A 57,671-nucleotide genomic window follows, 5' to 3' on the forward strand; every position below is an offset into this window, starting at 1 on the left:
GCATCCCGGCTACCGGTCATACGGCTCCGGGAGCTTCATGTTGCGCGTAACACTGTGGCCAGTTCGGGGTTGATCACGGCATTTCCTTTGCCATTCGAGTATCAGCGCAAGCGTAGAAGACATGTTCGGGTCCAGGGATGAGCGCATCGGTTGCGACTTCTCGACGGGTGATTGTCACCAATGGTTATCGATTCAACATGGCCTACGATATTGCTTTGAGCGGAGACGTGTGAATGCGCCGGAGCCCTGCCACCGTTGTCGAGTAGGAGCACAGCGCTGCCCAGACGATGAAGCTTACCGGGCAAGGTTGAGCCGCTGATCGTCCTCATCCAATTCTAACGAGTCTTCCTGTGCAGAAGGCCGATACAGCATATGACCTTAACCGGCTTCCTCGCTCTCGGGTTCTTCGCCGTCATCGTAGTCTTCCTGCCCCTGGATGACTACGACGGACACTAGCCCTGATGTGTAGCTGGCGCTGGCTTGCGTCGTTTTGGCCCATCGAGCTCAGTGGGGCAATGTCGGTGCCAAGCGCCGACGATGCAGCGTTGGTGACTGCAAGGGCAGTCGTTCCTGTTGTCTCTCGGCAACTGGAGTATCGACCAATTGGCTCATCATCACCGTCATTTGGGCCGGCACTTAACGCGTTAGCGCGCATCACCTCCGCGTCCGTGCTTACGCCCGATCTATTCGCCAAACTCATTCGAGACCGCATGGGGCCGCCATGCCGAATGAAAATGTATCTGTGGTGGTGTCGTTAACCTGACGAATACATGCACGAGATATTCATCAACACTATGCCGGTCTGCAAAAATTCTTGTTACTCCGAGCTGTTGGACACCAACATCTGTGTGCTTTCTTGCATGAAACATGAAAGCTAGTGCCGGCTGCATCGAAACTTTTCACTACCCTCCGTTATTAGCGAATAACGCCTACACACCAGAGGCCAGGATTGCCCAGCGATATGGGCTAGTTGAGAGCCAACATCGCTGGCGGCCGGATCATGACCTATCGATTCCATTTATGTACTGCTCCTGCATATTTGTAAATGAACACAAAACGTGTGTTGGGATCGCCATCTCATCTCGATGGACCCTGCACAGTAAAAGGTTTACTGCCGAGGACTTGAATTCCAGCTTCGTTGAGCGCTGGAGCCAAGTCCAATCGATCAAATTCTAAAGATCAAACAGAAGAAATATAAAGTCCAACAGAAAAAGAAAGCAACCGGTGAAGCACTTGAAAATGGATCGATGCTCTGTGGTCTATTGGAACACTTAATCGCAACTTCTGGCTGCGACTTCAGCCGGGTCGCGCCACCGTGGTCCTTGGTGTACGTGAAGTTGACACACGAACACAGCAGATGATCGCAGTGCTAGCATGGCAACATGGTGGGTAGACAAGCTGCCCTGTCTCGTGGTTGTCACGCGAGACGCATGTCCGTCCACTCTGATAGGCCACGAACCTGGTCGCTACTGAGCAAAATGTGCGAAGGCCCGGTTGTGATCCGAGAGCGATTCCGGCTTACGGTGAAGCATCGATCTGGGCTCACAGATGAACCAAAAGCCGCTTGACAAATGCCTCGAGATGCCCCCTATGCATTAAATGCCGAATCGGACTTCCTCGATTATCTACTTATTCTAGTACATCCGGGAGGCACCCCGGTAGTCCGTGTGCTCGGCAATCGGATAGTAGAAGCCCGCAAAGGCGACCACCGGCATGGTGATCTACGCTTTTCAGCGATGTGGTTGAGTGTTGGGAAAAATTTTAATAATAGCCAAACGCCGCGCTTAAATTCGCCGGGGTTTGAGAAACTGGCACGCAAGGCGTCGAACTTGACTGGATCAGAGTTCCACGCCGGTGACCCTTTACGACAGATGGTAGGTAGCACTGCGAAGTCATTGCGTGCAAATCGACTCGGCTCCCCCCGGCAGCTGGTATGCCACGAAGTGCCGGACACCCCAAAACTTCTTAGGCGAGGTTTTGAGCGCTGCTGGGTGCGGAATGTTGATAAAAAGTGTTTTCACTCGATCTCGATCGAGTGTCATGGCGTTGTATCCGGCCGCAGCTATCCAATCGTGGCCGATGATGATGGCATCGCGGGCGTCGAACGTTTCGATCAAGGCAAGCGGATCGCGTTAGATTCTCTTGATTTGTGTCGCTATCAGGTATTTTTGTGGTAAAGTATCGGCGTATAGACGGGCTGACCGCGCGGTACTCTTGTGCGGAGATTCGCAAACGAAGATCGTCCCAGGAATGCGGCGTGTCCGAAAAGTCCTGCAGCATGAGCACAAGCTGCTCTGGACTTTCCTAGAGATTAGGTGAATCTGAATCCGTTCGCGTCGACGAAATATAAGGTGGGATCGACATAAAGTTTGGTATCAGTGTGCAGGAGGTGACCGATCCAAGGTATCCGCACGCTGCGCATCGCCTGTTCCCCGAGTTGGGCCGCCAACGCCGTTTGGCGGCGTCGACCATCGGTTGGTTCCACTCCGTCGAACAATTGACAGTACACGTCACGTGTTGCGGTGCTCAGTACGGTCAGGATGGCTACCTTGATAACCAAGCCGATGACGGGATCTTCTAGTGGAAACCCAAGTGCGACAACGCTAGTGGAGAACAGCTTCGTCGGGGAAGTGAATATTTCGGTGGCGAGTATGTCGGCCATCGGCAATCAACACGGCTGAGCCGATGTGACGCCCGATCCCCAATGCAATAGCAAGCCGCTCATTCGTTGCCAATAAAATCCGATAAATCCCGCCAGCGTGACCCAACCGATGTGTTACATTTGTTAAAGACGAGTTAGTCGCAGAACTGCTTCGTATCCGGCAGCGGTCGCCGACCGCTCTATCATTGCCGCCACAAACAACCCGACTAGGTCCTCAGCCCGGTCGAACTCATAGCTTTACCGGCGTGTGATGGCCTTAGCTCCCAACACGAACGCGATCCATAGCGACATCGTGGTCAAGGAGTCCGAGAAATTGTGGATTGTATTGGGGTAGCCAGCCCCCAGATATCGGAGATGTTTACGACGACGATCTGCGCGATCGAAGTTAGCCTGAGTAACAACAGGCGGATCTTGACAGCATGGATCCCTGCTGCGCTGGATTCCAGAGACTTTCGACCTTGTCGGCCGGTATAGTGCATAGTGTGAATGTGGCTCGAAGATCTCCTTACATTGCCTTACCCAGACCACGTGGATTATTATGGCCAAGCGAATGGCTGTGATCGTCAGTGGCGCAAATAGATTGACTCTTAAGGTGGGTCATCGCTGGGGGCGCATCTAGCTCTCGGCGACTGACCAATACCGCACGATTACCTGCATTCATATGCAGATATATAGGTCTATGAGTTTCCCTGTTACCAGCAGCAAGGCTGATAATCAGCCCATGCGCGGCGTGAAGATCCTGATCACCGGTCCGACTGGCTAACTCGTTACTCCAACTGCCCGACGCCGGCCTTTGACAACGAGGTGTGAGGTGTCGCCACTACACCTATTCCTCAATGTGCGCAGCTCTCGAGAAGGCGGAAGTTTAGTACGAAACTGTTCCTGATGGCCCATTGCTGCGGCGCAAACGGCATCCCGATCCACGAGGACGACATCATCGTGACCATCCCAAAGCTGCTCGAGGTGACTTCGGTTCCAAAGAACATGGTCGACTGGTACGACGAGATGGGCAGGATGGCATACAAGCTCTCGACGGAGCTGATCGGCTTGCGACGAAAAATATTGCGCCGGAAGAAAATCAGCCATCATCAAGCGGATATGCATAGCTGACGACGATACCAACGTCGTGTTCCCCGACACATTGGAGTCGCTCAAGATCACATCCAAAACGCAGTTCGTTACATGATGGCAGGTGGCTGTCCTCCTCAGGACCGTCGCGCCGAGTTGCACTACCAACAGCTCATGGTTTTCTGAAAAAGTTTCGTCAGAACAGGTTTACTCATCGCTCAGGGGGCGTTCTCTACAAGGCGTTGTTGAGGGTAACGTCCCTTCAGGGAGGGCCGCTACGTCATCGTCGATATCGCCCACCCCACTCACTCCATTCGGAATTCCCACCGCGCGCATGATGCAATAATTTCGCGTGTAAGTACCCCATCTGCATCGTTGGCATCAGCATCCTATGTATCAGCACCGAACAGCCGGTCTCCTGCCAAACGGCGCTCTGGACTCACCTGCGCCGTGAAACAGGACACCGGGGGCGTTGAAGATGATAGCCGCGCCATGCGGTGTATGGATGTCCGCATTGCTGAAGGCGATGCCTGCAGGCGCCACCACCTAACATTATCTGCCTCTGGGGCCTCACTGTCAGCGCCATACTATACCGCTCGCACCAAAGTATTGGCTCAACAAGCGCAACATCGCACGATAGCCGAGATTACTCCACGGGTTAGTGCCTTGAGTCATCGGCCGCAGGCTGGGGTGTTCGGGAGCGAGCCGACAGACGTAGGTTCGCGCGTGTAGGACTCTAAAGAGTGCGACAGCACGTTGAGTCCGCTGCGACGACAACCTCGGGAGCAGATTTGCGGTGCAAGCCGGGTCAACCAGGGTCTCAGCGGGACGTAGCTCCTGCGAAGCGATACCAGTTTTCGCCGACAGTACGAGAAGGTTAAATATCGTGATGCCTGTTATCTCGCTGCCGGTGAACGCCGCTGCGGAGTAGGAGATATGCGGTTTAAGCGGGCCAGGTACGGGTATTGCCTTCCCGCACCGGCGTGTAAGTAGTCCAGCTGGATAAGTGGTATACCGCTTGGCGGTCTTACATGTATCTATGACAGAGCCGCCGACCAGTGAAGCATAGCCATCGGGGTTCATCTCTTGAGCGAAGCCTGCTCCGTCCAGAAAAGACACGTTAGTGTAGGTGATCGCCGCTAGCCCAGCGGCCGACAGCGAGGCGTGCGTCTTCTTGGAGATCAACAATTTATTCGCGCTGACATCGGCGACCTGAGTTCCCGCGGCAGCTTTAGCGCTGGCTTGGCCACCCACTTCTGCCAGGCAGCCGCGTCCGATGGTGGCCTGGAACGCGTCAACCGTGAAGGTTCCGTCGAAGTCCTTCGCCGCAGTTGGGAAGTTGCAGCACGCCAGCCCATCTTCTTGAGCCGGTTGCGACGGCAATCTACCGAATCAGAGTATGTCGCGGGGTGGTGAATGTACAAGACGGATGTGGATTCACCCGTTGCTGACACTTGGCCTATCTGACGCAACGAGCTTTTGCCGCGCAATGGTATTCGTCGTTCTATTCACACAACAGCCAGGAAGCAAGAACAATTGACACGAACTTGTGGTTCAGCAGCGACAACGGGTGCTAATCCGCCCAGAGGACCTTTCGTAGGTGGTGCGGCGAGATGAGCTGTTCTCTGTCACGGAGGTGATGGATGACAAGCCTGGCAACCATGATACCTCAAGAACAATGCAGAAATCGCTTGAATCTGTTTGCAGAGCAAGACTGTTACTTCAATCGTTACGTTCACCCGATAAGTATCGCCAGATACGAGCAACTTCAGACTCGCCTTGGAGCCTGTTTGTCCGAACCGCAACAACCACGTCAGCGACCTTGGCAGCAACAAAGCCAGCGATTCCATCGGAGATCTCAGAAGCTAGCATCGCTAAGAGGGTAAGCGCTTGTTGATGCATAGGGTCCACTGAGAGCCGGTTTGCTGTGCTCGATCGCCCGTACGACAGCGTTGGCCCTCTGCTCGGGTGTGCCCATGCCGATGCTCGGGCGGTGGCGAGGTGCCACTATCCGCAAAAATCCCGACCTCGCGAATCGCTCCAGGAAAATGATCGAAACACCGACGGCGCTACCACACAAGTATTCTCGCAAATTTGAGTGTGAATCCCCGTAGCCTGAACTTTGTCGCAGCGTATTCAGGTGCCCGCAGCATAGTGGCTATCTCCGAAATCGACGAGATGAATACGAAGTGCCTACTACCGCGCTCCTGCCAGCCGGGCAGCAGGTCACGGGTCATGTGACCCGGTGTTTCGCGGTTGACATGAAACGCGTGGTTGATCTCGTCGTGCTTGAAGCCCTCCAGGAGGCCCGACTCGGAGAACCCTGCGTTTGGCGACCAACACATCGATATCGCCGACCTCCTCGAGCAATGCAAACACCGTGCTCTCTTCGATTAGGTCACAAACTACCGTCTTGTGGGCCACACACGAGAGTCGGAGCCTGCGAGCTGGTCCAAGTCCTCGGCTTTACGCGAGCTGAAGACGAGCTTGTCTCCCCGTAATGCTAGTGCTTTCTGGATCGCCCGCCCCAGGTCTTCAGTCGCACCGGTGAGAACCGGTGAGAGGGGTTGTTCTACCGTGAAAGTCCATTAGAATATCCCCTGCGCGGTGTGTCTGACGCCTTTTGGCAATCGTCGCACCAAATGGCCGCGACCGTGGCAACGATACCGAACCGCACTATAGAGCAGTTGCCGACGATAGCCAGTACGGACCAGTGGGTCAGGGTCTTCTGGAACTGAACGCACACCTGTCCTTCACCCACGGACGTCTTGACAATCAACTTGCCGAGGTTCTTGTCGTCGAACAACGTTTTGATCGCTGTCGGTAGCTACTCGAAGTCCTCCTGGATTCTTGAGTTTAGCCCGAGCGATGAGGGTGGTGATCTAGCTGCCATCTCGGGGCACGGCCAAAGTGGTCAAGGACAATGCCGTTTTGCTACGCTCTTGCAGTGCCAGGATATAATTTCATGCTTAATTTGACCGAATCGCGACTATATAGTTAGTAAAAATAGTTGAGCTGTACATTATTTTACTAGCTATTTAGGTTACAATCAAAGCTCTACTCGGCGACGCCCGGCCGATGTCGGATCACTTCAGGCCATTGGTTCTGTAATAGTGGATGTAGGCGATTGCCGGTATGCCGATGAACGTAATCGCAATCAAAGAAATCGAAAAGTAATTAGGGCCTTCGCACGTGAGAAAAATAGACCGATAGTCAAACGATACCATGAGTCCGACCGAGACCACAACCGCAGTGATTGGTAAAATCTTGTCAGTAAAAATATTTCGCTTCACGGATACAGAATTTGTTGTCCGAGAACGTGCCAACGCGAAGAGTGCGATCGGTACGATTATGAATTGGATGAATCGAGCGATTACTGCCAGGCCGGTGAGGTTCAGGCTGTCGAATCGAAGCGACAGTGGGAAAGCGAGCGTTAGAAACGCTGTGCTTCCAAAGGCAACCATGGGAACGCCGAATCGATTCTTGCTCGACAACCTTATTGGCAGGATTCTCTGGTCTGACAACGCAGTCCAGAGCCGGGGGGCACCGAACGATGCCGCCACGTTGATGCCAAACATAGATACTAAGGCTCCAACAACGATGATGGTGCGGAAAGTCTCGCTTTCGACGGCCGCGGCCAGTTTCACGGTGTGGTTGGTAGCGACAATCTTGTCCGATCCCAGCAGCATTGCTACGACTAAGGTGAGTATATAGATGGCGCCAACAGTGAGGATTGCCAGTGGTATGGCCTTGGGAAGGGTGCGGTCCGGTGTGTTCATCTCTTCGGCGGCGTTAGCAATCGATTCGAAGCCAGTGAATGCGTAAAATGCGACGATCGTTGCGAGTGCCATACTCGCGGCGGTGCTCTTCCCGATCTCAGCGACACCGAGCAACGAGTAGGCTGTGGGTGGGTACGCTGACCGGGACGTTACGTAGTTGTTCACGTGCTGTGTTACAATTGTCCACAGCCCTCCGGCGATGAAGACCGATAGTGCGAACATCTTTCCTAAGGCTGCGATTCCGTTAGCCCATCGGATCGCGAGGTTTCCAAATATGTTTATTGCTAATAAAACTGCGATAAATGCAAGGAAAGTGAGTGTTTTCACGCTGATGAGTTCGTCGGTATCGGCCCAAATCTTTTCGGGGAAAGCCACCCTCAACAGTGTTGAGACAAAAAAGGATGCCAGCACCCCCCATGCGATAGAGGCGGTAATCGCATGGGTGACACCGACATATATGCCGACTCGGTGCCCAAATGCAGCTGTAGTGTAGGCATAGGAGGAACCGTTCGTCTTGACGTACTTGGCCGCTGTCGCAAAGACGATCGCCAGTACAGTTGCGAAAAATCCTGCCAGAGTATATGCAATCGGGGCGAACGGTCCAGCGATCTCGATCACTTTACCGGGAGTCAGGAAGATACCCGCTCCGATTATTGAGTTGATGCCAAGCATCACAACACTCCAGAAACCGAGCTTGTTAATCGCCCATCCTCCTTGTCCGCAGATTGACCACCGCACAAGGGTGTAGCACCCAAACCTTGAATGTGCCCTAGATTCCCCTGCTGAGAATCTCATCAACGACGAGCAAGTTGCGGTAGGGCGAACACTCGAGTCTTCGAGCATGCGGCGCCCAGCGACGACTTGCCCGAATCGGTAGTTGACCCTGCCACGTCCCAGCCAATTCTGCCGTATTGGTGGCGACTGAGCAGAAGAGTGCTAGCTGTGGTGGTATGCGTCGATCGCTGTACAGCTGGGAACAATTGATGCTCACAATCTCGACGCAACCAACGTCCACGCTTACTTGCACCGGATCAAGTTGACAAAACCATCGCTTATGTGGCTTGCACGGTCTCGTGGGCTGCGTCTTTACCAGATACGTTACAGCAGTCCGTGGGATAGGCTTTCGTTCCAGGATCGCTGCCACTCGAACCGGCAACCGCAAGATTCAACACCGGGAAACAGTGTAGCCGGGAGCGTTCAACGGCCAATCTAGTAGAGAGCTCACCGGTACATCAAAGTATGTGTTGTGCGCCGTCAACATGGTCTTTCCAGAAACGGATACCGACCTCATCCAACATGACATCGCCACGTATGCCAGCCGCTGTCCGCTATGATGTTGCGGGGTCTTTTACGCACTGCCGTTTGCTTTCGCGGGGACGATCGTGTCGGAGGGCCAGTTGCTGTTGCCATACTACTGGAGTATGTTGACTTTACCCCGATCCTGATTGGCCTAGCCAGAAAGCGGGCCAACTATCGGCAGTTAGGCAATCAAGTTTGATCCGGGTTTTCTAGGTGTGGCCGACGCCGTCCCCGCCAGTTACTTTGAATCTTGCTGCCGTACTAAGCGGAACCGTCTTTTGTGGTACGGACTACAAGGTTGGCCTTACCGCGTCGGGGAACACGTTTAGATTTAGACAATCGTCACAGGACTACTCGATGGTATCCGGTCTTTCCTAATACGTCGGGTTCTTAATTTGCTCGCGGGCTCGCGCAACGATCCACTTCGACGGGTTGGCCGAGGGTGGATCCCGGTTTGACCGGACGGTGTGGTTGGCGGAAAGAGTTGATCTGCCGACGTCTCCTGTCGGGATGGATGAGCTCAGGTCCCTGAGACAGGGATCACAGTTGCTGCCAGGATGTCGATACCGGTCGTCAACATCATGCCGCGACGATCTACACCGGGCATAAGCAAAGGATGCTAGTCGCCTAGGACGTACCGCATTGAAACGTAGCAGCGCGAACGTCTTAATGGTGACCCACAGCCAATTGACTGGCGCAACTTAGTATTTTAAGGATTCCGATGCGGCCGGTTATCACCATGCTGTCCTTAGTAGGCGCTTTAGGGATGGAACCAGTCGTTTGTGTGACCGCGGTCGTGACACTGGATAAGCACTTCCGAACCGCTTGATCGTCTTCTTAGCTCCAGGCGCCATTAGACGCTAATAAATTTTAAAAGCGTGTCGCCATCCTACCTAGCCTGATGATTCCTCTGCTATATCCCGTCTGAGGATATATGTCAATATTTTAGTGGTACGCATGTCCGGAGTTTTGAGCTTCAAGTTTTCTGAATTATCTTCTGGTGAATGGTGATTCTTACCTATCCGATATCCACTGCACACAGGGCGCCGGCCTCAGGCTGGACCGGCTCGCCGGGCAGGATTCCGATTTGTGGGTTCCCGGATTGGATACAGGCTCAGGATTCGTACTAGGATTCTCCTTCGCTACCAGCTTCTACCGGATCAAAGCGACTATCGACGAACCTGCGTGCATAATGCAGACAAAAATAGCTGTAACGCAACATATGTTATACGCCGGGCACATTACCCACGTTTCCGATACAACTAGCTGGACGGCGTTGTATCGGGCAGCCGAGTCGGCATGCCAGGATACGTTGTTCAATGATCCGCTCGCCAAAAGTTTTGCCGGCGAACAGGGTCGCGCCATCGTCGCCCAAGTTCCACGGATGAGTCGCGGAGGTTGGTGACTTGTTGCACTTACCAAGATCGACGACGCCATTGTCGAAGCGATTGCCGACGGCTGTGCCCGAGTGCTTAACCTAGCTATTGGTTTGGATACCCGGCTGTATCTAGAATCTTCCGGCTGGCTTTACCTGGGTGGAAGCGGATCGGCCGAAGGTGCTTACAGATGAAGAACCACATGCTTGCCGACCAGAAAACGCGATGCCAATTGACCCGGACTGCGGTTGAATTGGACCGACCTGCACGTCCGCGACGCGTTCTTCAACGAAGCACTGGACGGCGCTACGAAAGTGTTAGTGATCACCGGGGTTCTGGTGATGTACCTCGATGACCGTGACGTCATTGCGCTATTGGAGGCGATTACACTACCCGAAGTCACCTGGTGGATGAGCGATTTCGCCGGACCGGTCCTCAAGAAAATGATGAATAAGAAGATGGCCGACATTTTGTCGCATGCTTCGTTCAACTGCGCACCCGAGAACGGATTATTCTACTTCGAAGATTTCGGCTGGTGCCTCGCCGAGGCGGAATCACTATTTGCAGCTGCTCACAGGTTCCATCGATTACCAAGTCGTTCATGCGCCTGCTTGCTTGCTACCTCAACCGGATCCGCGTCATCCTGGTAGCAGGGCATGGAGTGCAGTTGTCCTCCTTACCCGTTGAGACTACATAGCCCACCGTACGTGCATCGCTCATAGTCGAGCAAATCGTGGAAACCGCGGGTAATTCGTTCGTGGGTGTGCAGACATGCAAGCCACGTCCGACAGGTTAGGGCATAGTCGGTCGCGTTGATCGTTTGTTATTTTCACCTTAAACCATTTCTCGCACACGGTAGACAATTCGGGCGCTTTAGTGGTGTGTGTTATTGGGTGGGTACGTTTGGTTGGTTGAGGTAAGTGGGTGGTGTATGTGGTTGCCGCCTTGGAGTTGCGCGTTGGTGATCGGGGTCGGCTGGAGTGGTTGACGAGGGCGTCGTGTGTGCTGGTGGGGCAAGTGACGCGGGCGTGGATTGGGTTGGTGGTGTCCGGTGGGGTGGCTAAATACTGATATCCTGGTTCGGGCACGCCGGGGACGGGATGTGCTTCGGTGCTTGTAAGAGATGTTGGTGGGTACGGGTGAATCGCTCGTTTATCTGGGTGTGACGCATTGGGCGGCGCGGTTGATGGCTGATCGGCTGGGGATCGCATTCGCCTCGGTCGCGTGGATTTGGCGTAAATAGGGGCATCCAGCCGCATCGTGTGGAGACTGTCAAGTTCCCGGGCGGGAGGCCAGACTGTGTGATGTGGTCGGGCTCTACCTGGATCTATGTGCGCTACGCAGCCTTGATGATTGAACGTGAAGGTGAGAGATCTTCGCCGCCGGTCCTGTCGCAGCAAGAACGGTGAAGCGGTAGCAGCCTGGCCTGGGTGACGCCGGGGAGGGTGGGAACCGTCCTAGGTCCTGCCTGGGTGCTGTGCGGCCAACACGCTTGATCGGGTTGGGTTCATCGTCGGTCGATCGGGTCAGAGGCGGGGTCACCGTAGTACTTTGAGCCGGGGAAAGGCCCGTGCGCGTGGAGAAAGGATGGCAGCGGGTTGGAGGAAGGAAAAGATGCTGTACTGTCGACGACACGCCGGTGATTGTCGGCGCTCTTGATCAACCGGCCCGGTTGGGGCCTTGGTGACGGGTATCGTAGATACAGTCAAACTTCATCGTGGGGCTGCGGTCGATCGTGGCTGGCAAGTTCGATGACCTGTTCAATCTCGTGTGTGATCCCGCGACGTTGTTGGTGGTGTTTGACCCGGTCACAGGCGACCATGGGGGCGAATAACTGCTGGCGTGGGGACTAGACCGTCGCCCACGGCGAAGAAATCGTCGGGGTAGCGGGTTTTGACCACCTGCGGACTGGTTGAAGGACGGTTCGTTGCGACCGCTGCTGGTGCGGAAACGTAAGATTCCCGAATCCGGAGGTTGGGAAACTGTGAAAGCTCGGTACATCGGCTATCGCGGATCGAATCGTTCAGGATACGTTGAAGCTGGTGCTGGGTCCTGTCTTCGAGACCGATTTCGCGCCAGTCCCCCTGGGTTCCACCCCAAGCGGCGATCTCAGGACGCGATCGCCGAGCTTGACCAATACAGCACTCAAGGCTATCGATGGGTGCTGTATTGCCAGACATCGAGGTGCGCCGTGACTTCAGCTCACATTCCGCTCTTGCTGGAGCGGAATGTGATTGCAAGTCAAGGATAAACACGTACTGGTCCTGGTGAAGACGTTTTTCAGGCTGGTGTGCTCACCAAGTCTGGTGAGCACGAGAACACTCACACCGAAACGGCTCAGGGCGATATCTTGTCGTCGTTGCTGACCAACATCGCCTTGTCTGCGCTCGATGAACATCTGATGCGGGCCATGGAAGCCGGGCGGCTCGATGTCAACTGCTTACCTGTGTAGTCGGTGGCTCATCCAAAGGCCTGCCGAGGACAACACAATCAAACACGCTGAAGCCCTGCAAATGAAATCGACTCGGTGCTTACGTCTTTGGGTCTGCAGTTGTCGGCTGCAAAGACACAGATCATGCATCTCGGTAACGGTGTGGACTTTCGCAGCTGACACACCGGGTGAAAACGCAAGAACAGAACGACCAAGTGGCATGTCTAGACTTCTATCGCCGACCGGACACAACGGTGTGTGCAAGCCAAGATCCGTGCCCTGACGAACAGGAAATCACAGCGCAATCCGGTGGTGTGCTGGCACACGATCAAACCAGATCCTGCGCAGGTGGACCAACTACGTCCGGTCCATGGCCTGCAAACACACCCTTAGCCGCCGGTGCCACTTCGCGTGGTAACGGGTCATTCGATGGTTTCGAGCACGGTATCGCTGGAGGTGGAAAGACATTCATCGTCGGTTCACCACCTCCGAAGAACGGTGAAAACCGATTGAGGCAAAAGAGAGCACCCGGTTGAACCCGGCCGCGGTACCAGACCGGTACCACTACCGAAGCACCACGATCCTCATCCCTTGGACCAGCGTCCCACCTCCTAACAGCAATAACCGTGGAGAGCCTGGTGGGCAAAGACGCGTGCACCAGGGTCGGCAAGCAGTCTGGGAAACGGATCGAAAGTATCCGCGGCACCACGCCCAGGCTCACTCAACCCGCGGCGGTGGTTGTGCTCAACGTCAACAATGAAGCCCCAGATCCAAGCAGCTGGATCGCACCCAAGCCGGATTGGGCTACTACCTTCAAACTCGCCACCAAAACACACCCACACATCCAGTTGCGCGTCATCTGCGACAACTACGCCACCCACAAACCCCCAGCAGCCGGACCTGGCCAGACAATAACCAGCAAGCCAGACTGCACTTTACACCGACAAGCTGCTCACGGCTGAGATATAACCGAAATCTTTTTCACCACCACCGGCCACAACACGTTCACCGATGTCAACAACCTCGAAACCGCAATCCCCACCTACAGCAATAGCTACAACAAACACACCACACCGTTCACCGAAACCAAAACCACAGACACCCCCCCCACACAATCACACGCTACAACAATCACCAACACACAACACGAGAGCTCCTGTAGTTGAGTTCAATACCCAGGTGTTCCCAGAGCTGAACCCAGCTATAGGTGCGTCGTTGCAGAAGACGGGAACGTACCTGAGGATATACGCCAAGCAGTATCAGCAGACGCTGGTTCGAGGCATGGTGTCTTAACCAGTTTTCCGAGGCCTTGGTGATCAACTTCATTGCGTATTCCACTTCCAAGGACCAGGAAACCCGAAACCTTAGCCTGGTCTCGTTGAAAGCGACACCTGCACTGCAAACTTTGTTACCAGCAGCAGTTAGTACCAATAGGCAGGAATAACGAACAAAGAGATGTTTTTCGCATTCGAAACGTTACCATAGGAGACGAACTGTATAGTAGCATGGTAGCTAACAAAATGTTTGCCGTCGCCCGAAAAAGCAGCTGTTCAACGAAATATTTCGCACCCCTAAATTATTCGGGAATTGCTTACGAAGCTGAATGTGGAATAGTCAAATTTGTCGACGATCTGGATGGCCGAGGTGGTTGTGCTTCTACCAGGAATGGTTGTATCCTTTTGTTCGCTAACGCTTTTCTAATCGCTAAACAAGCTTTTTACCTGGTTGGGGTTTCCGCTGTAGTGTGTAAATACTGTGGTGTCTTCAGAGTTGATCGCTTGTAATCGCGCCAAATTGCAGAGATTGCTCCAGTCCAACCTGTTCGGATAGAACGTTTTGGCCATCGCAGCCCTCGAGGCGCAATATACGCAGTTTTGGGACCGGGACACCGAGGCAGTGGACACCCCTGCAACTCATTGTGTTGGATATGTTGTCGAAGGTGACCTTGGTGGCTGAAGTCACCGGAGATCACTATTGCGAAAGATTGGGTTGACTCAGGGGTTTGCCGCAGTCTAGTCGGCCAGCCAGGTGATTACAGCGCGGCTCGTTGATAAACGTGGTCTACGCAAACGAAGCAGTTGAGCGCTTACGACTAGTTAACGTGTTCCTAACTATCAAGTTCGAGCCCAAACTGGACTAGGGCTAGCGATATGCCCGGCTGCCTTCTCGTTGGTGACCTGATCGCAGAGTTGCGCTACAACGTAGAGAGGGCCATGGCCATTCGTTGGTGTCGGGGACACCGCACGGCTACAGAGTGACTACGATATCTTCACCGTCAATGGTCGTAGTCTCGGATATGGTGATCCGATCCGCTTACCAACCAGGCCGGCGGGTCCTGATGCACGCCCTAACTGGCAGCGCCACAGAAAACCGCAGCCTTGCTCTTCCTGGGTACACTTTTGCCTTTGCCCTGATGATGCTTGCGATGGCAACCCTGTGCTCAAACTTGTTACGGTGCAAGCGTTGTAGCGGGGAGCGGCCGAACCCATCTCCGCGATCGTGAAAATTAGCAATCCCGGTACCTGGATCGTCAGGTACCCTCCCAACGGGAGCGCCAAGCAGGCATGGGCATTGTCGTCGAATACGCATCCCGTTGCAGCGGCACCGCAGTAGGCACCACCGCCACCGTTTCAATGGGGTTTAAATGGGACTACCGTTTGTTCACCACCGGTCGTATCGACCCGCCGGTCGATTACGTCATCGACATGCTTCTTGAGAAACACAACGTAGCCAGCAATGGGGTCAAATCTTTACCATCAAAGGCATTTCGTTCACAATGGATGCTAGTCAGCTGGTTTCCGACATTGTGGCTGGCCAGTTCTACCGGTTGTGGTTTCGCAACGTTAGTGACCATGTTCATCCAATGCATTTGCACCGTAATAGATTTGAAATTATCTCTGTCACAGGAACCTTCGCTGCGAGTTTACACAAGGATGTAGCGATGCTGGGTGACTATCAGGCCATAATGTTGATTTCCTTGCCGTCCAACCCGGGCTGTCATTATTGCACTATGGCGAGCAACTGGTAATCAAGTTCTGCGCGAATATCTCTGCGGTTGTCGCGACACTGCAACTCGGTTACGGTGATTGCCTCGGTGTCAGAGCGTGCTCAAGGACTAGCTTGCGGAGGAGATCTAACGTTGATGGATGCAAGGTGGATGCTTGGACTGTATGTGATCAGCTTGTCGTTGCGCTCCAAGCGGGTAACGGCGATGTCACTCTTGGCCATTAACAGTGTCTACAGTGCCCCCGAACTTGCACTTAAGACAACCACATGTGGATTTTCGCTATTCCGCCAATGGGTTTGGGTTATCCAATGGTCAAAGCTATTCCAAAGCATATAGAGTCTGATGTGTAGCATCCCTTACTGGGAAAATGTTTTCTCAACGTAGTGGTAGCATCTCGGGTGTGTGTTCTGTTGACTGCGAAGACGATAGGGTACATTTGAGAATTAGGTGTCGAGCACTGTGGTGATGATGTCTTTGGTATCAAACTGATAAGGCGAATGAACAGTCATGAAGGTGGTTTCGTCGACCACGCGGATCACGAAAATCGATTCTGAAAACTTCACTGGTCCAGTTCTTTCCGATAACCGGTAGATCGGTGAGCTAATCGGTATGCAGGGACGCGATGAAATGGTATCCATGCCGCGGTAGCTTAGTCAGGTAACAACTTTCACGGTAGTCAATACCCTAATTACACTGGTGTATCCTGACGGAGGGCAGTAGCCGCGCAAGTCGGCATCAAAAATCCGAAGGTAATGGTCACCGCTGCAACAAGCCATGAATCGTGTGCAGCAGTTTTCCTCCGAAATTAATAGGAAGGGAAAGCAATTCAGCGGAATAGCAGTCAAGACGTTGCCGCAGCCCTACATCGTGATACACGACGTGCCGGGTGATCGAAAAGACGAATACATCATTATTGCCTAGTGCCAGATAGTCTTCTTATCTTATATTGCCGTGTTGGCCGGTAGGTATGATTTAGCCCGATGTGCGGCTTGCGCCGTTGTGCGCTAGGTGGATCTGTATGGACATCGGTTGCCATGGCCGAACTTTTCGGGCATCTTGCGGGATCGATCCGAGGCGGTTCTCCGGCGTGTACCCGGGGCTCCTCTCTCGTGTACGGATAGATCGATAACGGGAACAAATCTGCTCAAGAGCCGCCGGTTTGGTGACCAGGTGGCTGGGGTTCAGCAACCGGTGTTAGCGGCAGGTGGCTTCGATTTCGAAGGGTTTATGGACCTGCTGACCGGTATTGGTATTGTCTACGCTGCTGGCTATACCGGTGATTTGGTATGTGTTGCCGTTTTTGGTGGCACTGGCGTTCTCGCCGGGGACGCCCTCTGTGAAGGCTATGACCACACCGTCGATGGTGCCGAGGCCAGCGTTATGTACCACCGATGCGTCCGGCTCCAAGCCAACGATGACGCCGGTGATCATGTCACCGATCGCGATAGAAAACTTGCCGTTTGTCGTTGAGCACATGACCGGACCACTGACGTTTTGTGGCTGGCCGCCGATGGTGACCTTCGTTTCCTCGGCTGCTGCGTCGTTAATGCTGCTCGATAGGGTTGTGGGGCTGGAGTTTGTGGTTTTGCTCGACGCCGAGGCGGGAGCCTGTATGCCCCCGCTACAGCCCGCCACGCCGGCCATGATTGTGATGGCGTCGATAGTGGCCAATAACTCATGTCTCATCAAATTCTCCTTATGTCGGTAGTAGTTTGTGATGACCTCGTTGCTATTTGCGGCCGAGGTTGGCGATAAAACCTTGCGTCTCTTCCCAGGTCGGCAGTAGTCCAGACGCGCGTATGTCATCAAGATTGGGGGCTGTGGCATCACGCTCAGACAAGTGAGGACCAACGCCGTCGATCACCGGCCAGTCGATTGCCAGAGCCGGATCCGTGGCGCAGATGGTGTGTTCGCGCTTAGGGTTGTATTCCGTAGAGCATAGGTACATAACTGTAGAATTATCTTGCAATGCAAGGAATCCATGTGCGAGACTTTCGGAGATATAAATGGTCTTCCGGTTGGATTCGTTGAGCATAACTGAGGTCCAACAGCCGAATGTTGTTGATCCCAAACGGATATCGACTACGACATCGAACACCGAACCGGTCACGCAGGTCACATACTTAGCCTGGCTTGGTGGCACTTGCGCGAAATGTAGTCCCCGCAGCACACCGGCCGAGGACACTGAGCAGTTGGCTTGCCGGACGTCTAAGCGGTGACCGGCGAATGCGCTGAAACTACTGGCTGTGAGCCATTCGAAGAATATTCCGCGGGAATCGCCATGAATGGTAGGGGTGATCTCCCAGGCGCCCTGGATATCAAGTTCTTTGACGTTCATTTCACTGACCTCGTTCTTCGTAGCGCGCTTCCACGGCGTCCTTCAAAGGTCTCCACCACGATTCGTTGTTTCGATACCAGTCAATGGTGGCGCGCAATCCCTCGTCGAAGTCAGCGTGCTTTGGAGCCCAGCATAATTCGTTGTACAGCGATGTTGGGTCGATCGCGTACCGTAAGTCGTGGCCGACACGGTCGGTGACATGGTCGAAATCGTTGGGGTCTCGGCCCATCATCTGCAGCAGTGTGCGCAGCACGGTTAGGTTGTTATGCTCACCTCCGGTGCCGATGAGGTAAGTGCGGCCGATCTGGCCTTTCTCGAGGATTTGCCAGATGGCGCTGTTGTGGTCGTCGACGTGGATCCAGTCGCGGACGTTGGCACCAGTGCCGTATAACTTGGGCCGGCGGCCGGTGAGCACATTGGTTATTTGGCGCGGGATGAACTTCTCGATGTGCTGGTATGGTCCGTAGTTGTTGGAGCAGTTGGAAATCGTCGCACGCACGCCGTAGGAGCGCACCCAGGCCCGGACCAACATGTCGCCGGCGGCTTTGGTTGCTGAGTACGGACTCGATGGGTTGTAGGGTGTTGACTCAGTAAACCTCGTTGGTTCATCGAGCTCCAGGTCACCATAGACCTCGTCGGTTGAGACGTGGTGCAGCCGCACACCGTGGTGTCGCACCGCCTCCAGGAGGGTGAACGTCCCGATGACGTTGGTGCGCAGGAACGGCTCTGGGTCGTCGAGCGCGTTGTCCACATGAGTTTCGGCGGCGAAATGCACAACCGCGTCAGACTCGGCTACCAGCCGGAAAACCAACGCTATGTCGGTGATATTGCCCTGCACCAGCCTGACAGCATGGTCGACATCGGCAAGCGACTCGTGTCTGCCTGCATACGTCATGGCGTCTAGCACCGTCACTGTATCGTCAGGATGATAACGTACTGCATTGTGCACAAAATTGGCGCCGATGAAGCCCGCGCCGCCGGTGACCAATAGCCGCATGGTCAAACCTTAGCGGAGCTTAACCAGATAAGGGCCTGGTCACGGGTGAATCAGTCCGAGCGGCTCTGTTAGTTCGTCCAGTGCTGAAGCCAGGTGATCCTCCTGGGTGAGAACTTAAACAGGGATGTGGTCAGCGTCGGCTTCGAGGTGCTGGTGCCGACGCACTGCGATAGCGTCTGGAGTGTCGTAGGAGACCACGGAGTAGACCGGATATTGTTGGGTTTAACGCTGGCACGAACACCGGTATCAGAGTCGGTCATGGTGGACGCTAACTGGCGGCTTGCTGTTCCTATTCCGGACCTATTCCGCCCACAATTTTGGTGAATCTGAATGACGGGGTATTGTAGGGCAACCGGTGCTTCATCGCGACGAAATTTTTGTGTGTTCAGTTCTGGATTTTCCAGTTACAGACTCACGTTTACATAGTTTTGGGAGTGAATGTTGCGCCGATCCGGGGATCCAAACTGGGACGAGCAGGAAGATGAAGGACAGCCAGTAGGTAATGGCCAAAAAGGACGGGGCTATCGAGGTCGAAGGTCGCGTGGTCGAACCTTTGCCCAATGCGATGTTTCGCATTGAGCTGGAGAACGGTCACAAGGTCCTCGCCCACATCAGCGGCAAGATGCGGCAGCATTACATCCGCATCCTGCCCGAGGACCGGGTGGTGGTGGAGTTGTCGCCCTATGACCTGTCCCGGGGACGCATTGTGTACCGATACAAGTAAAAAACAAACACCCAGACCAGAGAACAGGTTATCGAGACTGCCGTGAAGGTGAACCCGAGCGTAAAGCCCATGTGCGACAAGTGCAGGGTGATCCGTCGGCATGGGCGGGTTATGGTGATTTGCTCGGATCCGCGCCACAAGCAGCGACAAGGGTAGCTTTAGCGCAAACAACTGAAAGCAGACCTCCCAGTCCCACTGCGCGGCCGGTATCGATCAGATGGCCCGCTCAGCTATGCCCGGACGGAGGCCGGGCCCCGCACCTAAATCCTTTTTGGGCGCAGGGAACGGACTGGGGCCAGACCTTCGCTTGAGATAATTAAGGAAACGCCACCTATGGCTCGACTAGTCGGTGTCGACCTGCCACGCGACAAGCGGATGGAGGTTGCCCTGACCTACATCTATGGCATTGGCCGCACCCGTTCCAACCAAATCTTGGAGGCCACTGGTATTGAACGGGACCTACGGACCAGGGATCTCACCGATGACCAGCTGACCCACCTGCGCGACTACATCGAAGCCAATCTCAAGGTGGAAGGTGACTTGCGTCGCGAGGTGCAGGCTGATATTCGCCGCAAGATGGAGATCGGTTGCTACCAAGGTTTGCGACACCGCCGCAGCTTGCCGGTGCGCGGCCAGCGGACCAAGACTAACGCGCGGACCCGCAAAGGCCCCAAGCGCACCATCGCAGGAAAGAAGAAGGTCAGGTAACCCCTTATGCCACCCAAGAAAGCAAGCGCAGGGGGTCCCAAAAAGGGGCAAAAGACCCGTAAACGGGAAAAAAAGAATATCCCATACGGTGCTGCGCACATTAAGAGCACCTTCAACAACACGATCGTGACTATCACTGACCAGCAGGGTAACGTTATTTCCTGGGCGTCATCGGGTCACGTTGGCTTCAAAGGCTCGCGGAAATCGACTCCGTTCGCCGCACAGCTGGCTGCCGAGAACGCCGCACGCAAGGCTCAGGAGCACGGGGTGCGCAAGGTCGACGTATTCGTGATGGGCCCGGGCTCGGGCCGGGAGACCGCGATCCGGTCTCTGCAGGCTGCTGGCCTAGAAGTCGGCGCGATCTCCGACGTCACCCCCCAGCCGCACAATGGCTGCCGTCCACCCAAGCGGAGAAGAGTTTAGTAAGGGGGCTAGGAGGATAATAATGGCTCGTTACACCGGACCCATCACCCGCAAATCGCGCCGGCTTCGCACCGACCTCGTCGGCGGCGATCAGGCGTTCGAGAAGCGTCCTTACCCGCCCGGCCAGCACGGCCGCGCGCGGATCAAGGAAAGTGAATATCTACTGCAGCTGCAGGAAAAGCAGAAGGCTCGTTTCACCTACGGTGTAATGGAAAAGCAGTTTCGCCGTTACTACGAAGAGGCTGTGCGACAACCTGGTAAGACGGGTGAGGAACTGCTGAAGATCCTGGAAAGCCGGCTCGATAACGTGATCTACCGTGCCGGGCTGGCGCGTACCCGCCGGATGGCCCGTCAGCTGGTCAGCCACGGGCACTTCAGCGTCAATGGCGTGCATATCAACGTCCCCAGCTATCGGGTGTCGCAGTACGATATTATCGATGTGCGGGACAAGTCACTAAACACGGTGCCGTTCCAAATCGCTCGGGAGATGGTGGGCGACCGACCGATCCCGAGCTGGTTGCAGGTCGTTGGTGAGCATCAACGCATCCTGATCCATCAATTGCCCGAGCGTGTGCAGATCGAAGTGCCGCTCATCGAGCAGCTGATTGTCGAGTACTACTCGAAGTAAAGTGCAGACTCCCGCCGCTGCATCCGCACCGGCGGGAAACCTAACGGCATCAAATGGTGGGTGCCGAGAAGGAGAAAGAACCTGATGCTGATTTCACAGCGCCCCACTTTGTCCGAGGACATCCTGACCGACAACCGGTCCCAGTTCGTCATCGAACCGTTGGAACCGGGATTTGGTTACACCCTGGGTAACTCGCTGCGGCGCACGCTGCTGTCGTCGATTCCCGGTGCGGCCGTTACCAGCATTCGTATTGACGGTGTCTTGCACGAGTTCACCACGGTGCCCGGGGTCAAGGAGGATGTCACTGAGATCATCCTGAACCTCAAGGGTCTGGTGGTGTCCTCGGAGGAGGACGAACCGGTCACGATGTACCTGCGCAAACAGGGTCCTGGTGAAGTCACTGCCGGTGACATCGTGCCGCCGGCTGGTGTCACCCTGCACAACCCTGGCATGCGCATTGCCACGCTAAACGATAAAGGCAAGCTCGAAGCGGAGCTCGTCGTCGAGCGTGGCCGTGGCTACGTGCCGGCGGTTCAAAACCGGACTTTGGGTGCCGAAATCGGGTGTATCCCAGTCGATTCCATCTACTCGCCGGTGCTGAAGGTAACATACAAGGTGGATGCCACCCGGGTGGAGCAGCGGACCGACTTCGACAAGCTGATCCTCGACGTGGAGACCAAGAGTTCGATCACCCCCCGCGACGCACTAGCGTCAGCGGGTAAGACGCTGGTCGAGTTGTTCGGCTTGGCACGTGAGCTAAACGTCGAGGCCGAAGGAATTGAGATTGGGCCGTCGCCTGCCGAGGCTGACCACATCGCGTCGTTCGCGCTGCCGATCGACGACCTGGATCTAACCGTTCGGTCCTACAATTGCCTCAAGCGCGAGGGTGTGCACACCGTCGGCGAGCTGGTGTCGCGTACCGAGTCCGATCTGCTCGACATCCGCAATTTTGGACAGAAGTCCATCGACGAGGTGAAGGTCAAACTGCACCAGTTGGGTTTGTCGCTCAAGGACAGTCCAGACAGTTTCGACCCGTCCGAGGTCGTCGGATATGACGTCGCCACCGGCACGTGGTCCACCGACGGCTCCTACGACAGCCAGGACTACGCCGAAACCGAACAGCTTTAACAGCAGACAGGAGTGTCAGCAATGCCCAAGCCCACCAAGGGCCCTCGCCTCGGTGGCTCGTCTTCGCACCAAAAGGCCCTTTTGACCAACCTGGCCACGTCGCTGTTCGAGCACGGCCGGATCAAGACGACCGAGCCAAAGGCTCGTGCGCTGCGACCATATGCGGAGAAGCTGATCACGCACGCGAAAAAGGGCACGCTGCACAACCGTCGAGAAGTCCTGAAGAAGATCCCCGACAAGGATGTGGTGCACGCCCTGTTCGCGGAGATCGGGCCGTTCTTCGCTGATCGCGAGGGCGGATACACTCGCATCATAAAGGTCGAGGCGCGCAAGGGCGACAACGCTTCGATGGCTGTGATCGAGTTGGTGCGGGAAAAGACGATAACGTCCGAGGCCGACCGAGCCCGCCGAGTTGCCACCATTTCGGCCAAAGCTGTGCAGGACCAAGAGAAGCCGGCGCAGGAGGGGGTGGAGATCACGTCGGACGAGGAGGTATACGCAAGCGAGTCTGACAAGGCCGCTGAGAATTAGTGAGGATGTCCGTCTTCGACTCGACATCGCCTACGACGGAACCGATTTCGCAGGATGGGCGGTCCAGGCGGGACAGCGCACAGTCGCTGGCGTGCTGGATGAGGCGTTGACAAGTGTTTTCCGCACGCCGGTACGGCTGCGCGCTGCTGGACGTACCGACACAGGTGTACATGCCATCGGACAGGTGGCCCATGTCGATGTTCCTGGCACTGCCTTGTCGAAAATCTATCCACGCTCACCGCGTACCGGTGATCCGGAATTTCTGCCTCTGCTGCGGCGTCTCGGCCGGTTCTTGCCTGCTGATGTCCGAGTCCTCGATATAGCCCGTGCACCAGCAGGCTTCGATGCCAGGTTTTCGGCCTTGCGGCGGCACTACCGGTACCGGTTGTCGACGGCACCCTATGGAGTGCAGCCGTTCCAGGCGCGCTACGTCACTGCTTGGCCGCGTGACCTGGATCTGGATGCTATGTCCGCTGCATCGCGAGATTTGTTGGGGCTACGTGACTTTGCGGTTTTTTGCCGTCATCGTGACGGTTCCACCACCATTCGTGAGCTGCAGCGGTTGGACTGGTCGCGAGAAGGATATTTGATCACCGCCCATGTCACTGCCGATGCATTTTGCTGGTCGATGGTGCGATCGTTGATCGGAGCGTTGCTGGCTGTGGGCGATCACCGGCGCACCATTGGCTGGTGTGGCGAGTTACTCACCGCGGCACGCCGGTCTTGCGACTTCGCGACCGCGCCGGCACACGGCTTGACGTTGATTCGCGTGGACTATCCACCTGACCATGAGCTGGCCGCGCGGGCCGTGATTACCCGGGATCTGCGATCATTGTTCTAGGGGTGTTGGTCAGGGGGTGTGGTGAACGGGTGGTTGGCTGTGGTGGCCGGGGGTGTTGGTGTTTGTGGCAGGAATTGTTGGTCGGTTTCATAGGTGGCAGGTGAAGTAGTGTTCTGGTGTGCCATCGCTGGCCGATACGGTCGGGAGTTTGGTGGGCTAGCCTAGATCTTGTTGGCGCTGGGTGTTGGGGGCGCTTTCGGGTGCATGCTATGGCTGTGGGGTGTCTGTTTGTTCACCGGCCCTCGGCCAGCCGGTGTGCCCCCGGCTGTGTTGGTGCCGTGTTGGTTTCACAGTTCGTCGATGACCTCGCAGCCGGTGATGACGCGTACGGCGGTGCTCTAGCCTAGGGCAGTACTTGACTTTTTGTGGGGATCGACCGCGGAAGGAAGATAAAAGCCATCCACGGCGTGATCTGGTGACTTGTGCGCGTGGCGGGCTAACACATCACCAGAAAAGCGCAACTGATCCCCGGCCACCCGCCACACCAGACGCACCCCCAGCATCGCCAGCTTCGATGTCGCGGCCGGTGACCAACACCAACTACTCGGCGGCCCTTGCAAGCAGCCCACCTACGCCGCGACCAACCCTAAACCACCAACACAACCCACACCACCGATCCCCACCACATAACCCACCACACCCCTCAACCACACAAAACCAAACCAGCAAGAAATAACCACCAACAACCAGCACAACCACACCATGAAATCTAAACGGCACATTGCTGGTCAGGCGGGGCGACGGAGGTTCAACTGGCCGCCCACTAAAGATGAGGTGATTGACCAACTCGAGCCTTTTACCCGCCCCAGTTTGTTTTCGCGCTACAGTTTACGCAGGCGCAGCCGGTTAATGGAGTGGTCGGCGTCTTTGCGTAGTACCAGCGTGGCGCGGGGACGGGTCGGCAGAATGTTCTCCACCAAGTTGGGCCGGTTGATCGACCGCCAGATCTCGCGGGCGGCGATGATTGCTTTCGAATCGGTCAGAGTCGAGTAGTGGTGGAAGTGTGACTCTGGGTCGGCGAATGCCGTGCTGCGCATGGCCAAAAACCGTGATACGTACCACTGCTCGATGTCTTGGATCCGAGCGTCCACGTAGAGCGAGAAGTCGAATAAGTCAGACACCATCAGGGTGGGGCCGGTCTGCAATACGTTGAGGCCCTCCAAAATTAGGATATCGGGATGGCGGACCACGTGCTTGGCGCCGGGGATGGTGTCGTAGTGCAGATGTGAATACACCGGTGCGCACGCGTAGTCGGAACCGGACTTCACCGAGGTCACGAACCGCATCAATGCCCGGCGGTTATAACTTTCTGGAAAGCCTTTGCGGTGCATAAGATTGCGCCGACTCAGTTCGGCGTTAGGATAGAGAAAGCCGTCGGTGGTCACCAGGTCTACCCGGGGATGGTGATCCCACCGGGCCAAAAGTGCTTGCAGCACGCGGGCGGTGGTTGATTTGCCGACTGCCACGCTGCCAGCTACTCCGATGATGAACGGTACCGGTCGGTCAGGGTTTTGTTGTGGCTCGCCGAGAAATTCCGCGGTGGCGGCAAACAAGCGCTGGTGGGCGGCTACCTGAAGATGAATCAACCGGGCCAGTGGTAGGTAAACCTCTTCAACTTCGAGCAGGTCGATCTGTTCACCAAGGCCACGCAAGCCGATCAGCTCCTCTTCGGTGAGAGCTAGTGGCGTCGACATGCGGAGCGCGCGCCATTGCTTTCGGTCAAACTCGACATACGGGCTCGGCTCGCTAAGCCGCGGCATAGTGCCAGTCTTGCAGTAGTGGGCGTGCCGCCCGACGGCTGGGCTGGTTAAAAGCCGAAGCGCTATAGACTGTCGGCTGTGACTGCCGCATATGATGCTCGTACCATTTTTTCCGGTAACGCCTCTCTGATGTTGGCGCCGCTGGCGGAAGTCGACCCGGATATCGCCGAGCTACTGGGCAAAGAGCTCGGCCGGCAACGGGACACCTTGGAGATGATTGCTTCGGAGAACTTCGTGCCGCGCTCGGTTCTGCAGGCTCAGGGCAGCGTGCTGACCAACAAGTACGCTGAAGGATTACCCGGCCGGCGCTATTACGGCGGCTGCGAGCACGTCGACGTCGTGGAGAACATCGCCCGCGACCGGGCCAAGGCGCTGTTCGGTGCCGACTTCGCCAACGTGCAGACGCACTCGGGAGCCCAGGCCAATGCCGCGGTGCTGCACGCGCTGATGTCTCCGGGGGAGCGGCTGCTCGGTCTGGATCTCGCCAATGGCGGTCACCTGACGCATGGCATGCGGCTGAATTGCTCCGGAAAGCTGTATGAAACCGGCTTTTATGGTGTCGACGCGACAACGCATCTCATCGACATGGACACGGTGCGGGCCAAGGCGCTCGAATTCCGCCCGAAGGTGTTGATCGCTGGCTGGTCGGCCTACCCCCGGATTCTGGACTTCGCTGCCTTTCGGTCGATCGCGGACGAAGTCGACGCCAAGCTGTGGGTCGACATGGCGCATTTCGCGGGCCTGGTCGCGGCGGGGTTGCATCCGTCGCCGGTGCCGCATGCAGATGTGGTGTCCACGACCGTGCACAAGACGCTCGGCGGGGGCCGTTCCGGCTTGATCCTGGGCAAGCAGGAGTTCGCCACGGTCATCAACTCAGCGGTGTTTCCCGGCCAGCAGGGTGGACCGCTTATGCATGTCATCGCAGGTAAGGCGGTCGCGCTGAAGATTGCCGCCACACCCGAGTTCACCGACCGGCAGCAGCGCACGCTGACTGGCGCCCGGATTCTCGCCGATCGGCTTGCCGCCGCCGATGTCACCAAGGCCGGGGTGTCGGTGGTCAGTGGCGGCACTGACGTCCACCTAGTGCTGGTCGACCTGCGCAACTCCCCGCTCGACGGCCAGGCGGCCGAAGATCTGCTGCACGATGTCGGCATCACCGTCAACCGCAACGTGGTTCCCAATGACCCCCGGCCGCCGATGGTGACCTCGGGCCTGCGGATCGGAACCCCCGCGTTGGCGACTCGAGGGTTCGGTGACACGGAGTTCACCGAGGTCGCCGACATCATCGCGACGGTGCTGACCGCTGGTGGCAGCGTCGATGTGGCCGCGCTGCGGCAGCAGGTGACCCGACTGGCCAGGGACTTCCCGCTCTACGAGGGACTCGAGGACTGGAGCTTGGCCGGTCGCTAGGTGACGCGCATCGTCTGATTTCACAAAACCTGTGTAAACGGGTTACAGTTACCTCATGGCACAGAAACCTGTACCTAACACATTGGTTCTTGAGCTCGAGCCTGTGGTGGAAGACAACATGGCTCGACACCTCGCAAACGAGGACATCTGGTTCGCCCACGACTACGTACCGTTCGACCTGGGTGAAAACTTTGCCTTCCTTGGTGGCCGCGATTGGGATCCGTCCCAGGCGAAGTTGCCCAAGGCCGTCACGGATGCCTGCGAGATCCTGCTGATCCTCAAAGACAACCTCGCCGGTTATCACCGCGAACTCGTTGAGCATTTTATTCTCGAAGGTTGGTGGGGCCGCTGGCTTGGCAGGTGGACTGCGGAGGAACATCTGCATGCCATCGCATTGCGCGAGTACTTGGTAGTGACCCGCGAGGTCGATCCGGCAGCCAACGAACAGGTTCGAGTTGAGCACATAATGAAGGGTTACCGCGTCAACTCGTACACGCAGATCGAAATCTTGGTCTACATGGCATTATTGGAGCGCAGCTATGCTGTTTTCTGTAGCAGCTTGGCAGCGCAGATTAATGAGCCCGCCTTGGTTGGACTGATCAACCAGATCGTCAAAGACGAAGTACGTCACGAGGAGTTCTTCGCCAACCTCGTCGCGCACTGTCTGGAGTGCGTTCACGACGAGACGATAGCCGCGATTGCCGCTCGTGCATCCGGTCTAGATGTCCTCGGTGCTGACATTGATGCTTACTGCGACAAAGTAGAAAACATCGCCGCTGCTGGTATTTTCGGACCTGTCGAACTGCGGCAAGTGATCTCCGACCGCATTACCGAATGGGGCTTGATAAGCGAACCGCAACTGGCGCAATTCGTCACCAGTTAAGTCGCTTTTCCTCCCTACGTACGCCGGGTATCCCCGCCAGTCCGGTTTCGGCGCGTCTGCGCAACGGCAGTGCCGCTACGAAAGTAGCGTCGTATTCGATGGCCAGCGATATGCCTTACCGCCACGGCGGCACCTCCGGTAACGACAACACCAGGACCGGGGCCGTTCCTGGTGTCGCAGCCTTCGCTAAGACGCCTGTGTGGGGTTGCACGGGTTTAGCCTGGCGGATGATGCGGGAGGGCTGCAAATTGTGGACCGAGCAGGCGCTGGGCGATCAAGCCAAGCCCGACGAGGTGGTCCGTAGAATGGGCAGCTGAAGAGGGGGACCACTAGCTCAAGGAGCGCTCTGTGACCGATATCCGGACGTACGTGATCGACACCTCCGTGTTGCTCTCTGATCCCTGGGCATGCAGTCGGTTCGCTGAACACGAAGTGGTGGTGCCGCTGGTGGTAATCAGCGAACTGGAGGCCAAACGCCACCACCACGAGCTGGGGTGGTTTGCCCGCCAGGCGTTGCGTCTGTTCGATGATCTTCGACTCGAGCACGGCCGGTTGGATCAACCCATACCGGTCGGAACGCAAGGCGGGACGCTGCACGTCGAACTCAACCACTCGGACCCCACGGTGTTGCCTGCCGGCTTTCGCACCGACAGTAACGATTCCCGGATCTTGAGTTGTGCTGCCAATCTGGCCGCTGAAGGGAGAAGAGTCACGCTGGTCAGCAAGGACATTCCACTTCGAGTCAAGGCCGCTGCAGTCGGACTTGCCGCCGACGAGTACCACGCGCAGGATGTCGTCGCTTCCGGTTGGTCCGGGATGCACGAGATAGAGACCTGCGCTGAAGACATCGACGCATTGTTCGCCGAAGGCAAGATTGACCTGGGCGAAGCCAGAAACCTGCCTTGTCATACTGGGATTCGGCTGCTGGGTGGTAACTCTCATGCACTGGGCCGCGTCACTGCTGCTAAACGAGTTCAGCTGGTTCGTGGTGACCGCGAAGTGTTCGGGTTGCGTGGTCGTTCCGCTGAGCAGCGCGTAGCGCTCGATCTGCTCCTTGATGAATCGGTGGGTATCGTGTCGCTGGGTGGCAAAGCCGGTACCGGCAAGTCGGCGCTAGCACTATGCGCCGGTCTAGAGGCAGTGCTGGAGCGGCGGAGTCACCGCAAGGTAGTGGTCTTCCGTCCGTTATACGCCGTCGGTGGCCAAGAGCTGGGTTATTTGCCCGGCAGCGAGAGCGAGAAGATGGGCCCGTGGGCGCAGGCCGTCTTCGATACTCTCGAAGGCCTGGCCAGTTCCGCGGTGCTTGAGGAGGTTCTCTCCCGGAGCATGCTTGAAGTGTTGCCATTGACCCACCTTCGGGGTCGCTCATTGCATGACTCGTTCGTCATTGTCGACGAGGCACAGTCACTCGAGCGCAATGTCCTGCTGACGGTGTTGTCCAGGCTAGGTACGGGATCACGGGTGGTGCTGACCCACGACATTGCCCAGCGTGACAACTTGCGCGTAGGACGCCACGACGGCGTAGCGGCAGTGATCGAGAAGCTTAAAGGCCATCCTCTGTTTGCTCACGTCACATTGCAGCGCAGCGAGCGGTCGCCCATTGCGGCGTTGGTCACCGAGATGCTCGAGGAGATCGCCGGGCCGCACTGACGGCGCCCAGACTACAAACTTACTGGCGGCGCTGGTCTTTCGGTAGGCTGCCATTGTGTCGAAACGACCGGACACCCAGGCCTGGCGCTATTGGCGGACCGTCTTTGGCCTTGTCGCGGCCGGGACAGTGCTGGTGATCGGCGCCCTTACCGGTCACGTGACGCGCGCCGATGACATGAGTTGCGCGCAAGTCAAGTGCGTCGCGTTGACGTTCGACGATGGGCCGGGGCCGTACACCGACCGGCTTGTGCAAATCCTGAAGGACAACGACGCCAAGGCCACGTTCTTCCTTATCGGTAACAAGGTGGCAGCTAACCCGGCGGGAGCGAAGCGCATCTTTGATGCGGGCATGGAGATAGGCAGCCACACGTGGGAACATCCCAATATGACGATGCTCCCGCCCGAGGGCATCGCCGGCCAGTTCTCCAGAGCTAACGACGCGATTACCGTGGCAACCGGCAGGACGCCGACGCTGTGGCGTCCTGCCGGCGGATTGTCCAATGAAGCGGTGCGCCAGATTGCTGGCCGCTATGGTCAAGCCGAAATCCTTTGGGATGTAATTCCTTTCGACTGGACTAACGACTCCAACACAGTCGCAACGCGCTATATGTTGATGATGCAGATCAAGCCGGGGTCGGTAGTGTTGTTCCATGACACGTACTCGAGCACTGTCGACCTGGTGTATCAGTTCATCCCGGTGCTCAAGGCCAACGGCTACCGGCTGGTGACGGTCACCGAATTGCTTGGGCCTCGGGCGCCCGGAAGCAGTTACGGCAGTCGGGAGAACGGTCCACCGGTTAACCAGCTTCATGACATTCCAGCCAACCTGATACCGGCGTTGCCCAACACCCCGTCGCCAAAGCCGATGCCCAACTTCCCGATAATCGACATTTCGGACCAGAATTCAGGTGGGCCGAATGACGGTGCTTAAGCACGAGCCCGCGATACGTTCGGCTAACTTGTTAGCGTGAGCAAGGCTGGGTGTGTGCTGGGTTGGGTACGCGGCTACGGGGGAATCTCTCTGCTAGATCTGGCGGGAGGTGCAAGGGTTAGCGAAAGACGGTTGTCGGACTGTCGATTTAGTGCACCGTCGCCATAGCCTACGTCCTTGCCGTCATAGGCTCGGTCCGCCATTGTGATTCCGTTCAGGGTTCACACATATTTCGACTTCGCGCAGAAGAATACCGGGCTATGGCGGCTCTGCTGGTGCTGGGGGTCATCATCGTTGCGATCGGGGGTGCGCCTGATCCTGGTTTTCACGCTGGGTTGGTTTGTCGCGGGGGGAAGAACCGATTCTGAGTCAACGAGACACTGTCATGAAAATTCCAGGAAGCCAGTAGGAAATCCTGTTCGTCACCTGGGGCCTGGGTGACGGTCATACTGATACTGCTATCGTGCTGTTGAGGACACGCTTCTGCTGCCCATATGGCCCGGTGTGCTGCTTAGCAGACCGGCTGTAACGGGGCACCGGCTTTGGTTCCTCACACAGTGCACCCTGCGGTTGATCATGCGGGTCGCCACACTGGGTTCCGAGTCTCGCCTGGCAGTGCACGGCGTGTTGGCGAGACTGATTCTCTTGTGATTCCTGTGCAGCGTACTTCCTATCGGGGCCACCATGACCTTTATGGTTTTGCGTAAATACGGCCGGCTCATTAAGAATTTGTGTCATTGGATTGTGCTGTGGTGGGTGGTGCCGCTGGCAGTGATGGTTATTGGGTTGCCGATCATGATCCTGATGTCGAAATCCATATTGGATCCAATTGGCGAGGTCGTCAATGCGATGGTGGAAGTCGAGTGTGGTCACATGGGAACGTAGGTCGGTTCCTACGAGCGCTCCCAAATTGTTTTCCCGCAAACCGGATTCAACCAGTATAATTTCCACCCTTGCTGAACGTGATCGGTTGTCTGACTTGTTTAGGTGTTATGTTGGTACGGACGTCGCCTATAGCGTTATCGAGGAGGGCACGTAGCTGTCGGGAAGGTGCGGTTGAGGTCACAGTTTTTTCATCGACCTGGTGGGCTCCACGCAGTTGGCGTACACTTGTTTGCCATAAGAGTTTGCTGAGGTGCTCAACGACTTTTCCGGATCTTTGTTAGCACCGTTGACGACCATCACAGGTTTATAAACGAATTTGCCGACAGCGCCGCACTGGCCGTGTTTGGCTCGCTATTGTGGATCAACAAAACCCACAGCAGTGGCCTTGGCAGCCGCACGTACTCTCGGTACCCAGCTGCGCCAACTTCCAGTGGACTTCGGTATTGGCCGTATCGACAAGTCGAGTCTTTGCGGGCAACATTTGGTGCTAAAAACCATCATGGATACACCGTGATCGGTAACGCCGTCCATGAGGCCGCACGGCTAGCCGATTTCGTTGAAACCGCAGACCGCTAGATCTTGTGTTTGTAGGCGGCCATCGATTGAGCGAGCGAAGCCGAGTGCTGGGTCGAACGTTATTACATGGCGCTGTGCGGACGCTCGGAGGCCACGCAGGTCTTGGTGCCTTCTGACCTCGACTAACTCCTCAATTCGGTTAGGAATTGGCTGGTTTGATCTTTGCCATCGCCAGCACATCAAGTCGGCGGTCCAGCTCCTCTAGGGACAGCTTGTCCCCGATCAAGCCGCGGTCGATGACGGTCTGTCGGAGGGTCTTGCCCTCCTTGCGTGCTTGTTTGACCACCGCGGCTGCCTCCTCGTATCCGATGGCCGAATTCAAGGGTGTCACGATCGACTGCGACGACTCGGCCAGTTCGCGCAGGTGCTCGATGTTTGCGGAAAGCCCCTTAATACAACGCTCAGCAAACAGCCTGGACACGTTGGTCAGCAGCTGGTACGATTCCAAGATGTTCCGAGCCATCATCGGGATATAGACGTTGAGCTCAAAGGCTCCATTTGCACCGCCCCAGGCAACGGCGGCATCATTGCCGATCACCTGCGCAGCGACCTGAGTAACCGCCTCCGGAAGAACCGGATTCACTTTGCCTGGCATGACCGAGCTACCCGGCTGTAGGTCTGGAAGCTGGATCTCCGCCAGGCCGGTCAGCGGACCGGATCCCATCAGCCGAATGTCGTTGGCAATCTTAGTCAGTGACACCGCGATAGTGCGCAGCGCCCCGGATGCCTCTACCAGCCCGTCTCGGGCGGCCTGTGCCTCGAAAGAGTTTACTGCCGTCCGTAGTTCGGTTAGACCCGTCGCAGCGACCAGTGCCTTGACCACCTTAGCGCCGAAGCCGTCGGGAGCGTTGAGGCCGGTGCCTACTGCGGTGCCGCCGATCGCCAGTTCACCAAGCCGCGGCAGCGTGGCGCGTACGCGCTCGATTCCGGCCTCGATTTGGCGGGCGTATCCGCCGAACTCCTGGCCGAGTGTAACCGGAACGGCGTCCATCAAGTGCGTGCGACCCGATTTGACCACCGTGTGCCACTCGCGGGACTTGGCCTCTAGTGCGGCGTGCAGCTCTTGCAAACTCGGAATCAGATGGCGCACTGCGGCTTCGGTGGCTGCGATGTGGGTAGCGGTTGGGAATGTGTCGTTGGACGACTGTGACATGTTGACGTCGTCGTTGGGATGCACCGTTACACCGTTGGCTGCTGCGATGCTGCCGATCACCTCGTTGGTATTCATGTTGGAGCTGGTGCCGGACCCGGTTTGGAATACGTCGATCGGGAATTGGTCGTCGTGGTAGCCGTCGGCTATCGCGGTCGCCGCAGCGATGATTGCGTTGGCCTTCGCCGGTGCCAACAATCCCAGGTCTTTGTTGACCTGCGCGCAGGCGCACTTCAGCAGACCCAACGCGCGGATCTGGGGACGCTCCAAACCTCGACCGGAGATTGGGAAGTTTTCCACTGCGCGCTGGGTTTGCGCGCGCCACAATGCTATTGCCGGTACCCGGACTTCACCCATGGTGTCGTGCTCGATGCGGTATTCAGCTCTGTCGGCCATGAATTGGGTCCTCTTCATTGCGTGGTTTACGGCAGGGGGTAGGCAGCGTTGTTATCGCCGATGAAGTCGATGGCGGAGTATTCGTTGAGTTTAGAGAGCCGGTGGTAGGCCTCGATCATCCGAACGGTTCCAGACTTCGAACGCATCACGATTGACTGAGTGGTGCAGCCGCCAGCGTAGTAGCGCACCCCCTTGAGAAGGTCGCCGTCGGTGACCCCAGTGGCGCAGAAGAAGACGTTCTCCCCGGAGACCAGATCTTCGGTAGTCAAAATCCGGTCTAGGTTGTAGCCGGCGTCGAGAGCCTTGCGACGTTCGATGTCATCGCGTGGCGCCAGTTGGGCTTGGATTGCTCCGCCCATGCACCGGATCGCCGCGGCCGCGATGATGCCTTCCGGGGTGCCGCCGATGCCGGCTAACATGTCAGTGCCTGATTGGGGTCGGCACGCGGAGATTGCGCCGGCGACGTCGCCGTCGATGATCAGCCGGATCCGGGCGCCGGTGGCGCGGACATCGTCGATCAATTGGGCGTGCCGTGGCCGGTCCAGGATGCACACGGTCATGTCCCGCACCGATAAGTCTTTGACTTTGGCAACCGCCCGGATGTTCTCGGCGATCGGCGCGGTGATGTCTAGCACGTGCGCGGCGTCAGGACCAACGACGATCTTGTTCATGTAGAACACCGCCGAAGGGTTGAACATCGCGTCCCGATCGGCGACCGCCAGCACCGAGATGGCGTTGGGCATGCCTTTGCTCATCAGCGTGGTGCCGTCAACCGGATCGACCGCAAAGTCGCAGTCCGGGCCGTCACCGTTGCCGACTTCCTCGCCGTTGTACAGCATCGGCGCATGGTCTTTCTCGCCTTCGCCGATGACAACGACGCCGCGCATCGAGACTGTGTTCACCAGTTTGCGTATCGTGTCGACGGCTGCGCCGTCGCCGCCCTCCTTGTTGCCGCGGCCCACCCATCGGCCGGCGGCCATGGCACCGGCTTCGGTAACCCGGACAAGTTCCATGGCCAGGTTGCGGTCTGGCGCTTCACTGCGTGGCTCCGTCGATGAACCGGGTCCGAACGAGCCGTCGCCCTCAGCTGTCATGGTTAATGATTGTCCCAGAAGCAGATCCGCCACCTGGAGCTGGGCTCTAGCTGCTACGCAGCAGGGCTGGGATACTCGAGGGGTGAGCTTTGAGTGGCAGCCAAATTCCGAGCTCGTCAATAAAGCGGGTCCGGTGTCATGGTCGGCTAAACCGCGATTGTTGCAGGACGGTCGTGACATGTTCTGGTCACTGGTGCCGCTGGTGGTTGGGTGTATTCTGTTTGCAGGCATGGTCGGGACGTGTACGTTTGTGCCGGGCGGCACGACCAGGGGCACGGTTTGGTTCTACGACGTAGCAGCGGCCTTGCGGGCAGACGCGCGAGCGTTGGGGTTTCCGGTTCGGTTGCCTGAGCTACCCACGGGATGGCGGCCTAACTCCGGTGGTCGTGACGGCATAGAAGATGGGCGTATGGACCCATCCACCGGTCAGCGGCTGCCTGCGGTTACTTCGACCGTGGGATATATTACCCCTACGGGAATGTATCTGAGCCTGACCCAGAGCAACGCCGACGAGGATAAGCTGGTCGCCTCGGTCCATCCTTTTTCCCATCCGACCGGCACTGTCGATGTAGCTGGCACCAACTGGGTTGTCTATCAAGGCTCGGACCAGCACAAAGACCACAGCGGGGCGACTGCCGAGCCAGTGTGGACCAGCAGGTTCGCCAGTCCCATCGGTGCCGCTCAGATTGCGATCACCGGGGCTGGCTGCTCCGGCCAGTTCCGGACGCTGGCGTTGGCGACGCAATCACAGCAGCCGTTGCCGGCGCGTTGAGGCAAAACCAGAAAGAGGCACCCTGATTCCTGCACCCCAAGCGGACCCGTCCGAGTGGTCGGTGAAACCGTTCACTGGCGGCCAGCTACAACAGCTCTACCATTTCACCGACTTGTGTGGCAAGGGAATTCACAATTTTACTCGACCAATAATTAGCGTCCGGTGATGCTGTATGTGTTGGCGTGTGACCTCAATGTGTCAACGCCGGGTAAGGACGTCGGCGCTATCGGTCAGTGCTTAACCGGTGGCTTCGCGCTGGCTGCCGTGGTCGACGACAGCGTGCTGGCGCCGGTGCCCAGTAAGCTATCGCTACCAATCCCGCCGACCACCACGAGCCGCAGCGATCTCGGGCGGAGCCCCTCCACTCTTACGATTGTCGCCGACCGCTGTGCCAATGAGGGTTTGTGCGTCATGGGACTGCGGTTCGGAGACGCGTTCAAGGTGATCGGAGATCGGACACTCGCGCCCAGGGCTACATGGCTTCATCAGGACGGCGCATTCGGTGCTTGACCGATGAGATCCGCGAAGTCGACGGTGAGCCAGTCTACAAGAACCGTAAGCGGATGGTTGAGTTCCTCACCCGGACTCTCACTTAGGCCTAAGTAGGGTATTCGGATTCGGATTGGTGGCGCCGAAGTGTAGTTTATGTGTGCGTCCTGTTGTGGGTGGGTTGCGAGGTGGTGGGTGTCGCGGTGGTTTTGGTGGGTGAGTTGTGATTGTGATCGGTGTAGTGCCGGTCTTGGTGAGTTGATCGGGCGGTGCATTTTGGGAAGTAGGTGGTGTCGGGTGTGTCGCAGCGTTGTGAGTTGATGTGATCGATTGCTAACTGTTTGGGTTGGGTGCCGTTGACTATGATGCGTGAGGTCACCAACGAGGGGCGGCTCGTGCGGTTACGGATCGCTTTGCTGGGTGTTGCACCGATTCGACGCCAACTGTGCTGGTGCACAAGCTGAATCGGGTTATTTAGCGCGCCGTGCCTAGCTATGCAGTGAGCAGCGGGCCCAGCGACTGAAAAGGCCGGCCAGCTGGCCGCGGTGGGCAGTTGCGTACGGTGGTGGAAGCGTTGCTGGCCAAAAAGTCAAAAAGTACAGTCCCGAACACATTGCTGGGGTGTTGGCCAACGACCTCTCCTGACCGGCCCGAAGATGCAGGTACCTCACGAAACGCTGTACAAGGCGTTCTTCGTGCAAGGACGCGGGAAACGACATCAGGTGTTGGCCGGCATGTGTGCACACTGGGTGGGCGTTAGGCACACTACGGGCACAGCGCACCAAAACCGGGCATCGCCATATTCTGGGTATGGTCACCATCGGTGAGCGTGCCGCCGAAGCTGCACGACCGTGCGGTGCTCTAAAACATTGGGCGGGCGATTTAATCATCGGCAAAAACCAGGCCCCCCCACATCAACGCCCTGGCCGAACACAGTATCGGGTTCGTGCAGCTGCGCCACCTGTCTAAGGGCCGCAGCACTGATGTGGTCGCTGCGGCCATGATCACCACACTCAACGCTTTACCGCAGAACCTCGGTAAAACCCCCGGCTTGGGATCAGGGCCTCAAGACGGCTGCTCATAGCCGCATCACCTGTCAAGCACAACCGATCTACTTTTTGCGACCTCACTCACCACCACAACGCGGCAGCAACGAGAACACCAGCGATCTTTTACACCACCTACTTCCCAAAATGCACCGCCCGATCAACTCACCAAGACCGGCACTACACCGATCACAATCACAACTCACCCACCAAAACCACCGCGACACCCACCACCTCGCAACCCACCCACAACAGGACGCACACATAAACTACACTTCGGCGCCGAGAAAGCGCCCCGCCTACTGCAACAGGGCGGGCAGCCGCTGCAGCAGTCCTGGCAATGCCTGACTACTCGGTTGGCCTGTCTTTGGCTGATGCAGGATGCGGTGCGCGGTGCCTTGGTAATACCTTGCCAACCGAATTATACTTGGCATCAACGTAATTCAAGCTGACATAATCCATCAAAAGACCCTAACGTCCTGACCTCTCAAAGGTTTACCCTGCCGCGTCAGCACAGCAACGGCGGCTAACCAACTCATTGATATACGATCTGCGAAACCGCGATTCTGCGAATTCTGTTCAGCATCAATGCATGCACCATCACGTAATCTTGGGCAACGCTGACATTGATCAGCCGAACGCCCTGCTGTGTGTCGCCCCGCCACTTTTAGGCGGCTGCCTCCTAGGGTGGGGTAAGGGCAGTGCCAGCGCGATATTACCGAGTTCTCGCACCATGCGGTAGGAGCAACGCAGGATCTTGCGCTCCACCGCCAGGGTAGGATTCTTGCTGTTGTGGTCCTCGCTTTTGGCCGCAGCTTGGCGGTAGTAGCCGTAATCCGGGGAACTATGCCGGACCACGCACTTGGACGCCTCGAACACAACCCACCGTAGCTCCGACGAACCCTGCCGCAATAAAATGCCTCGGTGAAGACTTGCCTACGGTGACATCCACCCCGGCAAACCGCACCAGTTGATCGGAGCTGGAAAACTGGCGGCTCACCGATCTCGGCCCACATGATCTGCCGCGCAAAGCGAACCGATGTCATAGTGGCACTGCAGCGCTTGGTAGCCTGGTTGGCGCTTGGCGAAGTTCACCAATTGTGTTCTTAGCAAATCGAACTCGGCAATCAAGCACACCAATGTGCTGCAACGCTGTGTCAACGTACTGTCGTCCGATAATTAAAAATTCAGCACTGACCAACACCTGACGAGCCGCTGCCAACAACAACTCTTTGCTCGGCAGGCAGCCCCTCGCGGAACCCTGAGCATGGGTACGTTGCGGCCACGCCAGCCGCTGGTGCATCAGTGCAAAAGACAACCGGCCATCCAACAGCAGCGTGCCCAGCAGCTTCGCATCGGCGCGGTCAGGCTTGACGCTTTTCTTGTGACCCCGCAACGCAGCAACTTCATTCGGACCACTCAGGTTTACTTTCACACCCTCGGCCGCCAGTTCCTCACATACATACCGCCACCCGGTGCAGCCCTCCAGCAGGCAATCCGCATTCTCACCCGAACAATGTTCGACCAGCCAGCTCCATAACATCTTGCGAATCGCCAAACAGAACGGACCCCGGCTTACCAAACCATCGTCGTCGATGTAGTCAATCGAAAGTGATCTGCTACCTATGCACGTCCAGGCTGCCTACCATCGCTACAAGGGCCTTCTCGAGCTCCTGAAAATTTTTCTGAAGCCCAGGTCAACGAGCCTCTGCGCGAGAGGGTGCCTATCATATGTCGTCTTCCATCTGTATTCCATTCAGGGGACGCCCTATAATCGTTTGTAGGGACACCGTCCCTTAGCAATGCGATGGACGTGTGAGATCACGTCACGGGTACACTACGATGAAGAGCGTAAGACTAGGCCAGGCGTGAATAGTCTGCTGGCGAATGACCCAACAACAGCTGCTCTACACAGTATTGCTTCGTACGGCCGCTCACTGAGCCTTAGCAGCACCGACTACTGCCAACATGTCATAGCTTCACCTTGAAGAAGGCGATGAAGGTTTTCCTTGGCGCGCAAACATGTCGGTGCGGGAATCCGCACGCGTATGTCGGGTTCGCGATGCGAAAATGATCGCGGGTGACAGGTATCTCGTCGAGCAATATTACCAGCGGCTGATCGACTACTGCCGCCACTTGATTGATTTGGTTACACGAAGGTGGCCGGCTTGTGTATGTGCACCCTACTAGGGGCCAGGTGGTTGGGCGGAACGTCAGGCGAGCCATTTCTTGACCATCTGATGACGGAGTTTATGCACCCCGATTCAATTACTGCGATGTTCGAACGCATCGCATCACTTCGCCACATTTGAGACACAACTGACCTGGCTAAGGCCGCCCTGCTCCGCTTGGACGGCACCCTGATTTATGTGCAATCGGTCTCCATACTCACCATGTGGGTGGGGTGGGTAGCATTAGCCAGTTAGGTGACTTTACGCGATTTAGTATCCAAGCGGTTAAAAAGACGCTGCGCTACCAAGACTCCCGGTTCGCTCATGTGAGCGACGCTGTTATAGTCACCAGATTAAGCTGCCTCGTAATGAGTTGGAATCCCATCGCCAAGGACACTACCGGCGTCCTGCAGCAAATGCGCTGGAGCAGCTAGTCAACAAAGTCGTTGGCACGCCGATTGAACCGGATGCCATCGTCGATGACAGCGGTCTTCTGCACACCACTCACTACACATTGGCTGGACCGGCCCTGATCTTACGAGTATCGCACAACTGCGATAAACAACGGTTTTGTGCTGTTGTGTAGTGACCAAACGGCGATTCGCCGAATTGAATAACATCTCCAAACCGTTGTAACGACGCTGAAGAAAAGGATAATGATTGTGGGCAGCGACCGGCCACATCGATTCGGTGAATCCAGCGTCCCAGCGCATCCTAGGTATCAACAATCGAAATCTCGTGGATGAGCATTGCTCGTGTGTTGCAACTTTTCCCGCTACGGATCCAACGATCAAGCAATCGGTTGCGGGCAGCGCGAGCTTGGCACGGTTTTTCGGTTGCGTGAACCCCCAACCGGCCAGGTGTTCAGTTTTGATCGCAGCATTGACAGCCAACGGCGATAGCTGTCGGCACACTCCAGGCTCCGGTGACAAGGCCGACCAAATTACTACTGCACCTGGTCGAGGCCTGGAAGACCACTACCGGGCGAGTACACCCCTGACGACTGGGAACAACGATAAGCTTATGCGACCGGTTGTTAACCAAGAACGCACCATCCTCTGATACAACGACGATGTCTTCGATCCGCGCACCCCAAAGCCCCGATAAATAGAGCCCAGGCTCAACAGAAAAGGCCATGCCGGCAGCCAACTGCAAATCGTTGCCGCTGAAGATATAGGGTTCTTCATGGATCGACAGGCCGATACCGTGCCCGGTGCAAGTGCACAAAATATCCTGCAAATCCAGCCTCGGCTGACACTTTACGAGTGACCGCGTCGACCTATGCAGCAGGCGAGCTTAGACTGACCGCCTTACAAACCGCACGTTAGTCCCGTTGCAGGACCGAATACTGTTACACCACATCCCTGTTGGTATCGCCAATGCTGTATGTACGAGTCAAGTCGGAATGGCATACAGGAGCATAGGTGCCCCTGATGTCGACTACGACGATGTCTCCGATCTGGAGTTTATGATCCGAGTATTCGTTATGCAGGCCGGAGTCGACGAATATACACACAACCTCCGAATGTCACTCGGTTACAATCGCTTCAGCGATGTCAGCAACTACCTTGCTCCAATTCGGACTGAGAACCAAAAACTCCGGTACTCGGGCATGCACCCGATCGATGGCAGTACCTGCTTTGTGCAGTACATCGACCTCGGCCGCCTCCTTGACCATCCGCAGACCACTCAGAACGTCAGTAGACAGGACTGGTAGCACGTCGAGCACACTGTTCAGTGGTAACAGGTGCAACGCCGACGTGGAATCGGTAACGGCGGTCGCCGCAGGAGCGCTGCCCCAAACGTCGCTCACTAAACTGATACGGATCCTCGCCATCGACCCAATACCGCACCACCAGGACAAGTTCCATCACAGCTGACGTTTTGAGCAAAGACCGCTCCCAGCCTCAACACCACGACCGTCGACTCGTCGGCGGCAGGCAGTACCAACGCGGTTAACCACTCGAACGTCTGTGCTTGCGAACCGACCAGATAGCACAGATCCTAGCCTAGGTTGACGACCAGGACGGTCAGCTCTGCCGCCGGCAGTCGCGGCAGAGCTGACCGTCCTGGCATGCACATTGGCGTCTAATCGGTGGAATCCATGGCAAGTCAGGCCAGCCGCGCCGTCGGCGGCGCTGGCAGGATAGCCGACATGCCCGCACTCTTGCTCCCGCTCGACGGCTCCAGAATGTAGTTCAGGCTCCTACTTCGGGGTACCGTCATGCCATCACCGCTCCCAACAGCCGGCCGATCAACGCCGTGCGCGGATTCATCGATTCGATGGCGGTAGAGATCGATCACCCGGCAGCGACGGAGCCGGCTGGTGGTATTCGTCGACCCGGATTGGCGACCGCAATTCAGTGGCAATCTTATTGCACCATATAAGGCCCACCGCGTAGCAGAAGAAAGCAGTGGCAGCCCGACATAAAAGAGACATAAAATGAAGTGCCCGACGAACTAACATCGCAACTGAACACGATAATGCAGCTGCCGGACGCGTTCGGGATCCCAACGACGGGCGCACCGGGTTTCGAGAACGACGACGTGCTGGGCACGCTGACAGCTCGGGAATGCAGCGATCCGGTTGTAGTGGTCAGCTGCGACCGCGACTTGCTGCAGTTGGTAGCCGACTCCCCCGTTTCCGTCCGGGTGCTATACCGCGGCCATCAACTGTCCCAAGCCACCTTGTACGGGCCCGCCGAGGTAGCCGAAAGTTTTTCCGTGCCGGCGGATCACGCTGGGATCGCGTACGCTGAACTTGCACTCTTGCGCGGCAATCCCGTCCAATGGCTTGCCAAGTGCTTTCCGGCATAGGGGAGAAGACGGCCGCTACCCTGCTGGTTCGGCACGGCTCACTAGATCAGATCCTGACCGCCGCCCATGATCCCACATCAGAGATGGCGAAGGGATTGCGGACGAAACTGCTAACCGCGGCGTCCTGCATCCAGGACGCAGAACCGGCACGCACCACCGAACCTAGCGACTCAAATGGACATTCGGATCGTCCATCGCACGGCTGCAGAAGACGCTCGACACGCTTCCCTGGTGACGAGCGTCAGCCTATTGAGGTCGACCGACCTCGTAGGTACCTTTATCGTCTTGAAAAGTAACCGTCACGCGCTTTTGCATGCCATCGATACTGACGCTGCAATCGAAGGTGTCACCCTTCTTGATGGTAGGGTCTGAACCGTTATTGCACTTGACGTCTTTGACATTTTTTGCGCCGTAGCCGTTAGTCTCGTCAGTAAGGACTTGCTGCACACCAGTCTGAGCCTTGTTGACATCCAACTTGGTAGTGACTAACCACGCTGGCCACAAAAAGCCAGTTACCAAGATGGCAGCGAAGATCAGCAAGCCAATCACGCCGGCGATGCCGCCTATCAGAGCAACAAAACCCTTCGTGCCCGGTTGGTCATAAGGCTGGAATTGCTGTGGGTATTGACCTGGCGGGCCGTATTGACCTGGCGGGCCGTATTGACCTGGCGGGCCGTATTGACCTGGCGGGCCGTATTGACCTGGCGGGCCGTATTGACCTGGCGGCGGGTACTGACCATACTGGCCGGGTTGTGGGTATTGACCGGGCATACCGAACTGGGAAGGCTGGGCACCGAAATATCCAGGCTGCCCATAGCCGGGTGCAGCCGGTGAATATTGATGCGGATAGGCGAACTCGTTCGGCTGCGGGTAGTTGGGGTGCTCGGAAGGCGCGTACGCCGGCGGGTGCCAGGTTGCGTCCTGGGTTGACGGTTGCCGTTGCCAGGGTGAGGCTGTCTGGGTCGGCTGGTCCGAGGATTGGTTTTCCACACCCTCACCGGGCGGTTGCCACTGCTTACCCGGATCCGATCCCTGCGGTTCGCTCATCGTTTCTCCTCAGTTTTCTTGCTTCCTTGACACATCCGGGATACAACCGAAGCTCCGGCCCAGCCTACCCGGCGTCAACTGCAACGATGCCGCGCCGGACATCGTTTATTGCGCGCTTAGCTGTGGCTCGCAAATCAGGGTCGGGGGCAGCGTTGCGAAGTTGATCCAATAGGTCGAGCACCTGGCGGCAACTGCGCACAAAATCCCCCGCTGATAACGGCACACCGTTACCCGCCGCGTCGGCCGCAGCTAACACCATCGCTAAATCACCGGTCCGAGCCCAGCAGTAAATGACATCGACAAACCCGTCGTCGGGTTCACGGCTCAACGCGATTCGGTGCCGTTGCTCATCGGCGCGCAAGATCGCGGATAACCTCGAAGTGTGTTGCAGCGCCTGGCATAACCGCGGTGTGGGCGCCTCGGCGTCAACTGGGCCACCGGGGCCGTCATAAACACGCGTTTCGTAGAGCACCGCTGAGACCACGGCTGCTAACTCCGCGGGCCGCAAGCCTGCCCATGCACCGGTTCGCAGGCATTCAGCGACCAACAAATCGCTTTCGCTGTAGATGCGGGCCAACAACCGGCCGTCATCAGTAACTTGGAGATCATCAGCCGGGCCTTGGATGAAGTCGCGCTCGGTGAGCAACCCGACGATCCGATCAAAAGTCCGAGCCAACGAGTTGGTGGTTGCGGCCACTTTAAGCTGCAGCTGCGCGTTGTCGCGTTCGATGCGCAAATAGCGCTCGGCCTGCCGTAACTGGGCGTCCAAGCCGGGTGTGTCATGTGACCGATGACGACGCAGTTGCGCGCGCAACGACGCGAGCTCGGGATCGTGCAATGCACCGTCATTAAAGCCGTTTTTATCGACTCCACCGCCGACATCAAAAACTGACAACCGTGTGGCGGCCGATAGCAACGCGGAGGCTAGCTCACGACGAACCCGCGGCTGGCGATGTTCGACCCGCTTGGGCAACGTCATCGAGCCAACCGGCGCGGCCGCACCTACATAATCCGACGAGGAAATCCGTCCAGCCCATCGGTGTTCGGTGAGCACCAACGGGCGCGGGTCGGAGCTATCGCGGGCAGATTCGAGAACCACCGCCAGTCCGCCGTGCCGACCATGCGTGATGGTGATGATATCGCCTCGCCGCAACGCCGCCAACGCATCATTGGCCGCCTGCTGACGCTGTAGCCTAAACGCGCAGGAATGCGCACGCTCAATCTCTGCGATCCGCGCACGTAGCCGAGCATATTCGAAAATAGGCGCATCCGGCCCGCCAAGTTCAGAGGCAATATCGCCAAGCATCTGAGTACCGCGTTCGATGCCTCGGACCAACCCGACGATGGATCGATCGGCTTGGTATTGGGCAAACGACTGCTCTAGCAGCTTGTGCGCCTGCTCGGGACTCATCCGGTTTACCAGGTTGATCGTCATGTTGTACGAAGGCACAAACGAACTACGTAGCGGAAAGGTACGAGTGGAAGCCAAGCCGGCCACCGCTGAAGGTTTGCTGGTGTCTTCGCCGGGGTGCCAGATCACCACCACATGACCCTCGACATCGATGCCCCGCCGGCCGGCGCGGCCCGTTAGCTGGGTGTACTCCCCCGGCGTCAGCGGAACATGCTGTTCGCCGTTGAATTTCACTAGCCGCTCAAGCACCACCGTGCGCGCGGGCATATTGATACCCAGCGCCAACGTCTCGGTGGCAAACACCACCTTCACCAGCCCCGCGGCGAACAACTCCTCGACAGCCTGTCGGAATGCCGGCAACATCCCAGCATGATGGGCCGCCAGACCGCGCATCAACCCCTCCCGCCACTCGTAGTAGCCGAGTACCGTCAGGTCGACGTCCGCGAGACCACCACAACAATGGTCGATCATCTCCGCAATCTGGGCGCGCTCCTCCTCGCTGGTCAGCCGCAGCGGCGACCGCAGGCACTGCCGAACTGCGTCGTCGCAACCGACCCGAGAGAACACAAACGTGATCGCCGGCAAAAGTCCTTCGGCATCCAGGATCGCGATTACCTCCGGGCGCGCAGGTGGCCGGTAGAAGCCCGGCCGGACACCGTTGCTTCTCCCCCTCTGCCGGCGGGGATTTCGCCCGTCCGACCTCCGGTCCGCCTCGCGGCGATGTGCGATGTGACGTAGCAGGTCAGGGTCGACGCGAGATTGGTCGACGTTGCTGTCGTAATCGAACAAGTCGAAGAGCCGCTTACCGACTAAGACGTGTTGCCACAATGGCACCGGCCGATGTTCGTCGACGACCACCGTCGTATCGCCGCGTACGGTCTGGACCCAGCCACCGAACTCTTCGGCGTTGCTCACTGTCGCCGACAGACTGACCACTCGCACCTCATCGGGCAAATGCAGGATCACTTCCTCCCATACCGGACCCCGCATCCGGTCGGCAAGAAAGTGCACCTCGTCCATAACCACATGGGAAAGTCCTTGTAGTGCAGGCGAATCAGCGTAAAGCATGTTACGCAGCACTTCGGTGGTCATTACCACCACGGGCGAATCACCGTTCACCGATTGGTCACCAGTCAGCAACCCGACCCGGTTGCGGCCGTAGCGCGCAGTGAGGTCGGTGTGCTTTTGGTTGCTCAGCGCTTTCAGCGGTGTGGTGTAGAAGCACTTACCACCAGCCGCTAACGCAAGGTGTACGGCGAATTCGCCGACCACGGTCTTGCCGGCACCGGTCGGCGCGCAGACCAGCACACCATGGCCGCGTTCAAGTGCCGCACACGCCCGCTGCTGAAAATCGTCGAGCGAAAAGGGCAGTTCCGCGATGAACCGGACCAACTCGGCCAGGTCAGTCATGCTGCCGCCGCGCGGCGCCGACGTTTATGTAACGTCGTCATTAGACGTAGCAGTATACGACCGTTCCGGTATCGACGAGGGCGGCTCGATGGCAGACGCTTCATCGTCATCGATTAAGGCTTCACGCTTGACTTTATGCTTGTCGTGCAGCCGAGCTACCTGGATAGCCAGCTCGAGCAGCATGGTCAGAGCCGCTCCAAGCGCTGTCATCGAAAATGGGTCAGATCCGGGCGTGAATACAGCCGCAAACACAAACATCACGAATATTAGACCACGACGCCAAGACTTCAGCTGCTGATAGGTCAGAAGGCCAGCGATGTTGAGCATGACGATCAACAGCGGGAACTCAAAGCTGACCCCGAAAACCACCAGAAGGCTCAACAGAAAACCGAAATACCGGTCGCCGGAAAGCGCGGTCACTTGCACACCGCTACCGACAAGCAGCAAGAAACCCAACGCTTTGGGCAACACCAAATGTGCCAGTACAGTACCGCCGACGAACAGCACCGCTGCCGGGACCACGAAAGCCATCGCGAAGCGACGTTCCTTCGTGTAGAGCCCCGGCGTGATGAACGCCCAGAGCTGGTAAAACCACACTGGGGAGGCCAACACGATCCCCGCGGCCATCCCAACCTTGATTCGCAGCATGAACTGATCGAACGGCGCTGTGGCCAACAACCGGCACTGCCCGTCGGCACTGATATCCGCACGTGCCGCTTGCGGCAGCGAACAGTACGGACGCCGTAACCACTCGCCGAGACTCTCCCACCCAAAGATGGGATGGGAGTACCAGATGAACCCGAAAACTGTGGTGACCACGATCGCGGCCAACGAGATCAGTAGCCGGGTCCGCAGCTCAGTAAGGTGGCCGACCAGCGACATAGTCGCATCTGGATTGGTGCGACTGCGCCTGTAATGCCGCTTAAGTCGTTTGAGGATGCCACAGACACGCACTAAAGCCCTGCAACCGTTCACGACGTTTGGTCAGTGACGCTCTAGGAGTGCGACGGTGTGCCGTGTTAAGCCGACCGCGCCTCGGTGTGACCCTGCTCGGTCGACCACGGCGGGTCGACCCGCTGGGACTGCGCGGCCGTGGGGGTCAGCATTGGTTTATCAAGGGCGGACGCTTCCACCTGGTTCTCGGTCTGCATTTCACGTAGTTCGGACTTAAAGATGCGCATCGACTTACCCAACGAGCGCGCCGCATCGGGGAGCTTCTTGGCACCAAACAGCAGGACCACTACGACAGCCAAGATCGTCCAGTGCCATGGACTAAGACTGCCCACTTTATTTACCTCCAGACATCCAGCGGATGCTACAGCAGCAGCCCCACCTCCCAGCGTCCGCACTACGGCATCACGCCTGAACCGTAGCCTGGTAGAACTGCAGAGCAGCGACCGCAGCATTTCGCACTCGGTACGCGAGCGCCTCCGGTAATTGTACTTTCACGGCCGACCCGAAGCCTAGCACCAAGCGCGTCATCCAATCATCCGAAGCGTAAGTCATGACCGCCTGGAAAGACCCATCCGGCAACTCATGGACCTGCCGCATCGGGTAGTAGTCGAATATCCAGGACACCGAACGCGCCACCCACAGCGTCGCCGAAGGCAGCGACGGGTCGCCGTCGAAGAGCGATGTGTCTGGCCGCGCCTGCCGCGCTGGTTCAGGTGCGGCGGCCGGCTCATCCAGCTCGCGGGCCGCCACGATCCGGTCAAAGCGGAACAGCCGAACCCCTTCGGCTTCGTGCGACCAGGCCTGGAGGTAGCTTTGGTCGCCTACCAGCAGTATTCGGATAGGGTCGACGATCCGGCTGGTCAAAGTGTCATGCGACGCAGAGTAGTAGTCTATCACCAGTGCTTGTTCGTCCCGCACAGCCGCGCGCACTGCGGCCGCGACGTGACTCTCGGAGGGCGGCCGCGCATCGACTGAGGCCACCGATCCAGTGACCTCGTGCCCCATAACAACGGCTGCGACCTCGAGCTTGGCGATCGCGCTGCGCGCCGCCTCCGGATCAACCACCCCCGGAATGTCGGCCAGTGCCCGAAGCGCCACCAGCAGGCCGATGACCTCTGGCGACGTCAGCTGCAACGGTCGGTCGATGCCCGCTGAGAAAGTCACCTCGATGGTGTCACCAGAGAACTCGAAGTCAATGAGATCACCGGGGCCATAGCCAGGAAGACCGCACACCCACAGCTGGTTAAGGTCCTGCTCTAACTGCCTGGCGGACACCCCCAAATCGGCGGCAGCTTCCGCACGGGTGATCCGCGGGTTAGCCTGGAAGTACGGCACCATATTGAGCAGCCGCACCAGGTGGGTGGACAGCTGTGTCATAAAGGCCCTGCTCCCGCGTGGGCGCGCAACCGTGTCAGCACATCGTCGCGCAGAGCGTCTGGCTCGAGCACGACAGCGTCGGCACCGTGGCCAGCGATGTCACGAGCCAGCCGGTCGATGGATCCAATGTCGAGTTCGATCACCTGACCGTCGCGGCCGCCCAGTCGCCGAGCACCGGCGGGTCGTCCAGCATGGCGCAACGCAGTGGCCCGCCCGTCGACGACCCACACCCGGGCGATAGCGTCAGTCGGCACTTTGGCGACGGCGCTGGACACGATCCTGCGCAAATCGACGCCGTCAGGCACGGTGACAGCGCCGACTGGCCCGATCGGCGCGACCTCCGAACCGATCCGAGAGAGCCGAAAGGTACGGGTGGCATTGCTATCGCAGTCGTGGCCAACGAGATACCAGCGACTGTTCGCGGTGACCACACCCCACGGTTTGACGGTGCGCGTGGTGTAGGGCTCCGCCCGCGACGACCGGTACCGAAACTGCACTGCCTGCCGAGAACCAATAGCCGATAACAGGATTGACAGAACGTCCTCCGACCCACGCAAACCCGACACCCCAGCCGAAGAGACGATGACCACCGGTGTATCGAGGGGGTCGATGTCCACCCCGGCGGCCCGCAGCTTGAGCAATGCGCCTTGTGTCGCGGTGATCAGTTCGTGCGATTCCCACAGCTGAGTGGCGACAGCTACTGCAGCCGCTTCGTCCGGGGTTAGCTCGACGGGAGGAAGTGCGTACGCATCGCGGTTGATGCGGTAGCCCTCGGAAAAGTCTAGCGCCGACACCTTGCCAACCTCGAGCGGTATGCCGAGGTCACGTAACTCGTTCTTATCGCGCTCAAACATCCGGGAGAACGCCTCTACGGTAGGACTGTCGGAGTAACCCGCCACGCTGGATCTGATCTTTTCAGCGGTAATGTAGCCACGGGTCGACATCAAGGCGATAACCAGGTTGACCAGCCGTTCGACTTTCGAAGTCGCCATGTATAGCTACATGCTCGCTATCAGTCGTTTGACCCGCTCGTCGACCGCGCGAAAAGGGTCTTTACACAACACCGTGCGCTGCGCCTGGTCGTTCAGTTTAAGATGTACCCAGTCGACGGTGAAATCACGTCCCGCCGCCTGCGCGGCGCTAATGAACTCACCGCGCAGCCTGGCGCGGGTGGTCTGCGGCGGATGGTCGACCGCGTCGGTTATGTCTTCGTCGGTCGTGACGCGCGCCGCCAGCCCCTTACGCTGCAGTAGATCGAAGACACCGCGCCCGCGCTTGATGTCGTGATAGGCCAAGTCCAACTGGGCGATCTTCGGATCGATAAGCTCCATGTTGTCGCGGTCCTGATAGCGCTGAAACAACTTACGTTTGATCACCCAGTCGATCTCGGTATCCACCTTGGCGAAATCCTGGCTCTCAACGGCGTCGAGCTGACGGCCCCAAAGGTCAACGACCTGCTCGAGCTGGGTGTTGGGCTCCCGGGTCTGCAGATGCTCGACGGCCCGGGCGTAGTATTCCCGCTGGATATCTAGCGCACTAGCCTGACGCCCTCCGGCCAACCGCACCGGCCGGCACCCAGTGATGTCATGGCTGACCTCGCGGATGGCGCGAATAGGGTTTTCCAGCGAAAAGTCGCGAAACGGAATCCCGGCTTCGACCATTTCCAACACGAGCGCGGCGGTGCCCACCTTGAGCATGGTGGTGGTCTCGCACATATTAGAGTCACCGACGATGACGTGCAGCCGCCTATACTTCTCAGCGTCGGCGTGCGGCTCGTCGCGGGTGTTGATAATCGGTCGGCTACGAGTAGTCGCCGAAGAGACGCCCTCCCAGATGTGTTCGGCACGTTGTGACAGGCAGAACGCCGCGGCTTTGGGGGTTTGCAGCACCTTGCCGGCTCCGCAGATCAGCTGACGAGTGACCAGGAACGGCAACAGCACATCCGAGATTCTGGAGAACTCACCGGCGCGCACGATCAGGTAGTTCTCGTGACAGCCGTAGGAGTTGCCCGCCGAGTCGGTGTTGTTCTTGAACAGGTAAATGTCACCACCGATGCCTTCGTCGGCGAGTCGCTGCTCGGCGTCAACGAGCAGATCCTCCAGCACCCATTCGCCGGCCCGGTCATGGGTGACCAGCTGCACCAGGTTGTCGCATTCGGCGGTGGCATACTCGGGATGACTGCCCACGTCGAGATAGAGGCGAGCACCGTTACGCAGGAAGACATTGGAGCTGCGACCCCAGGACACCACTCGGCGGAACAGGTAGCGGGCCACCTCATCCGGGGACAAACGACGGTGACCATGAAATGTGCAGGTGACACCGAATTCGGTTTCGATTCCCATAATTCGACGCTGCACATATTTGAGGGTACTGGTTGTTTGAGCATCGCGGTGGGCGAGCCACGCCCACGGGTACCGACCACCCATCAATGTCAGTGCCACCCCCCCTAGCAACAAACGCACATTCGATGTATCAATGCCGAACCCGACAGAACTGGACCGAGCTGGCGGCCGAGATCGAGGACTGCGCAGCTGCCGAAGTGGCTGTTGCGCTGAGCATCAGCCACGGCAATGCCTCAATACAGGTACGTCTCCGCCTCACCCTAAATCGATTGCCCAAGTTAGCAGCAATGTTTCTGGCGTGAGGGCTCAGTACGCGATTAGTATCTATCGTCACGTGGCGCACCTGTACTCGCCTATCAATCGTCCGCGACGAGGAAGCGCTGCGGCTCATCAATACCGCCTTGGCCGAACACGCAACCGCATGGAGTCCGCTGACAGCAGCCAAACTGGAAAAGGCCATCGACCCGTTGATCGATCGCTGTGACTCTGGTGCGCTGGTCACACACGCACCAAAGCCTGCAGTCGCGAAATGTGCATTGGCACTCACGATGATGAGACCGGCACCACCGCGCTTTGGGGCCGGCTAGTCACCAACGCCGCTCTGCTGGATTGCCGGCTGGGCCCCTACACGGTACGCGACGATCGCCCGCACACGATCAAACAGCGCCACGCCAACGCACTTGGCAGGCTGGCTACTAGCGCCGAATGACTCGCCCGCGGCTCCAACAATACCGACTATCCATCTGGTATCGACAAAACGAACAGGAAACCAGTGTGGTCATCCACGTTATAGTTGAAACATCAGCACTCGAAGCTCCACCCGACCCCATCACGCCCGACATGGCCGCCGAGGCGTTAGCCCCCAACCTGATCCGCCCCACGCCATCGTCGGACAAACCGCCCACCGCCCTGAACACCTGCCACGACGTGGTGCCCACACCACTGTTGTCCCAACTATTGACGGTTAGGCCAAAATCTACCAAGTGCGCCATACCGTCGACCTCCCACCCGAGCGGCGGGTACCGGCTTAGCACAGCGTTGGCTGAATTCATCCAGATCCTGGGACTGAGACACAACCTGTCAGTTCCCCCCGGTGTGATCAGCCCACCACATTTTGCGACAGCGACCACGTGGTGCCTTACCCGTTGGGGTCGACACATCCATCAATTCTCAAGTGTGACTGTAGAAAGCACCGCCTATCGAAAACCTTCTGGACGGATTGGCGTAACGTGTAACTGCCAGAAAGTACGGTTATTTGGATTGCGTCCAACGGTCTCAAATATACGATCCACCCCGGCAGCCAAATCTTCTAATCGAGACCAAGGAGACAGTCGCGGGGCATCGTGGCGGCTGAAATTCTTGTTGCAGTCAACGGCCGACCCGAGCCTGTTAGTCGCCGCTGAACAAGCGTGGAACGACGACGGCAGCCTGCGGCGGTGGCTGGACCGACCTCAGATGCTGCTGCTAACCGGCTAGGCCGGGCCAGCCAAATTTTCCCAGCAGCCTCCTAGGCGTTGCGCACTGCGTGCTCATACGAGCTCCCCCTCGACGCCGACGGTGCGCATCAGTTCCTGCAGGTCATCACCCGGCTGTGCTTGACAAAGCCGGTTTAGTCGTGCTGCCACCATCCTGGTGGGATCGGCCTCGCCGGCTACGGCTAGTCTTGTCCGCGTACGACCCGGTCGACGGAGTAATGGGCAAGGCTAGCAAGTTCGGTCGTGAGCAGCTTGTCGAATTCCACTGGGAGTCGACCGTCAGTGGCTAGACCTTCACCTAGGAGGAAATCGCGACGCTGGCCGAGACCAAGGCCCCGTTGATCGGCTGCGCAGCCAATGGGTGTTGAACGATACAGATAGACTGAGCCTGCCGAGGGGCGGCGCGCGCCCCTAGATTCTGTGCGGGCGCAAACCAGACCCTGGGATCATCGACTACTTTCCAGAGAAGATAAAGACCAAGCAATACTGCCAACCAGTCACCGAACAGAGCTCCTGTATCAGGCCGTCGTCGACGACACGCAGGAAAAGATCGCGAACACAGAGGGGATTAAACAGCGCGACAACATGCTGGCCGCGATGGCCAAACTCAAACAGATGTGCAACCATCCGACCCAGCTGCTTCACGATCGCTGACCGATTAGCCGCAGTTCGGAGAAAGTGATCCGGGCTCGAGAAGGACCTGGAAGAAGTCTTGGCCAAGGGCGACCAGGCGCTGTGCTTTACCCAGTTCACCGAGCTGCTGGTGCCGCACTTGGCGCACACTTCGTTCACAACGTCCCCTACCTGCACGGGGGAACTCCGAAGAAACGACGCGACAAGACAACGGCCCTTAACAGTCCGGTGACGGGCCGGCCATCTTCTTGCTGTCATTGAAGACGGGCGGTACCGGGCTGCACCTAACCGCCGTCAATCATATCGTGTACCTAGATCGGTAGTGAAAACCCGACGATAGAAAACCAGACGACAGACTAGGTATTCCGAATCGGACAGCGGCGCACGGTGCAGATGCGCAAGTTCATCTGCACAGGCATTCTCGCGGAGAAGATCGACGAAATGATCGAGGAGAAAAAAGCACTGGCCGACCTGGTGATCATCGACGACAAAGGTTGGCTGGCCGATGATCACCGCACGGGATCTGCGCGAGGTGTTCGCATGGTCAAAAGGAATTATCGGTGAGTAGGGCCTGGTACCATCGCCATAGCGGTCCCGCACCGTTGAGAACGGAATCAAGGTGCGCAGTGCCCGCGGCCTGACCACACAGACCTGGTGTTCGGAGCGCTTCATGCGGTGCTGGAGAACATTGGGCAGGGGCAACCGACTAACAGGCGCAGCCGCCGTCAAGGGCAAGTGATCGCGCTCGAGGTGGACCGAGCTCGGTTATCGCGAAGATATAAAGCAGCAGGGTCAGTTTTTAATCCGATCCGGATCAGGTTCCCCCCGCATTCGGAAAGTCCGAATGCACTCATGGCGAACAGGAACTGGCTAAAAATGCTTGATAAACAGCGAATTACTCTCCGGCGAGATGCTCGACGACTGTGATAGATGTCTTCGCCGAACTCGGCCTGTCAGCTGTCCGCAGCCCACGCACGGGAAACCGCCGCTGACCTACAGCCTGTCCCAACTACGCCGTCCCATGCAAGCATCTCACCGCTACGTTCTACTTGCTGACCGACTCCTTCAACGACGACCCGTTCGCCACCTGACGTAGCGGGGCCGTAAACTGGAGGATATATTGGCTAACCTAGCTACCCAGCCCGCACTGAACAAGCAGCACGCCCACTAGGCGGTCGACTGTGTGGACAGTTATTACGCTTGGCAAGGCGACATCACTGGCCCGAGCGCGTCAGCAACACTACCTTAACCAGCTCCCCGAGACGGGTGTTTGAGCCTCTGCAACCTACCACTACCCAGACTGCCAACACCGACCTCTCACAGTGCTGATGTACTAGTTATAGTACAGACAGCATATACATTCAAATTATAGTATAGACAGCAGCGCCGACGGTTAATCGCCGGGCACGCTGCCGAATCGGCCAAAGTCGCTGCCATGGGATACGCTGTTGGAGCAATGCTCGACTGCAAGCACTGCCAAGTAGGCGTCGTTGACGAAGTGGCAGCCAGTTCCCAGTTGCGCCAGCACCGCGCTCAGCGCCGTCAGCCAATCCGCAACCTGACCGATGGCATCCTCTGAAAAAATCGTGCGGAGAAACAACCCCACCTTGGTCGTGAGCCGAACGAACGCCGACAACGGGATCCACCCGAATCCGATGCGGTCGGCACACCGTAGCACCTCGTCGACCCAACGCAAGGACAACGTGTGGCGTTTGCTAGACGTGTGTTACCGGCATACAACAACACGTTCGTGTCGACGATTTTCATGGATAGTTATGATTCCGCCGGTGACGATGCGGAGCGAGACGACGAGAAGGAGCGACGCTCATGATCGACGCCGCTGACGACGCACGAGTTCCTCGTCCTCGAGCTCGGCCGCAATTGGCAAAGCCCGATCGAGATTTACTGCGGACACGGCCAAGTCAGTGATGCATGTGGTAAACCGGCGCGGTTCGAGTCACCTTAAGACACCGTCCCGAATCACGTCGTTGAGCGCCTTTTGAAGGACACCGGCCGCTCAGCGATCCGGACGCCGCACCAACTTGGTTGACGTGGTCGTCCAACGTCACCGTGGTAGGCATCCTGGCAGCAGTGCTGCCAGTGCCAGCCTTAATTAATTGGCCACTATGGCCGAACAACAGGCCCTACCCCTAATCCGTCGATTCACGGTCGGATTTCGAGTCCTTCGAATCCCCAGCATCTTTGGGCCTCTGGGCACCCTTGGCATCCGTTTCCCGCAGCAGTGTTTCCAACCCAGAGCCGGTGATCCGCCGAAACGCCCGCCGCGGCCGATTAGCATCGAGAACAGCCATCTCTAAGCTGGCTACGCCAAGGGTCGGTTGATCGCTACCGGCGGCATCTGCACTGCCCGCCCGCAGTGCTGCGACCGCGATCCCCAGAGCGTCGGTCAAGCTGGCGTTCTCGGCATACGACTCTTTGAGCGCGTTAGCGATCGGCTCCGTAGTACCACCCATGACCACAAAATATGGTTCATCGTTGATCGATCCGTCGTAAGTGATCCGGTACAACTCAGGCGGTTTCGTTTCGCCGTAGTGCGCAACCTCGGCAACGCACAACTCAACCTCGTACGGTTTGGCCTGCTCGGTGAAGATAGTGCCAAGCGTCTGCGCGTAGACGTTGGCCAGCTGCCGGCCAGTGACGTCGCGGCGATCGTAGGCGTAACCTCGAGTATCAGCGAATTGGATCCCACCGCGGCGCAAATTGTCGAACTCGTTAAACTTACCCGCGGCCGCAAAGCCCACCCGATCGTAGAGTTCACTGATCTTCTGCAGTGACCGTGACGGGTTCTCCGCGACGAACAACACACCACCAGCATAAGCCAGCGCTACCACACTTCGTCCCCGAGCGATGCCCTTGCGGGCGAGTTCACTGCGCTCACGCATCGCCTGTTCAGGGGAGATGAAGTACGGAAAACTCATTTCTCACTCCCACCAGAGGAGCCACGAGTGTCCACGCGCGAACGGCGTTCGATAATCTCGCGGGCAAGTTCGGCGATCCGGCTTTCCGGCACCTCGGCCGCTCCTTCAGCACCGATAGTGACCGCCGTAGGGTAGATGCCGCGAACCAAATCCGGCCCGCCGGTAGCGGAATCGTCATCGGCGGCGTCATATAGCGCTTCGATAGCTACCCTCAAGGCCGAATCGGCATCGGAGACCTGCGAGTACAACTTCTTTATCGACGACTTAGCGAAAATCGACCCCGACCCCACCGACTGGTAGCCCTCTTCCTCGATGTTCCAGCCGCCGGCGGCGTCGAAGGAGACAATGCGCCCCGCGCTCTGCGGGTCAGATGCATGAATGTCGTAGCCCGCCAGCAGTGGCAACGCCAGCAACCCCTGCATCGCTGCCACTAAATTGCTACGGACCATGATCGCAAGCCGGTTTACCTTGCCAGCAAACGTAAGTGGCACGCCTTCGAGCTTCTCATAGTGCTCGAGTTCGACCGCGTAGAGGCGGGCGAACTCGACCGCGACGGCAGCAATGCCGGCGATACCGATGGCGGTGTAGTCATCGGTGATGTATACCTTGCGCACATCACGGCTAGCGATCATATTGCCCTGCGTAGAACGCCGATCACCCGCGATGACGGCGCCGCCTGGGTATTTCAGCACAACGATCGTGGTTCCGTGCGGCAATTGCCCACCGCCATCACCGGATTGCCAGCCACCGAGGCTCACCGGTAGCAATTCCGGCGCCTGGCGGCGCAGCAAGTCGGCGAACGAAGACTGATTTATCACTGAGCTTCCGGGAAGTGCCAAGTTGGTAGGCAGATGATCAGCAAACGACCAGGTCACTGTCCGCCCTTTTGCACGTACGCACGAACAAAGTCTTCCGCATTCTCCTCAAGGACATCGTCAATCTCGTCGAGCAAGTCGTCGGTCTCCTCAGTCAGCTTCTCGCGACGCTCCTGGCCCGCAGTCGTGCCGCTGGCGAACTCATCGTCATCACCTCCACCACCACGCCTAATCTGCTCCTGAGCCATCGCTGCCTCCTGTTTCTAGTCTTTCTCCACCCTACCGGTCCAGTACGACTTTTCCCGGATCAACGGGCTTAGCTGGTCAATTGCTCCACTAATTCCGCAGCGCTGTCCACCGAGTCCAACAGCGCTCCGACATGGGCCTTACTGCCGCGCAGTGGCTCCAACGTCGGGATCCGAACCAGCGAGTCGCCGCCTAGGTCAAAGATCACCGAATCCCAGCTGGCCGCGGCTATGTCGGACCCGAATCGGCGCAAGCATTCGCCGCGAAAATACGCGCGAGTATCGGTCGGCGGGTTGTTCACCGCCCGGAGCACCTGGTGCTCGGTGACCAGACGCTTCATCGAGCCGCGGGCAACCAGCCGATTATACAGCCCCTTGTCCAACCGAACGTCAGAATACTGCAGGTCGACAAGGTGTAGCCGCGGGGCTGACCAGTTCAGGTTCTCCCGCTGCCGAAAACCTTCAAGCAGCCGCAGCTTCGCCGGCCAGTCCAACAGTTCAGCACAGTCCATCGGGTCGCGCTCCAGCTGGTCAAGCACGTGCACCCAGGTTTCCACGATGTCGGCTGCGCGGGGGTCGGGGTCGCGACTGTCGACCAGCTTTGCCACTCGGTCGAGGTAAATCCGTTGCAGCGCAAGACCGTTCAATTCACGGCCGTCGACCAAAGTCACGGTGGCCCGCAACGACGCATCGCGGCTTATCACATGAACGGCATGCACCGGCCGGGCCAGCGTGAGGTCGGCCAAGTCTATTCCGTGTACTGGACCTTCTTCGATCAAATCGAGAACCAGCGCCGTGGTGCCCAACTTCAGGTAGGTAGACGTCTCGGCGAGATTGGCATCCCCGACGATGACATGCAGCCGGCGATACCGGTCGGCGTCGGCGTGCGGTTCATCACGAGTGTTGATGATGCCGCGTTTCAGCGTAGTCTCAAGCCCGACCTCAACCTCGATGTAATCTGATCGCTGGGACAGCTGGAAACCGGGCTCGTCACCGGCGGGCCCGATGCCGACTCGCCCCGAACCGGTGACCACCTGCCTCGACACCAAAAAA

General features: G+C 57.7%; 50 protein-coding genes and 7 pseudogenes (1 of these 57 only partly in view). 28 read left to right on the forward strand and 29 right to left on the reverse strand.

Annotated elements, in window-relative coordinates:
- Nucleotides 1–1,571 precede the first annotated feature (1,571 nt).
- Nucleotides 1,572–2,177 (forward strand): hypothetical protein, encoded by a 606-nt coding sequence (locus MLPF_RS14710; RefSeq protein WP_162196957.1) that lies wholly within the window; start codon nt 1,572–1,574, stop codon nt 2,175–2,177.
- 134 nt (nt 2,178–2,311) lie between these two features.
- Here MLPF_RS14710 and MLPF_RS14715 read toward each other — a convergent pair whose 3' ends face one another.
- Nucleotides 2,312–2,662 (reverse strand): hypothetical protein, encoded by a 351-nt coding sequence (locus tag MLPF_RS14715; RefSeq protein WP_050039265.1) that lies wholly within the window; start codon nt 2,660–2,662, stop codon nt 2,312–2,314.
- A gap of 939 nt (nt 2,663–3,601) precedes the next feature.
- Here MLPF_RS14715 and MLPF_RS14720 point away from each other — a divergent pair.
- Nucleotides 3,602–3,772: a hypothetical protein gene (locus MLPF_RS14720; RefSeq protein WP_237817279.1), complete on the forward strand. Its 171-nt coding sequence runs from the start codon at nt 3,602–3,604 to the stop codon at nt 3,770–3,772.
- 534 nt (nt 3,773–4,306) lie between these two features.
- Here the strand turns inward: MLPF_RS14720 and MLPF_RS14725 are convergent.
- From MLPF_RS14725 to MLPF_RS14735, 3 genes are all read right to left on the reverse strand, one after another.
- The gene (locus tag MLPF_RS14725) at nt 4,307–5,113 is read right to left on the reverse strand and encodes an iron-containing alcohol dehydrogenase (protein WP_237756013.1); all 807 of its coding nucleotides are present in this window, start codon (nt 5,111–5,113) and stop codon (nt 4,307–4,309) included.
- A 686-nt stretch (nt 5,114–5,799) separates the two neighbouring features.
- On the reverse strand, nt 5,800–6,075 hold the full coding sequence (locus MLPF_RS14730) for an SDR family NAD(P)-dependent oxidoreductase (protein WP_050039263.1): 276 nt from the start codon (nt 6,073–6,075) through the stop codon (nt 5,800–5,802).
- A 741-nt stretch (nt 6,076–6,816) separates the two neighbouring features.
- Nucleotides 6,817–8,181, reverse strand: coding sequence for an APC family permease (locus MLPF_RS14735; protein WP_045843530.1), 1,365 nt, complete (start codon nt 8,179–8,181; stop codon nt 6,817–6,819).
- Between the two features lie 1,849 nt (nt 8,182–10,030).
- Between MLPF_RS14735 and MLPF_RS14745 the strand changes: the two are divergent.
- The 5 genes and pseudogenes from MLPF_RS14745 to MLPF_RS18150 all read left to right on the forward strand — a co-directional run bounded on the left by MLPF_RS14745 (nt 10,031) and on the right by MLPF_RS18150 (nt 15,643).
- Nucleotides 10,031–10,871 (forward strand): annotated as a pseudogene (locus MLPF_RS14745) (class I SAM-dependent methyltransferase).
- A 240-nt stretch (nt 10,872–11,111) separates the two neighbouring features.
- Complete coding sequence (locus MLPF_RS14750) at nt 11,112–11,255, forward strand: hypothetical protein (protein WP_156147023.1); 144 nt, start codon at nt 11,112–11,114, stop codon at nt 11,253–11,255.
- Nucleotides 11,256–12,474: 1,219 nt separating this feature from the next.
- Complete coding sequence (locus MLPF_RS14755) at nt 12,475–12,636, forward strand: hypothetical protein (RefSeq protein ID WP_193386758.1); 162 nt, start codon at nt 12,475–12,477, stop codon at nt 12,634–12,636.
- A gap of 605 nt (nt 12,637–13,241) precedes the next feature.
- A complete protein-coding gene (locus tag MLPF_RS14760) occupies nt 13,242–13,577 on the forward strand; it encodes a hypothetical protein (RefSeq protein ID WP_237817196.1) in 336 nt (111 codons plus the stop codon).
- A gap of 1,814 nt (nt 13,578–15,391) precedes the next feature.
- Complete coding sequence (locus MLPF_RS18150) at nt 15,392–15,643, forward strand: multicopper oxidase domain-containing protein (RefSeq protein WP_162196955.1); 252 nt, start codon at nt 15,392–15,394, stop codon at nt 15,641–15,643.
- A gap of 1,173 nt (nt 15,644–16,816) precedes the next feature.
- Here the strand turns inward: MLPF_RS18150 and MLPF_RS14770 are convergent.
- Genes MLPF_RS14770 through rfbB form a run of 3 tightly spaced genes read right to left on the reverse strand, consistent with a single transcriptional unit; the run spans nt 16,817 to nt 18,957 of the window.
- Complete coding sequence (locus MLPF_RS14770) at nt 16,817–17,308, reverse strand: lipoprotein LpqH (protein WP_045843527.1); 492 nt, start codon at nt 17,306–17,308, stop codon at nt 16,817–16,819.
- A gap of 43 nt (nt 17,309–17,351) precedes the next feature.
- Complete coding sequence (gene rfbC / locus MLPF_RS14775) at nt 17,352–17,960, reverse strand: dTDP-4-dehydrorhamnose 3,5-epimerase (protein WP_045843526.1); 609 nt, start codon at nt 17,958–17,960, stop codon at nt 17,352–17,354.
- Nucleotide 17,961: 1 nt separating this feature from the next.
- The gene (gene rfbB / locus MLPF_RS14780; protein ID WP_045843525.1) at nt 17,962–18,957 is read right to left on the reverse strand and encodes a dTDP-glucose 4,6-dehydratase; all 996 of its coding nucleotides are present in this window, start codon (nt 18,955–18,957) and stop codon (nt 17,962–17,964) included.
- Between the two features lie 502 nt (nt 18,958–19,459).
- On the opposite strand from rfbB, the gene infA reads away from it, so the two are divergent.
- The 9 genes from infA to MLPF_RS14825 all read left to right on the forward strand — a co-directional run bounded on the left by infA (nt 19,460) and on the right by MLPF_RS14825 (nt 24,282).
- Nucleotides 19,460–19,681: a translation initiation factor IF-1 gene (gene infA, locus MLPF_RS14785; protein WP_003418601.1), complete on the forward strand. Its 222-nt coding sequence runs from the start codon at nt 19,460–19,462 to the stop codon at nt 19,679–19,681.
- A 42-nt stretch (nt 19,682–19,723) separates the two neighbouring features.
- The gene (gene rpmJ / locus MLPF_RS14790) at nt 19,724–19,837 is read left to right on the forward strand and encodes a 50S ribosomal protein L36 (RefSeq protein WP_082082408.1); all 114 of its coding nucleotides are present in this window, start codon (nt 19,724–19,726) and stop codon (nt 19,835–19,837) included.
- A 177-nt stretch (nt 19,838–20,014) separates the two neighbouring features.
- Nucleotides 20,015–20,389 (forward strand): 30S ribosomal protein S13, encoded by a 375-nt coding sequence (rpsM, locus tag MLPF_RS14795; protein ID WP_045843524.1) that lies wholly within the window; start codon nt 20,015–20,017, stop codon nt 20,387–20,389.
- Nucleotides 20,390–20,395: 6 nt separating this feature from the next.
- Nucleotides 20,396–20,812, forward strand: coding sequence for a 30S ribosomal protein S11 (gene rpsK, locus MLPF_RS14800; protein WP_045843523.1), 417 nt, complete (start codon nt 20,396–20,398; stop codon nt 20,810–20,812).
- A gap of 22 nt (nt 20,813–20,834) precedes the next feature.
- Nucleotides 20,835–21,440, forward strand: coding sequence for a 30S ribosomal protein S4 (rpsD, locus tag MLPF_RS14805; RefSeq protein ID WP_045843522.1), 606 nt, complete (start codon nt 20,835–20,837; stop codon nt 21,438–21,440).
- 84 nt (nt 21,441–21,524) lie between these two features.
- Nucleotides 21,525–22,568 (forward strand): DNA-directed RNA polymerase subunit alpha, encoded by a 1,044-nt coding sequence (locus MLPF_RS14810; RefSeq protein WP_045843521.1) that lies wholly within the window; start codon nt 21,525–21,527, stop codon nt 22,566–22,568.
- 21 nt (nt 22,569–22,589) lie between these two features.
- Entirely contained in the window at nt 22,590–23,099 is a 510-nt protein-coding gene (rplQ, locus tag MLPF_RS14815) for a 50S ribosomal protein L17 (RefSeq protein ID WP_045843520.1), read from the forward strand.
- The gene (gene truA, locus MLPF_RS14820; RefSeq protein ID WP_082082410.1) at nt 23,077–23,940 is read left to right on the forward strand and encodes a tRNA pseudouridine(38-40) synthase TruA; all 864 of its coding nucleotides are present in this window, start codon (nt 23,077–23,079) and stop codon (nt 23,938–23,940) included. Before rplQ ends, truA begins: the two co-directional genes overlap by 23 nt.
- A 171-nt stretch (nt 23,941–24,111) precedes the next feature.
- A complete protein-coding gene (locus MLPF_RS14825; protein WP_237817104.1) occupies nt 24,112–24,282 on the forward strand; it encodes a hypothetical protein in 171 nt (56 codons plus the stop codon).
- On the opposite strand, the gene MLPF_RS14830 is transcribed toward MLPF_RS14825, so the two are convergent.
- From MLPF_RS14830 to coaA, 3 genes are all read right to left on the reverse strand, one after another.
- Complete coding sequence (locus MLPF_RS14830) at nt 24,279–24,509, reverse strand: hypothetical protein (protein ID WP_237817102.1); 231 nt, start codon at nt 24,507–24,509, stop codon at nt 24,279–24,281. The two genes, MLPF_RS14825 and MLPF_RS14830, sit on opposite strands and share 4 nt — an antisense overlap.
- Nucleotides 24,510–24,662, reverse strand: a complete 153-nt coding sequence (locus MLPF_RS14835) for a hypothetical protein (protein WP_156147131.1) — start codon at nt 24,660–24,662, stop codon at nt 24,510–24,512. It abuts the gene before it with no gap.
- A gap of 99 nt (nt 24,663–24,761) precedes the next feature.
- Nucleotides 24,762–25,700 (reverse strand): type I pantothenate kinase, encoded by a 939-nt coding sequence (gene coaA / locus MLPF_RS14840; protein ID WP_045843518.1) that lies wholly within the window; start codon nt 25,698–25,700, stop codon nt 24,762–24,764.
- A 129-nt stretch (nt 25,701–25,829) separates the two neighbouring features.
- On the opposite strand from coaA, the gene glyA reads away from it, so the two are divergent.
- The 6 genes from glyA (at nt 25,830) to MLPF_RS14870 (ending at nt 31,459) form a co-directional block, all read left to right on the forward strand.
- The gene (glyA, locus tag MLPF_RS14845; RefSeq protein WP_045843519.1) at nt 25,830–27,110 is read left to right on the forward strand and encodes a serine hydroxymethyltransferase; all 1,281 of its coding nucleotides are present in this window, start codon (nt 25,830–25,832) and stop codon (nt 27,108–27,110) included.
- Nucleotides 27,111–27,165: 55 nt separating this feature from the next.
- On the forward strand, nt 27,166–27,993 hold the full coding sequence (locus tag MLPF_RS14850; RefSeq protein ID WP_045843517.1) for an acyl-ACP desaturase: 828 nt from the start codon (nt 27,166–27,168) through the stop codon (nt 27,991–27,993).
- 98 nt (nt 27,994–28,091) lie between these two features.
- Nucleotides 28,092–28,310, forward strand: a complete 219-nt coding sequence (locus MLPF_RS14855) for a hypothetical protein (protein WP_045843516.1) — start codon at nt 28,092–28,094, stop codon at nt 28,308–28,310.
- A 31-nt stretch (nt 28,311–28,341) separates the two neighbouring features.
- Nucleotides 28,342–29,643, forward strand: a complete 1,302-nt coding sequence (gene phoH2, locus MLPF_RS14860; RefSeq protein WP_045843515.1) for an RNA 5'-3' helicase PhoH2 — start codon at nt 28,342–28,344, stop codon at nt 29,641–29,643.
- Nucleotides 29,644–29,698: 55 nt separating this feature from the next.
- A complete protein-coding gene (locus MLPF_RS14865; protein WP_045843514.1) occupies nt 29,699–30,574 on the forward strand; it encodes a polysaccharide deacetylase family protein in 876 nt (291 codons plus the stop codon).
- Nucleotides 30,575–31,258: 684 nt separating this feature from the next.
- The gene (locus MLPF_RS14870; RefSeq protein ID WP_162196954.1) at nt 31,259–31,459 is read left to right on the forward strand and encodes a hypothetical protein; all 201 of its coding nucleotides are present in this window, start codon (nt 31,259–31,261) and stop codon (nt 31,457–31,459) included.
- Nucleotides 31,460–32,174: 715 nt separating this feature from the next.
- Here the strand turns inward: MLPF_RS14870 and MLPF_RS14875 are convergent.
- Together MLPF_RS14875 and glpX are read right to left on the reverse strand one after the other, a co-directional pair.
- Complete coding sequence (locus MLPF_RS14875; protein ID WP_045843513.1) at nt 32,175–33,581, reverse strand: class II fumarate hydratase; 1,407 nt, start codon at nt 33,579–33,581, stop codon at nt 32,175–32,177.
- A gap of 26 nt (nt 33,582–33,607) precedes the next feature.
- On the reverse strand, nt 33,608–34,675 hold the full coding sequence (gene glpX / locus MLPF_RS14880; RefSeq protein ID WP_045843512.1) for a class II fructose-bisphosphatase: 1,068 nt from the start codon (nt 34,673–34,675) through the stop codon (nt 33,608–33,610).
- Nucleotides 34,676–34,757: 82 nt separating this feature from the next.
- Between glpX and MLPF_RS14885 the strand changes: the two genes are divergently transcribed.
- The 3 genes and pseudogenes from MLPF_RS14885 to MLPF_RS14895 all read left to right on the forward strand — a co-directional run bounded on the left by MLPF_RS14885 (nt 34,758) and on the right by MLPF_RS14895 (nt 37,020).
- On the forward strand, nt 34,758–35,447 hold the full coding sequence (locus MLPF_RS14885) for a DUF4245 domain-containing protein (protein ID WP_420329626.1): 690 nt from the start codon (nt 34,758–34,760) through the stop codon (nt 35,445–35,447).
- A gap of 68 nt (nt 35,448–35,515) precedes the next feature.
- A pseudogene (locus MLPF_RS14890) lies at nt 35,516–36,043 on the forward strand (dienelactone hydrolase family protein); the annotation flags it as partial.
- An 839-nt stretch (nt 36,044–36,882) separates the two neighbouring features.
- A complete protein-coding gene (locus MLPF_RS14895) occupies nt 36,883–37,020 on the forward strand; it encodes a hypothetical protein (RefSeq protein WP_175266300.1) in 138 nt (45 codons plus the stop codon).
- Between the two features lie 592 nt (nt 37,021–37,612).
- Here MLPF_RS14895 and MLPF_RS14900 read toward each other — a convergent pair.
- The 3 genes and pseudogenes from MLPF_RS14900 to MLPF_RS14910 form a co-directional block, all read right to left on the reverse strand.
- Nucleotides 37,613–37,861, reverse strand: coding sequence for a hypothetical protein (locus tag MLPF_RS14900; RefSeq protein ID WP_193386739.1), 249 nt, complete (start codon nt 37,859–37,861; stop codon nt 37,613–37,615).
- A gap of 163 nt (nt 37,862–38,024) precedes the next feature.
- Nucleotides 38,025–38,540 carry a hypothetical protein gene (locus MLPF_RS14905; protein ID WP_175266404.1) on the reverse strand — a complete coding sequence of 172 codons (516 nt, stop codon included), beginning with the start codon at nt 38,538–38,540 and terminating at the stop codon, nt 38,025–38,027.
- Nucleotides 38,541–40,158: 1,618 nt separating this feature from the next.
- Nucleotides 40,159–41,269 (reverse strand): annotated as a pseudogene (locus MLPF_RS14910) (M24 family metallopeptidase); the annotation flags it as partial.
- Nucleotides 41,270–41,308: 39 nt separating this feature from the next.
- Between MLPF_RS14910 and MLPF_RS14915 the strand changes: the two are divergent.
- Nucleotides 41,309–42,205, forward strand: a pseudogene (locus MLPF_RS14915) (5'-3' exonuclease).
- Between the two features lie 11 nt (nt 42,206–42,216).
- Here the strand turns inward: MLPF_RS14915 and MLPF_RS14920 are convergent.
- From MLPF_RS14920 to pafA, 7 genes are all read right to left on the reverse strand, one after another.
- Entirely contained in the window at nt 42,217–43,017 is an 801-nt protein-coding gene (locus MLPF_RS14920) for a DUF4333 domain-containing protein (RefSeq protein ID WP_045843072.1), read from the reverse strand.
- Between the two features lie 64 nt (nt 43,018–43,081).
- Nucleotides 43,082–45,838 carry a DEAD/DEAH box helicase gene (locus tag MLPF_RS14925; protein WP_045843071.1) on the reverse strand — a complete coding sequence of 919 codons (2,757 nt, stop codon included), beginning with the start codon at nt 45,836–45,838 and terminating at the stop codon, nt 43,082–43,084.
- A gap of 24 nt (nt 45,839–45,862) precedes the next feature.
- Nucleotides 45,863–46,792 carry a twin-arginine translocase subunit TatC gene (gene tatC / locus MLPF_RS14930; RefSeq protein ID WP_156147093.1) on the reverse strand — a complete coding sequence of 310 codons (930 nt, stop codon included), beginning with the start codon at nt 46,790–46,792 and terminating at the stop codon, nt 45,863–45,865.
- Nucleotides 46,793–46,857: 65 nt separating this feature from the next.
- Nucleotides 46,858–47,124 carry a Sec-independent protein translocase subunit TatA gene (gene tatA, locus MLPF_RS14935; RefSeq protein ID WP_045843075.1) on the reverse strand — a complete coding sequence of 89 codons (267 nt, stop codon included), beginning with the start codon at nt 47,122–47,124 and terminating at the stop codon, nt 46,858–46,860.
- A gap of 70 nt (nt 47,125–47,194) precedes the next feature.
- Nucleotides 47,195–48,169, reverse strand: a complete 975-nt coding sequence (locus tag MLPF_RS14940; RefSeq protein WP_045843069.1) for a helix-turn-helix transcriptional regulator — start codon at nt 48,167–48,169, stop codon at nt 47,195–47,197.
- Nucleotides 48,166–49,161, reverse strand: a complete 996-nt coding sequence (locus tag MLPF_RS14945) for a helix-turn-helix transcriptional regulator (protein ID WP_045843068.1) — start codon at nt 49,159–49,161, stop codon at nt 48,166–48,168. The genes MLPF_RS14940 and MLPF_RS14945 overlap by 4 nt, the downstream gene beginning before the upstream one ends.
- Nucleotides 49,162–49,167: 6 nt before the next feature.
- Nucleotides 49,168–50,526 (reverse strand): Pup--protein ligase, encoded by a 1,359-nt coding sequence (gene pafA, locus MLPF_RS14950; protein ID WP_156147092.1) that lies wholly within the window; start codon nt 50,524–50,526, stop codon nt 49,168–49,170.
- Between the two features lie 514 nt (nt 50,527–51,040).
- On the opposite strand from pafA, the gene MLPF_RS14955 reads away from it, so the two are divergent.
- A complete protein-coding gene (locus MLPF_RS14955; protein WP_050039097.1) occupies nt 51,041–51,220 on the forward strand; it encodes a hypothetical protein in 180 nt (59 codons plus the stop codon).
- Here MLPF_RS14955 and MLPF_RS14960 read toward each other — a convergent pair.
- Complete coding sequence (locus MLPF_RS14960) at nt 51,207–51,563, reverse strand: hypothetical protein (RefSeq protein WP_050039096.1); 357 nt, start codon at nt 51,561–51,563, stop codon at nt 51,207–51,209. The genes MLPF_RS14955 and MLPF_RS14960 overlap by 14 nt on opposite strands.
- Nucleotides 51,564–51,983: 420 nt before the next feature.
- Between MLPF_RS14960 and MLPF_RS18155 the strand changes: the two are divergent.
- A pseudogene (locus tag MLPF_RS18155) lies at nt 51,984–53,187 on the forward strand (DEAD/DEAH box helicase); the annotation flags it as partial.
- Between the two features lie 825 nt (nt 53,188–54,012).
- Here MLPF_RS18155 and MLPF_RS14975 read toward each other — a convergent pair.
- The 6 genes and pseudogenes from MLPF_RS14975 to dop form a co-directional block, all read right to left on the reverse strand.
- Nucleotides 54,013–54,386, reverse strand: a pseudogene (locus tag MLPF_RS14975) (PIN domain-containing protein).
- Between the two features lie 58 nt (nt 54,387–54,444).
- A pseudogene (locus MLPF_RS16655) lies at nt 54,445–54,700 on the reverse strand (antitoxin).
- Nucleotides 54,701–54,769: 69 nt separating this feature from the next.
- Nucleotides 54,770–55,558, reverse strand: coding sequence for a proteasome subunit alpha (prcA, locus tag MLPF_RS14980; RefSeq protein ID WP_045843067.1), 789 nt, complete (start codon nt 55,556–55,558; stop codon nt 54,770–54,772).
- Nucleotides 55,555–56,433, reverse strand: coding sequence for a proteasome subunit beta (prcB, locus tag MLPF_RS14985; protein WP_045843066.1), 879 nt, complete (start codon nt 56,431–56,433; stop codon nt 55,555–55,557). The genes prcA and prcB overlap by 4 nt, the downstream gene beginning before the upstream one ends.
- Complete coding sequence (locus MLPF_RS14990) at nt 56,430–56,621, reverse strand: ubiquitin-like protein Pup (protein ID WP_045843065.1); 192 nt, start codon at nt 56,619–56,621, stop codon at nt 56,430–56,432. Before MLPF_RS14990 ends, prcB begins: the two co-directional genes overlap by 4 nt.
- A gap of 68 nt (nt 56,622–56,689) precedes the next feature.
- Nucleotides 56,690–57,671, reverse strand: partial view of a pup deamidase/depupylase gene (dop, locus tag MLPF_RS14995; protein ID WP_045843064.1) — the 3' portion only. It continues 527 nt past the right edge of the window; 982 of the gene's 1,509 nt are visible here — the last part of the coding sequence; its start codon lies off the right edge, out of view — the gene reads right to left on this strand; its stop codon occupies nt 56,690–56,692.

It is taken from the genome of Mycobacterium lepromatosis (genome assembly GCF_000975265.2).
In the GTDB taxonomy this organism is placed as follows: domain Bacteria; phylum Actinomycetota; class Actinomycetes; order Mycobacteriales; family Mycobacteriaceae; genus Mycobacterium; species Mycobacterium lepromatosis.

What these genes read in the sequence shown, in the direction of transcription:
- MLPF_RS14710 (WP_162196957.1), top strand. Translation starts at nt 1,572, where the DNA reads ATGCCTCGAGATGCCCCCTATGCATTAAATGCCGAATCGGACTTCCTC.
- MLPF_RS14715 (WP_050039265.1), bottom strand. Translation starts at nt 2,662, where the DNA reads ATGGCCGACATACTCGCCACCGAAATATTCACTTCCCCGACGAAGCTG.
- MLPF_RS14730 (WP_050039263.1), bottom strand. Translation starts at nt 6,075, where the DNA reads ATGTGTTGGTCGCCAAACGCAGGGTTCTCCGAGTCGGGCCTCCTGGAG.
- MLPF_RS14735 (WP_045843530.1), bottom strand. Translation starts at nt 8,181, where the DNA reads ATGCTTGGCATCAACTCAATAATCGGAGCGGGTATCTTCCTGACTCCC.
- MLPF_RS18150 (WP_162196955.1), top strand. Translation starts at nt 15,392, where the DNA reads ATGGATGCTAGTCAGCTGGTTTCCGACATTGTGGCTGGCCAGTTCTAC.
- MLPF_RS14770 (WP_045843527.1), bottom strand. Translation starts at nt 17,308, where the DNA reads ATGAGACATGAGTTATTGGCCACTATCGACGCCATCACAATCATGGCC.
- rfbC (WP_045843526.1), bottom strand. Translation starts at nt 17,960, where the DNA reads ATGAACGTCAAAGAACTTGATATCCAGGGCGCCTGGGAGATCACCCCT.
- rfbB (WP_045843525.1), bottom strand. Translation starts at nt 18,957, where the DNA reads ATGCGGCTATTGGTCACCGGCGGCGCGGGCTTCATCGGCGCCAATTTT.
- infA (WP_003418601.1), top strand. Translation starts at nt 19,460, where the DNA reads ATGGCCAAAAAGGACGGGGCTATCGAGGTCGAAGGTCGCGTGGTCGAA.
- rpsM (WP_045843524.1), top strand. Translation starts at nt 20,015, where the DNA reads ATGGCTCGACTAGTCGGTGTCGACCTGCCACGCGACAAGCGGATGGAG.
- rpsK (WP_045843523.1), top strand. Translation starts at nt 20,396, where the DNA reads ATGCCACCCAAGAAAGCAAGCGCAGGGGGTCCCAAAAAGGGGCAAAAG.
- rpsD (WP_045843522.1), top strand. Translation starts at nt 20,835, where the DNA reads ATGGCTCGTTACACCGGACCCATCACCCGCAAATCGCGCCGGCTTCGC.
- MLPF_RS14810 (WP_045843521.1), top strand. Translation starts at nt 21,525, where the DNA reads ATGCTGATTTCACAGCGCCCCACTTTGTCCGAGGACATCCTGACCGAC.
- rplQ (WP_045843520.1), top strand. Translation starts at nt 22,590, where the DNA reads ATGCCCAAGCCCACCAAGGGCCCTCGCCTCGGTGGCTCGTCTTCGCAC.
- MLPF_RS14835 (WP_156147131.1), bottom strand. Translation starts at nt 24,662, where the DNA reads ATGTGCCGTTTAGATTTCATGGTGTGGTTGTGCTGGTTGTTGGTGGTT.
- coaA (WP_045843518.1), bottom strand. Translation starts at nt 25,700, where the DNA reads ATGCCGCGGCTTAGCGAGCCGAGCCCGTATGTCGAGTTTGACCGAAAG.
- glyA (WP_045843519.1), top strand. Translation starts at nt 25,830, where the DNA reads ATGTTGGCGCCGCTGGCGGAAGTCGACCCGGATATCGCCGAGCTACTG.
- MLPF_RS14850 (WP_045843517.1), top strand. Translation starts at nt 27,166, where the DNA reads ATGGCACAGAAACCTGTACCTAACACATTGGTTCTTGAGCTCGAGCCT.
- MLPF_RS14855 (WP_045843516.1), top strand. Translation starts at nt 28,092, where the DNA reads ATGGCCAGCGATATGCCTTACCGCCACGGCGGCACCTCCGGTAACGAC.
- MLPF_RS14870 (WP_162196954.1), top strand. Translation starts at nt 31,259, where the DNA reads ATGACCTTTATGGTTTTGCGTAAATACGGCCGGCTCATTAAGAATTTG.
- MLPF_RS14875 (WP_045843513.1), bottom strand. Translation starts at nt 33,581, where the DNA reads ATGGCCGACAGAGCTGAATACCGCATCGAGCACGACACCATGGGTGAA.
- glpX (WP_045843512.1), bottom strand. Translation starts at nt 34,675, where the DNA reads ATGACAGCTGAGGGCGACGGCTCGTTCGGACCCGGTTCATCGACGGAG.
- MLPF_RS14920 (WP_045843072.1), bottom strand. Translation starts at nt 43,017, where the DNA reads ATGAGCGAACCGCAGGGATCGGATCCGGGTAAGCAGTGGCAACCGCCC.
- MLPF_RS14925 (WP_045843071.1), bottom strand. Translation starts at nt 45,838, where the DNA reads ATGACTGACCTGGCCGAGTTGGTCCGGTTCATCGCGGAACTGCCCTTT.
- MLPF_RS14940 (WP_045843069.1), bottom strand. Translation starts at nt 48,169, where the DNA reads ATGACACAGCTGTCCACCCACCTGGTGCGGCTGCTCAATATGGTGCCG.
- MLPF_RS14945 (WP_045843068.1), bottom strand. Translation starts at nt 49,161, where the DNA reads ATGGCGACTTCGAAAGTCGAACGGCTGGTCAACCTGGTTATCGCCTTG.
- MLPF_RS14955 (WP_050039097.1), top strand. Translation starts at nt 51,041, where the DNA reads ATGTGCATTGGCACTCACGATGATGAGACCGGCACCACCGCGCTTTGG.
- MLPF_RS14960 (WP_050039096.1), bottom strand. Translation starts at nt 51,563, where the DNA reads ATGAATTCAGCCAACGCTGTGCTAAGCCGGTACCCGCCGCTCGGGTGG.
- prcA (WP_045843067.1), bottom strand. Translation starts at nt 55,558, where the DNA reads ATGAGTTTTCCGTACTTCATCTCCCCTGAACAGGCGATGCGTGAGCGC.
- MLPF_RS14990 (WP_045843065.1), bottom strand. Translation starts at nt 56,621, where the DNA reads ATGGCTCAGGAGCAGATTAGGCGTGGTGGTGGAGGTGATGACGATGAG.